At 46.6% G+C, this 57,671-nt stretch carries 50 protein-coding genes, 2 tRNA genes and 1 pseudogene (1 of these 53 running past the window's edge); 29 read left to right on the forward strand and 24 right to left on the reverse strand.

Annotation, left to right across the window (positions count from 1 at the left end):
* The first annotated feature begins 336 nt into the window (after nt 1–336).
* From JGK14_RS12170 to JGK14_RS12195, 6 genes are all read left to right on the forward strand, one after another.
* Nucleotides 337–903 (forward strand): transposase, encoded by a 567-nt coding sequence (locus JGK14_RS12170; protein WP_293180597.1) that lies wholly within the window; start codon nt 337–339, stop codon nt 901–903.
* Nucleotides 904–1,263: 360 nt separating this feature from the next.
* Nucleotides 1,264–1,674, forward strand: a complete 411-nt coding sequence (locus JGK14_RS12175; RefSeq protein WP_325315113.1) for a Pepco domain-containing protein — start codon at nt 1,264–1,266, stop codon at nt 1,672–1,674.
* Nucleotides 1,675–1,680: 6 nt separating this feature from the next.
* Nucleotides 1,681–3,321, forward strand: a complete 1,641-nt coding sequence (locus JGK14_RS12180) for a GUN4 domain-containing protein (RefSeq protein ID WP_325315114.1) — start codon at nt 1,681–1,683, stop codon at nt 3,319–3,321.
* A 306-nt stretch (nt 3,322–3,627) separates the two neighbouring features.
* Nucleotides 3,628–3,912 (forward strand): hypothetical protein, encoded by a 285-nt coding sequence (locus JGK14_RS12185; protein ID WP_325315115.1) that lies wholly within the window; start codon nt 3,628–3,630, stop codon nt 3,910–3,912.
* A gap of 147 nt (nt 3,913–4,059) precedes the next feature.
* Nucleotides 4,060–4,275 (forward strand): type II toxin-antitoxin system RelE/ParE family toxin, encoded by a 216-nt coding sequence (locus JGK14_RS12190; RefSeq protein ID WP_325315116.1) that lies wholly within the window; start codon nt 4,060–4,062, stop codon nt 4,273–4,275.
* Nucleotides 4,272–4,469 (forward strand): hypothetical protein, encoded by a 198-nt coding sequence (locus JGK14_RS12195; RefSeq protein ID WP_293190688.1) that lies wholly within the window; start codon nt 4,272–4,274, stop codon nt 4,467–4,469. Before JGK14_RS12190 ends, JGK14_RS12195 begins: the two co-directional genes overlap by 4 nt.
* Before the next feature lie 93 nt (nt 4,470–4,562).
* Here the strand turns inward: JGK14_RS12195 and JGK14_RS12200 are convergent, their stop codons facing one another.
* On the reverse strand, nt 4,563–6,116 hold the full coding sequence (locus JGK14_RS12200; protein ID WP_293190690.1) for a radical SAM protein: 1,554 nt from the start codon (nt 6,114–6,116) through the stop codon (nt 4,563–4,565).
* A 623-nt stretch (nt 6,117–6,739) separates the two neighbouring features.
* Between JGK14_RS12200 and JGK14_RS12205 the strand changes: the two genes are divergently transcribed.
* The 8 genes from JGK14_RS12205 (at nt 6,740) to JGK14_RS12240 (ending at nt 10,268) form a co-directional block, all read left to right on the forward strand.
* Nucleotides 6,740–6,910 carry a type II toxin-antitoxin system RelE/ParE family toxin gene (locus tag JGK14_RS12205; RefSeq protein ID WP_293180614.1) on the forward strand — a complete coding sequence of 57 codons (171 nt, stop codon included), beginning with the start codon at nt 6,740–6,742 and terminating at the stop codon, nt 6,908–6,910.
* A complete protein-coding gene (locus JGK14_RS12210) occupies nt 6,858–7,040 on the forward strand; it encodes a type II toxin-antitoxin system RelE/ParE family toxin (RefSeq protein WP_293180794.1) in 183 nt (60 codons plus the stop codon). The genes JGK14_RS12205 and JGK14_RS12210 overlap by 53 nt, the downstream gene beginning before the upstream one ends.
* A gap of 22 nt (nt 7,041–7,062) precedes the next feature.
* Nucleotides 7,063–7,287, forward strand: coding sequence for a type II toxin-antitoxin system RelN family antitoxin (locus JGK14_RS12215; RefSeq protein WP_293180617.1), 225 nt, complete (start codon nt 7,063–7,065; stop codon nt 7,285–7,287).
* Between the two features lie 195 nt (nt 7,288–7,482).
* Nucleotides 7,483–7,731 carry an AbrB/MazE/SpoVT family DNA-binding domain-containing protein gene (locus JGK14_RS12220; RefSeq protein ID WP_293190694.1) on the forward strand — a complete coding sequence of 83 codons (249 nt, stop codon included), beginning with the start codon at nt 7,483–7,485 and terminating at the stop codon, nt 7,729–7,731.
* Nucleotides 7,725–8,003 carry a type II toxin-antitoxin system PemK/MazF family toxin gene (locus JGK14_RS12225; protein WP_293190696.1) on the forward strand — a complete coding sequence of 93 codons (279 nt, stop codon included), beginning with the start codon at nt 7,725–7,727 and terminating at the stop codon, nt 8,001–8,003. Before JGK14_RS12220 ends, JGK14_RS12225 begins: the two co-directional genes overlap by 7 nt.
* Nucleotides 8,004–8,164: 161 nt before the next feature.
* Nucleotides 8,165–9,022: a hypothetical protein gene (locus JGK14_RS12230; protein ID WP_325315117.1), complete on the forward strand. Its 858-nt coding sequence runs from the start codon at nt 8,165–8,167 to the stop codon at nt 9,020–9,022.
* A gap of 85 nt (nt 9,023–9,107) precedes the next feature.
* The gene (locus JGK14_RS12235; protein WP_293180629.1) at nt 9,108–9,545 is read left to right on the forward strand and encodes an O-acetyl-ADP-ribose deacetylase; all 438 of its coding nucleotides are present in this window, start codon (nt 9,108–9,110) and stop codon (nt 9,543–9,545) included.
* Nucleotides 9,546–9,626: 81 nt separating this feature from the next.
* Nucleotides 9,627–10,268 (forward strand): transglutaminase-like domain-containing protein, encoded by a 642-nt coding sequence (locus JGK14_RS12240; RefSeq protein WP_293218350.1) that lies wholly within the window; start codon nt 9,627–9,629, stop codon nt 10,266–10,268.
* A 265-nt stretch (nt 10,269–10,533) separates the two neighbouring features.
* Here JGK14_RS12240 and JGK14_RS12245 read toward each other — a convergent pair whose 3' ends face one another.
* Complete coding sequence (locus tag JGK14_RS12245) at nt 10,534–11,748, reverse strand: class I SAM-dependent methyltransferase (RefSeq protein WP_293208700.1); 1,215 nt, start codon at nt 11,746–11,748, stop codon at nt 10,534–10,536.
* 247 nt (nt 11,749–11,995) lie between these two features.
* Between JGK14_RS12245 and JGK14_RS12250 the strand changes: the two genes are divergently transcribed.
* Complete coding sequence (locus JGK14_RS12250; RefSeq protein ID WP_325315118.1) at nt 11,996–12,667, forward strand: hypothetical protein; 672 nt, start codon at nt 11,996–11,998, stop codon at nt 12,665–12,667.
* Between the two features lie 94 nt (nt 12,668–12,761).
* On the opposite strand, the gene JGK14_RS12255 is transcribed toward JGK14_RS12250, so the two are convergent.
* Nucleotides 12,762–13,946, reverse strand: coding sequence for an NAD(P)H-quinone oxidoreductase subunit H (locus JGK14_RS12255; protein WP_293122540.1), 1,185 nt, complete (start codon nt 13,944–13,946; stop codon nt 12,762–12,764).
* 228 nt (nt 13,947–14,174) lie between these two features.
* On the opposite strand from JGK14_RS12255, the gene rsmH reads away from it, so the two are divergent.
* The 3 genes from rsmH to JGK14_RS12270 all read left to right on the forward strand — a co-directional run bounded on the left by rsmH (nt 14,175) and on the right by JGK14_RS12270 (nt 18,401).
* A complete protein-coding gene (rsmH, locus tag JGK14_RS12260; protein ID WP_293180641.1) occupies nt 14,175–15,077 on the forward strand; it encodes a 16S rRNA (cytosine(1402)-N(4))-methyltransferase RsmH in 903 nt (300 codons plus the stop codon).
* Nucleotides 15,078–15,431: 354 nt separating this feature from the next.
* Nucleotides 15,432–17,105: a SpoIIE family protein phosphatase gene (locus JGK14_RS12265; RefSeq protein WP_325315119.1), complete on the forward strand. Its 1,674-nt coding sequence runs from the start codon at nt 15,432–15,434 to the stop codon at nt 17,103–17,105.
* Nucleotides 17,106–17,978: 873 nt separating this feature from the next.
* The gene (locus JGK14_RS12270) at nt 17,979–18,401 is read left to right on the forward strand and encodes an ATP-binding protein (RefSeq protein WP_293150468.1); all 423 of its coding nucleotides are present in this window, start codon (nt 17,979–17,981) and stop codon (nt 18,399–18,401) included.
* A 724-nt stretch (nt 18,402–19,125) separates the two neighbouring features.
* Here JGK14_RS12270 and JGK14_RS12275 read toward each other — a convergent pair.
* Together JGK14_RS12275 and JGK14_RS12280 are read right to left on the reverse strand one after the other, a co-directional pair.
* Complete coding sequence (locus JGK14_RS12275) at nt 19,126–19,557, reverse strand: nuclear transport factor 2 family protein (protein ID WP_325315120.1); 432 nt, start codon at nt 19,555–19,557, stop codon at nt 19,126–19,128.
* A gap of 340 nt (nt 19,558–19,897) precedes the next feature.
* Nucleotides 19,898–20,860: an orange carotenoid protein N-terminal domain-containing protein gene (locus JGK14_RS12280; protein ID WP_293180650.1), complete on the reverse strand. Its 963-nt coding sequence runs from the start codon at nt 20,858–20,860 to the stop codon at nt 19,898–19,900.
* Between the two features lie 211 nt (nt 20,861–21,071).
* On the opposite strand from JGK14_RS12280, the gene queG reads away from it, so the two are divergent.
* The 4 genes and pseudogenes from queG to JGK14_RS12300 all read left to right on the forward strand — a co-directional run.
* On the forward strand, nt 21,072–22,055 hold the full coding sequence (gene queG, locus JGK14_RS12285) for a tRNA epoxyqueuosine(34) reductase QueG (protein ID WP_293180653.1): 984 nt from the start codon (nt 21,072–21,074) through the stop codon (nt 22,053–22,055).
* Nucleotides 22,056–22,504: 449 nt separating this feature from the next.
* Nucleotides 22,505–22,576: transfer RNA gene (locus JGK14_RS12290), tRNA-OTHER, on the forward strand.
* A gap of 77 nt (nt 22,577–22,653) precedes the next feature.
* The gene (locus JGK14_RS12295) at nt 22,654–23,292 is read left to right on the forward strand and encodes an HAD-IA family hydrolase (RefSeq protein WP_293180656.1); all 639 of its coding nucleotides are present in this window, start codon (nt 22,654–22,656) and stop codon (nt 23,290–23,292) included.
* A gap of 270 nt (nt 23,293–23,562) precedes the next feature.
* A pseudogene (locus tag JGK14_RS12300) lies at nt 23,563–23,701 on the forward strand (RNA-guided endonuclease TnpB family protein); the annotation flags it as partial.
* 249 nt (nt 23,702–23,950) lie between these two features.
* Here the strand turns inward: JGK14_RS12300 and JGK14_RS12305 are convergent.
* Together JGK14_RS12305 and JGK14_RS12310 are read right to left on the reverse strand one after the other, a co-directional pair.
* Nucleotides 23,951–24,778, reverse strand: coding sequence for an SWIM zinc finger family protein (locus tag JGK14_RS12305; RefSeq protein ID WP_293196406.1), 828 nt, complete (start codon nt 24,776–24,778; stop codon nt 23,951–23,953).
* A gap of 259 nt (nt 24,779–25,037) precedes the next feature.
* Nucleotides 25,038–28,397 carry a DEAD/DEAH box helicase gene (locus JGK14_RS12310; protein ID WP_325315121.1) on the reverse strand — a complete coding sequence of 1,120 codons (3,360 nt, stop codon included), beginning with the start codon at nt 28,395–28,397 and terminating at the stop codon, nt 25,038–25,040.
* Between the two features lie 264 nt (nt 28,398–28,661).
* Here JGK14_RS12310 and JGK14_RS12315 point away from each other — a divergent pair, with 264 nt between their 5' ends.
* Nucleotides 28,662–28,829 carry a hypothetical protein gene (locus tag JGK14_RS12315; RefSeq protein ID WP_293150440.1) on the forward strand — a complete coding sequence of 56 codons (168 nt, stop codon included), beginning with the start codon at nt 28,662–28,664 and terminating at the stop codon, nt 28,827–28,829.
* A complete protein-coding gene (locus JGK14_RS12320; RefSeq protein WP_293180665.1) occupies nt 28,798–30,945 on the forward strand; it encodes a polyribonucleotide nucleotidyltransferase in 2,148 nt (715 codons plus the stop codon). Before JGK14_RS12315 ends, JGK14_RS12320 begins: the two co-directional genes overlap by 32 nt.
* A gap of 603 nt (nt 30,946–31,548) precedes the next feature.
* Here JGK14_RS12320 and JGK14_RS12325 read toward each other — a convergent pair.
* From JGK14_RS12325 to JGK14_RS12375, 11 genes are all read right to left on the reverse strand, one after another.
* Nucleotides 31,549–32,772: a Rid family detoxifying hydrolase gene (locus JGK14_RS12325; RefSeq protein WP_293196410.1), complete on the reverse strand. Its 1,224-nt coding sequence runs from the start codon at nt 32,770–32,772 to the stop codon at nt 31,549–31,551.
* A gap of 127 nt (nt 32,773–32,899) precedes the next feature.
* Nucleotides 32,900–33,307 (reverse strand): peptide-methionine (R)-S-oxide reductase MsrB, encoded by a 408-nt coding sequence (gene msrB / locus JGK14_RS12330; protein WP_325315122.1) that lies wholly within the window; start codon nt 33,305–33,307, stop codon nt 32,900–32,902.
* A complete protein-coding gene (locus JGK14_RS12335; RefSeq protein ID WP_325315123.1) occupies nt 33,297–33,503 on the reverse strand; it encodes a hypothetical protein in 207 nt (68 codons plus the stop codon). The genes msrB and JGK14_RS12335 overlap by 11 nt, the downstream gene beginning before the upstream one ends.
* 151 nt (nt 33,504–33,654) lie before the next feature.
* A complete protein-coding gene (locus JGK14_RS12340; RefSeq protein WP_293224622.1) occupies nt 33,655–38,928 on the reverse strand; it encodes a hybrid sensor histidine kinase/response regulator in 5,274 nt (1,757 codons plus the stop codon).
* A 51-nt stretch (nt 38,929–38,979) separates the two neighbouring features.
* Nucleotides 38,980–39,798 carry an HNH endonuclease gene (locus tag JGK14_RS12345; protein ID WP_325315124.1) on the reverse strand — a complete coding sequence of 273 codons (819 nt, stop codon included), beginning with the start codon at nt 39,796–39,798 and terminating at the stop codon, nt 38,980–38,982.
* Between the two features lie 141 nt (nt 39,799–39,939).
* The gene (locus JGK14_RS12350) at nt 39,940–43,026 is read right to left on the reverse strand and encodes a methyl-accepting chemotaxis protein (protein WP_293180677.1); all 3,087 of its coding nucleotides are present in this window, start codon (nt 43,024–43,026) and stop codon (nt 39,940–39,942) included.
* Between the two features lie 146 nt (nt 43,027–43,172).
* On the reverse strand, nt 43,173–43,706 hold the full coding sequence (locus JGK14_RS12355) for a chemotaxis protein CheW (RefSeq protein WP_293180800.1): 534 nt from the start codon (nt 43,704–43,706) through the stop codon (nt 43,173–43,175).
* A gap of 490 nt (nt 43,707–44,196) precedes the next feature.
* Nucleotides 44,197–44,721 (reverse strand): hypothetical protein, encoded by a 525-nt coding sequence (locus JGK14_RS12360; RefSeq protein ID WP_325315125.1) that lies wholly within the window; start codon nt 44,719–44,721, stop codon nt 44,197–44,199.
* A gap of 286 nt (nt 44,722–45,007) precedes the next feature.
* A complete protein-coding gene (locus JGK14_RS12365; RefSeq protein WP_293218375.1) occupies nt 45,008–45,286 on the reverse strand; it encodes a hypothetical protein in 279 nt (92 codons plus the stop codon).
* Nucleotides 45,287–45,305: 19 nt separating this feature from the next.
* Nucleotides 45,306–46,532 carry a response regulator gene (locus tag JGK14_RS12370; RefSeq protein ID WP_293180683.1) on the reverse strand — a complete coding sequence of 409 codons (1,227 nt, stop codon included), beginning with the start codon at nt 46,530–46,532 and terminating at the stop codon, nt 45,306–45,308.
* A 349-nt stretch (nt 46,533–46,881) separates the two neighbouring features.
* Nucleotides 46,882–48,264: an IS200/IS605 family accessory protein TnpB-related protein gene (locus JGK14_RS12375; RefSeq protein WP_325315126.1), complete on the reverse strand. Its 1,383-nt coding sequence runs from the start codon at nt 48,262–48,264 to the stop codon at nt 46,882–46,884.
* A gap of 735 nt (nt 48,265–48,999) precedes the next feature.
* On the opposite strand from JGK14_RS12375, the gene hmpF reads away from it, so the two are divergent.
* Nucleotides 49,000–50,805 (forward strand): pilus motility taxis protein HmpF, encoded by a 1,806-nt coding sequence (hmpF, locus tag JGK14_RS12380; RefSeq protein WP_325315127.1) that lies wholly within the window; start codon nt 49,000–49,002, stop codon nt 50,803–50,805.
* Nucleotides 50,806–50,807: 2 nt separating this feature from the next.
* On the opposite strand, the gene tilS is transcribed toward hmpF, so the two are convergent.
* The 3 genes from tilS to ccsB form a co-directional block, all read right to left on the reverse strand.
* Nucleotides 50,808–51,947, reverse strand: coding sequence for a tRNA lysidine(34) synthetase TilS (gene tilS / locus JGK14_RS12385; protein WP_325315128.1), 1,140 nt, complete (start codon nt 51,945–51,947; stop codon nt 50,808–50,810).
* Nucleotides 51,948–52,358: 411 nt separating this feature from the next.
* The gene (locus tag JGK14_RS12390; protein ID WP_325315129.1) at nt 52,359–52,790 is read right to left on the reverse strand and encodes a KGK domain-containing protein; all 432 of its coding nucleotides are present in this window, start codon (nt 52,788–52,790) and stop codon (nt 52,359–52,361) included.
* Between the two features lie 400 nt (nt 52,791–53,190).
* Nucleotides 53,191–54,261, reverse strand: coding sequence for a c-type cytochrome biogenesis protein CcsB (ccsB, locus tag JGK14_RS12395; protein WP_325315130.1), 1,071 nt, complete (start codon nt 54,259–54,261; stop codon nt 53,191–53,193).
* Between the two features lie 33 nt (nt 54,262–54,294).
* Between ccsB and JGK14_RS12400 the strand changes: the two genes are divergently transcribed.
* Nucleotides 54,295–54,468 carry a hypothetical protein gene (locus JGK14_RS12400; RefSeq protein WP_293202939.1) on the forward strand — a complete coding sequence of 58 codons (174 nt, stop codon included), beginning with the start codon at nt 54,295–54,297 and terminating at the stop codon, nt 54,466–54,468.
* Between the two features lie 189 nt (nt 54,469–54,657).
* Here the strand turns inward: JGK14_RS12400 and JGK14_RS12405 are convergent, their stop codons facing one another.
* Nucleotides 54,658–55,554, reverse strand: coding sequence for a Uma2 family endonuclease (locus tag JGK14_RS12405; protein WP_293180698.1), 897 nt, complete (start codon nt 55,552–55,554; stop codon nt 54,658–54,660).
* Nucleotides 55,555–55,807: 253 nt separating this feature from the next.
* Between JGK14_RS12405 and JGK14_RS12410 the strand changes: the two genes are divergently transcribed.
* Both JGK14_RS12410 and JGK14_RS12415 read left to right on the forward strand, forming a co-directional pair.
* Nucleotides 55,808–55,889, forward strand: a tRNA-Leu gene (locus tag JGK14_RS12410).
* 74 nt (nt 55,890–55,963) lie between these two features.
* Nucleotides 55,964–56,740 (forward strand): TrmH family RNA methyltransferase, encoded by a 777-nt coding sequence (locus JGK14_RS12415; RefSeq protein WP_293206365.1) that lies wholly within the window; start codon nt 55,964–55,966, stop codon nt 56,738–56,740.
* A 10-nt stretch (nt 56,741–56,750) separates the two neighbouring features.
* Here the strand turns inward: JGK14_RS12415 and JGK14_RS12420 are convergent, their stop codons facing one another.
* On the reverse strand, nt 56,751–56,936 hold the full coding sequence (locus JGK14_RS12420) for a hypothetical protein (protein WP_293218387.1): 186 nt from the start codon (nt 56,934–56,936) through the stop codon (nt 56,751–56,753).
* A 113-nt stretch (nt 56,937–57,049) separates the two neighbouring features.
* Entirely contained in the window at nt 57,050–57,235 is a 186-nt protein-coding gene (locus tag JGK14_RS12425; protein WP_325315131.1) for a hypothetical protein, read from the reverse strand.
* A 196-nt stretch (nt 57,236–57,431) separates the two neighbouring features.
* On the opposite strand from JGK14_RS12425, the gene JGK14_RS12430 reads away from it, so the two are divergent.
* Nucleotides 57,432–57,671: the start of an RNA polymerase sigma factor, RpoD/SigA family gene (locus JGK14_RS12430; protein ID WP_293180704.1), read on the forward strand. 720 nt of this gene lie beyond the right edge of the window; the window shows 240 of its 960 coding nt (coding positions 1–240); it begins with the start codon at nt 57,432–57,434; the stop codon falls past the right edge of the window.

The following is a 57,671-nucleotide window of genomic DNA, read 5'->3' on the forward strand; positions in this document are numbered from 1 at the left end:
GAATAACCACCAAGATTTAGGAAGAAACCCGGTTTCTGAACCCCCACTAATCACCCCAAAGTCCAAGAAACCGGGTTTCTGCGACAATCTCGGCATCCCCACCAAGATTTAGGAAGAAACCCGGTTTCTGAACCCCGCGCACAATCCAAGAAACCGGGTTTCTGCGACAATCTTGGCATCCCCACCAAGATTTAGGAAGAAACCCGGTTTCTGAGCCCCGCGCACAATCCAAGAAACCGGGTTTCTGCGACAATCTTGGCATCACCACCGAGATTTAGGAAGAAACCCGGTTTCTAACCCCCCACCAGTTCCCTCACCTACCCACCGATATGCCATATGCCACGTCGTGAAGTTATCTTACAAGCGGGTAATTACTACCATATTTATAACCGAGGTAATAACCGTCAGCTCATCTTTTTTGAACAACAAAATTATATTTATTTTTTACGCCAATTAAGAAACCATCTGGTTACGAATGATGTCGATATTATTGCGTATTGTTTGATGCCAAACCACTATCATTTATTAGTTTATCTAAGAACAGATCATTTTCCCAGACTGATGCAGACATTTACTCTGTCCTATGTCAAGGCTATCAATAAACGCTATCAAAAAGTCGGTTCGCTGTTTCAGGGAAGGTTTCAAGCGATTCATGTAGATAGAGAAGAATATTTGTTACATCTCACTCGCTATATTCACTTAAACCCAGTATGTGCTAATATAGTTAAAAAAGCAGAAGATTGGGAATTTTCCAGCTATCAAGAATATATTGATTTGCGCCGGGGGAGTTTACCTAAAATAGATGAAGTGCGATCGCAATTTCAGTCAGCAGATGCTTATCGTTACTTTTTAGAAGACCTAACTAGCGATAAATTAATCCAGCATTTAACCTTTGAAGAATAGCCAAAGTCCAAGAAACCGGGTTTCTGCAACAATCTTGGAATCCCCACCAAGATTTAGGAAAGAAACCCGGTTTCTAGCCCCCCACCAATCACCCCAAAGTCCAAGAAACCGGGTTTCTGCGGCAATCTCCGCATCCCCACCCAGATTCAGGAAGAAACCCGGTTTCTAACTCCCCACCCAAAATCCCAAAATCCAAGAAACCGGGTTTCTGCGACAATCTCCGAATCTCCACCCAGATTCAGGAAGAAACCCGGTTTCTAACTCCCACCAATCGCCCCCAAATTTCAGGTACAATCTAAGATTATTATCGGCGATCGCATCTAGTAAAATTATCCATATAGTTTGGAGTATTAAACACCTATGCCCGATGAAACGATTTGGATTGTGACTGCCGATACTACGGGCGAGTCTCCCGACACACCCGACTATGACGGTGCGAAGATTGGGGCACATATAGGGCTACCCGATTGGGGCGATGCTTTTGGCACTCCCAATAGCCAACTCCAAAAACAAGCATCAAAAGCGGCCGATAACTTGCGCCTGCACAAAGTCAGCATCAATAAATTAGAAAAAGAACTGGTTGACTTCATGCAAACCGTAGATAAAATGTTCGGGCGCGCGGATGCGGAAGCTGACATGAAAACCATCGAATTATCAGAAATTGAGTTATCCGTTGCCATTAACGCCGAAGGTTCTTTCAGTTTATTGGGAATGGGAGCAAAAGCCGCAGATACCAGAACCGTATTGTTGCGATTTAAACGTAAGTCTTAAGGTGAAATGGGAAGAAATCTGGCGATATCAATTGGCATCAATAAATATGATTTCCTAACTCCGCTGAAATATGCCAAGCGGGATGCAGAGTTAATGCAGGAGTTTCTGCGCGGGGCGAGTTTTGAGCAAGTTTTTTTCTTCTCAGATGACTCGCCTGATCTTGAGGGTAGACCGACTCGTCCTTCTCGTAACAATCTGAGGCGATTTTTGAGACAGATCTCTAAAAAGCCTATTATGGCAACTGGAGATAATTTGTGGTTTTTCTTCAGCGGACACGGGATGCAGTGTAATGGGCGCGATTATTTGATGCCTTGCGATGGCGATTCGGAAGATATCGAACATACGGCGATTCCGATTGATTTTGTGACTGAATGTTTGCGCGACTGTGGTGCTGGCAATGTAATTTTGATGCTGGATGCTTGTCGGTATCAAGGAGGGAAATCGGGATTGGGAATCGGCAATCAAGCTGCTGAAATTGCGCGGCAAAAGGGAGTCATTACCTTCTTTTCTTGCAGTCCCAATCAATTGTCCTACGAAATTGAAACTTTACAGCAAGGTATTTTCACAAAAGCAGTGCTGGAGGGCTTGGGCATTCAAGGGAAATGTGCAACTGTCGAGCGATTGAATCATTATTTGAGTTGCCGAGTTCCCGAACTGATCCGAGAACATAAAGGCGAACAAGTGCGGCAAACACCTTACTGTATTGCAGAGCCAGTCACGAAGTCCCACTTAATTATTTGCCCGCAATATGCAACTTTACAAGATGTTTCTATTCTTAAAAATGATGCCTATCAAGCGGAATTGAACAAAGATTATGCACTAGCAAAACAGTTGTGGATTCGCGTATTGGCTGCATCTACTGGTGATATGGAGGCGATTAATGGAATTCAAAGAATCGCTATATCGCAGATTGAAAATGAGCGATATTCTCAAGGTAGTTCTGCTAGTAGCAATGTTGCGAACAAATCGGCATCTCCATTGTCTCCCAAATCTACAACTGTAACGAATCCTATTCCTACTGAACCAGATGTTCCTCTGAGATCGGAAAGGGGAGTAGACTATACTAAGTTGCGCGATTTACTGGCGGCTAAAAAGTGGAAAGAAGCCGATCAGGAAACAGCGAGAGTGATGCGGAAGGTGGCGGGTAAGGAGAAAGAAATATTTCTGGATAGAGAAAGTATTGAAAAATTCCCCTGCGAGGACTTGCGTACCATTGACCAACTTTGGGTAAAATACAGCGATGGGCGCTTCGGCTTTTCCGTGCAGAAGTGCATCTATCAAAGTTTCGGGGGAACTAGGGAATATAATGAGAAAATATGGGAAGCGTTTGGTGATTGGGTAGGTTGGTATGTGAATAAGAAATGGTATAATTATTGCGGTCTATCTTATAATCTAAAATTCATCAACATCAAAGCACCACAAGCACACTTCCCGGTGTTGGCATTGGTGGTGGAGATAGAGCGGAAGTTAGTGCCGGAGATAGAGCCAGAAGATTTAGAGCCGGAGTTAGAGCTAGAGCCAGAGCCGGAGATAGAGCCGGAAGACCTAGAGCTGAAGTTCGAGCTAGAGCCAGAAGAGCAAGTGCCGACTTTGGACTGGGAAGTGTTCTCTTCTCTCGCGTCGAGACTTGTAGACATTAACATCTAAGCGTTTCAGGATTTCATCAAGATTTATAACTAAGCCCAAAACCACGAAACCTGCTTCGACTTCCCGCGAAATCCAAGAAACCGGGTTTCTGCGAAAATTTACGCATCATCACCCAGATTCAGGAAGAAACCCGGTTTCTAACCCCCACCAACAGCCCCAAAGTCCAAGAAACCGGGTTTCCAGGAAGAAACCCGGTTTCTAACCCCCCACCAACAGCCTTCAAACCCCTGAATTGCTGTCAAGCCACCCGTTTGATATAATATTGTTACTAGATTGTAGAATAGCAATCAAAAAAAAGGGATAATTATGACCGTCGAACAAGCCATTTTGGAAAATGTGAAGGTCTTATCACTAGATCAGCAACAAGAAGTCTTAGCTTTCATCAAATTCTTGCAGTCCGATCAATGGGAAGATATCTATAAAGGACGCTTCAAAGAACTGCAACAAAAAATTCGTCAAGACACTGACATCGATCCCGATGATGACCCTACTGAAACTGTCCTCGAAGGAATTCAGCAAGGCTTCCATGAGGCAATTACCGGACAAACTCTTCCTTTGTCTCAACTGTGGGATGGCATCGATGACAATTGATCCACAACCGATCGCAATTGAACTCACCCCTCGATTTCAAAGAGACTTGCGAACTTTAGGCAAACGCTATCGCAACATTCGCAAAGACATCAGCCTGTAATCGCACAACTTCAAGCGGGGGAACTTCCGGGCGATCGCATTCCGGGAATGGAGTACGAAATTTTCAAAGTCAGAATTAAAAACAGCGACATTCAAAAAGGCAAAAGCGCTGGCTACCGTGCTATTTATTACCTCAAAACTAGCGATTCCATCGTTTTGGTGACTATCTATTCTAAATCAGATCTATCAGACATCGCGGCCGAAACAGTTCGAGAAATTCTAGGCCAATACGAGCAACAATTGCCCGAATCAGAAGAATTATGAACTATCAACTTTATTCAGATGTCATCTTGCTGTGCAACCTTCCTGAAGGCAGTTGCGACGCTACCTGGAAGTTATTTGCGATCGCCCGCAATTTGAATTGTCACAGAAACCCGGTTTCTGAACCCCGCACGCTAATCCGAGAAACCGGGTTTTGGGCGATCGCTTGTACCTTGGGAAATCGAGCGTTCTGCTAAGCGTCAAAAAGGCATTGATTATACCTCAGATTCCTCTTCATTTTCTTCATCCTCGCTCGCAAATTCGCCGATGTAATCTCCCACGAGCGGTGTTTAGTTCAAATTTGCCAACACAACCTTTGAGTCGTCGGAGGAAGCGTCACTAACCATCGCTGAATATTCGCCGTTATAGTTGGTAAATTCAGACGGAGATTTCCGAATCTTAGATAGACGAATTTGCCAATCGGAAACCTGCTCGTAGGTAAGGTGCTTAGTATTGGAAGTCGTTGTCCATACCCCCCAAAGACAGGGGTCTTCAAACTGTAGCATTCCTGATTTCCGTAAGTCATAAGATTGCGGAGTTCCGGGCAAGGGAATAATGCTGTAGCACGAAGTCTGAAATTCCAATTGCGGGTTAATCTCTACCAGTTCATCGACCAATTCTGAGATGGCTTCCTCAAGAAGTAACAAGTCCTCATGGTCATCGTCGGGTAGCCCGATAATGATCCCATAAGCAATCACAGGTACACCAGTTCTGACCACAGATTTCATCAAGGTACAATGCTCTTGCCAAGGAAGGAGCTTCTTGTAAGCTTCTCGTCCAAAAACGGGACGTTCGGCAGGGATATAAGCCAAAGGACAACCGACTTTGCCGTCCCAGCCAAACAGTGCTTCAATCAGTTCTTCGTCAGGTCTGAGGTCGCTGCTTTCATAGTTACGCCCAGCGCCGAGAGTTGTTTTCCTCAGTTCTAAACCATTGGGCCACATCAGAGTTATTCCCATCTCCCGCGCACCATTGGTAATGTCGAGGATCTCTTGTCGCCCCTCAGGAAAGAGTCCACGGGCGAGGAATTGATCGGAACCGATATTGATCGATCGAGCCCCCGCTTCTTTCTGAATCGCCAACCATTTGAGGGATGTTTCAGGAGACATTCTCCGAAAGCCAGTGCCGTAGGTAGGTGTCATGCAAAAATCGCAGGTGCGATCGCAACCAATGTCAGCTACCAACGAACCTACTGGAACAGTTCCCTGGACATTGGGCAGTGTCCCTAAACACTCCCGCGCCACTTCCACCGATGGTAGTGCCCACTCCTCTGGACTTTTGGCTTTAGCCTTCCTGGGATACTGTCTACCATCTGCGAGAATGACACCCGTGAGTTCTTCTCGTGGGGTTTTTCCCAGTACATAGTCAAAAATAGCCCAATTCGCTGCCCCAGATTTATCCTGAACGACTGCTGCTGCGCCAGCCTTCAAGTAGTGGTGCGGTTCAGCGAAAGCATCCGACCCACCAACGACAATGGGACGACCTCCCTTAGCCAGATGCTCAATCACCATACAAGTGACTTGACGGTCTTGGGAGAAATTCACTGTAATGCCCCAAGCATCGAATGCCTGGGGATCTAGGGCAGCAATTTTGCCCCCAACGTAAGTTTTCCGCAGGGTCATCCCTTTCCAGACAATCTCCCCAAATTCTTCACTATAATTGTCATCTCTGAGGTTGACCAATCGGGCATCAAATCCTCCTGCTTGCAAGTCAGGAATCAAAACTTGCTTGCTGATTAAGGAACGATGTCTGTATAAAGAAGTCCAATTTTTACCTTCTGCATCATAGAGTCCCGTTGCTGGAGGTTCAATCAGTCCAATTGTGGGAGAGTTTTTAGCTATCATAATGGAGGATTGGGAATGTGGGATAAGAGGATGGGATTTTTTCCGGCTCGCGATCGCCTGCGACACCAGGGAAGCCAATCGCAACCCCTAGACGGTAGCACAAGTCGGTGAGCTACTCTTTAATAAAATCAGACGATAGCATAAAAATAGATTAATCTAGATGAGATGAGTCAAATTGACTATTTTATTAATCATTTAGTTTTTCGATTTGTTGGGAAATACTGTAGCAGTTGCGACGCTACCTGGAAGTTATTGGCGATTTAATTGAGCGATTCGCAATTGAACTCACCCCTGAATTGCTGTTGAGCCACCCGTTTGATATAATGTTGTTACTAGATTGTACAAATAGCAATCAAAAGGAAACAGATAATTATGACCGTCGAACAAGCCATTTTGGAAAAGGTGAAGGTCTTATCGCCAGACCAGCAACAAGAAGTCTTAGCTTTCATCAAACTCTTGCAGTCAGATAAATGGGAGCATATTTATAAATGACGCTTCAAAGAACTCCAGCAAAAAATTCGTCTGGGAATGGATGCGGCCGATCGAAGTGAAGTAATTAATGCTGAAGATATGTTTCGGAGTTTGCGCTTAAAGCTGCAACAACGTCGCACGCAAGCAGATAGATGAATCAGATTTGTAGATTTACAGTTCCGGCAAGTCGGGATATAGAAAACATTATGGACTATATTGCCGATCGCAGCGGTTTTGATGCAGCAGAAAGCTTTCTGGACAGAATTAACAATAAGTGTCAAACTCTCTCGAAGTTTCCTCCTTCTGGGACGCAATCGGGATGAGTTAATGGAAAATGTACGGAGTTTTCCGATCGATGATTACCTAATTTTCTACAGTGCGATCGAAGCAGGAATTGAAGTTCTGCGGGTTGTTAGCGGCTACCGAGATTTAGAAGATTTATTCTCTGAGTGAACTGTATCGAGTTTCTGATATTATGAAAGCGATTGAAACTACTGGAAAAATTGACGATCGAGGAATGCTTTGTATCGATCGCCCCCTTGCTTTTGCAAACCACAGCCACGTTAGGATTATTGTTTTAGTACCGGAAGATACTGACATCGATCCTGATGATGACCCCATTGAAACAGTCCTCGAAGGGATTCAGCAAGGCTTCCATGAGGCAATTACCGGACAAACCCTCCCCTTGTTTCAACTTTAATAGTTGACTAGGTTTGTGAAGAAACCCCGTTTCTGAGTCCCCCCGCGAAATCCAAGAAACCGGGTTTCTGCGACAATTGACGCCTCCCCACGAGATTTTACGAAGAAACCCGGTTTCTGAACCCCTGCGCCCGATCGCGCCCAACCTTATCTAGCGGTTATAATAGATAAACCTGAGCATTAAAATCGCAAATGTATGACAGCAAAAATACACCTCAGCAACTTGGGTAATTCCTTAGCTTTGCCAATACCAGACTATATTGTAAAATTGTTCAATCTGAAAGCAGATGATTCCGTAATTTGCAGTATAGAAAATGGAAAAATGGTCATAGAGCCTGTAAATCAGAAAATTTCCAAATATACCCTAGATGAACTATTGGCAGGCGAAATAGAACCCAGCGAAGAAATCTCTTGGGGGAAACCAGAAGGAGAAGAAGTTTGGTAAACTACATCCCCGAACGAGGTCATTTTATTCGCCTCAATTTCGATCCTCAAGCCGGACACGAACAAATGGGTACTCGACCTGCACTGGTTGTGAGTCAAACTAAATTTAACCAAAAAATGGGGTTTGTGTTTGTCTGTCCGATTAGCACCACACAACGAAAAAATCCGTTTTATGTTCCCATTCCAGAAGGTGAAGCGGTGACAGGTGTAATTATGACAGATCAACTACGTTATGCAAGATTATCGCGCAAGGCAAGCAAGTTCGATCGGTGAATGTCCAGAAGATTTAGTTAAGGAAGTCTTGAAGAGAATTGAACCTATTTTGTTTGAAAATATGATTCTTGATGAGTAGTTGATCATCAAGAATACGGCAATTATGTGGTTAGACTTGTTAACTGATATCATGTATAGAACTAGGGAAATCAACAAGCAAAATGATTCAATCCATACCGAAAATATCCATCAAACCTGGATATCGTCCCCAGTCAGATGATAAAACTCCTGAAGCTGATGCAATTGATTTCTACCTACTGCGACAACTCACCAATTCCCAACGCTGGCAAATAGGGGTAAAATTAAATCGTTGGGCAAAAACTGTTAGCTTGCGCGGCATGAAAAAAGCTTGTCCCTCAACCTACCAAGAAAAATTTGCCCGATCGATCTTACGTAGCAAATGGCTGCCAATTTTAACCCCCACCAGTGAACCCTCTATGTGGACGCAAGACCCCAGCCACATCGCCCGACTGTTGCACCCAATTTTTCAAACATTATCTATTCCTTATTATATTACAGGAGGCGTTGCCGCTTCTGTCTATGGCGATCCTAGAACGACACGGGATTTAGATTTAGTAATTGAATTGATCCGGGACAATATTTTTCGATTAGTTGAAGCACTAGAAACGGCTGGTTTTTACTGCCCTCCAGGTTCGGTAGAAGATATTCAAAAGGGCAGAGGGATGGTGTTGAGTGTCACTCACATGACTTCCGTATTAAACGCCGATATCGTGCTGAATTCTGATACTGAGTTCGATCGCTCAAAAATGACAAGGCGACGACTAGAAGCCCTTGACGAAGCTGGTGTAGAACAATTTTGGATTGCTTCTCCTGAAGATATTGTGTTGGCAAAACTGCTCTGGCGGCAACAGTCTAAGTCTCAAAAACAATGGAATGATGTTTTGGGAATTCTGAAAGTCCAATCTGAGCATTTGGATCGGGGTTACTTAACAGAGTGGGCGCAACAATTGGGGTTGATTGATGATTTGAATCTAGCTTGTACTGAATCTGGGATTTGATGCGATTCCAAATTGTTCATTTTGCGATCGCACCCACTCTCTCTGTATCATTATAGGTATGGACTTTTAAAGCTTAATTATTTTTATGCAAGTTATTTTAGGCAACATCACACAACTGAAAGTAGATGCGATCGTCAATGCTGCAAATACCAGTTTGCTTGGAGGTGGTGGAGTAGATGGCGCAATCCATAAAGCAGCAGGCCCGGAACTTGTTGACGAATGTCGATCGCTCCGAGGATGCAAAACCGGGGATGCTAAACTCACAAAAGGATATCGCTTACCTGCGCGCTTCATCATCCACACCGTAGGCCCCGTATGGCAAGGAGGCGACTGCGGAGAACCCGAACTCTTAGCCCAATGTTACCGCAAATGTATGGAAATCGCGATCGAGCAAAAGTTCGAGAGTATCGCATTTCCTTGCATTAGCACCGGCATTTACAAATATCCTAAGGATTTAGCAGGTGAGATTGCAGTCAAAATCTGCTACGAAGAAATGCAAAAAACGGCGCTCCTCAAAACATAACTTTTTGCTGCTTCGATTGGGAGAATCATCAGGTTTATGAGAAGATTGTAGCAGTTCTCAGGCAGAAAGGCTATCAGAAAAATGATTCCAGAAATCAAAACCTATTTAGCAGCGACTGACATTATAGATCGCGATCATCCCGCAATTTTAGCACTCGCGAACAAGATAGCATCACAACATCATACATCAGAGGCGATCGCCCAATCTAGTTTTGAGTGGGTTAGAGACGAAATTCGCCACAGCTACGACTATCAGATGAATCCCGTCACCTGTCGAGCATCCGATCTACTAAAGCACAAAACAGGTTATTGTTTTGCCAAAAGTCACCTATTAGCAGCATTGCTGAGGGCCAACAACATTCCCGCAGGTTTTTGCTACCAAAGATTGAGCTTTGATGACAAAGGTGCGCCCTACACATTGCACGGTTTCAATGCAGTTTATTTGCCAGATGTAGGTTGGTATCGCATTGATGCAAGAGGAAATCGCGACAATGTTAATGCTCAATTCACACCTCCTCAAGAGCAATTAGCATTTAAAATTCAGTTTCCTGAAGAAGCAGACTTTCAAACCATTTTATCTGAGCCGCTACGAGTAGTTGTAGAGGCTTTACAAAATCACAGTACATGGGATAAACTGCTGCTCAATCTTCCAGACGTTTCTCTCGACTCCGCACAGAAATACGGCCTTGCGATCGACTGGAAATCACTCAGGATAGTGAATTAAATAATTTACACATATTTGTGGGATGGGCGTCCCGCCCGTCCTTTCTAGACGGGCGGGACGCCCATCCCACAAGAACAATAAAAATTGTAAGCTATTCTCATTCCTCAGCAACAAGCTGAGGCTTTGGAGAAGCTTTTTCACGTTGATCCGGGGTTGTCAAGGTCGATTTTCCGAAAATTATAAAACAGTATTAGTTAGACTGTGAATCAATAATTTTGTAACCTAATCAAGTCCAAATATCAACTTAGAAAACTAATCTACATAGCTAATCTGGCACTCTCAAGCCTTTAAGCTTTTCCCCTTTCTCCTCCTCACTCAGCCCCTTACACTGCACCAAAACCCCAAACCCCCCCAAACCCATCTGATCGATCAATTGATACAGCGCTTCCCGCCTGCGTAAAAATGTTGCCAAATCCAATACTTGTGCATCATTTGCAGATAGAGAAGCAATTCTATCGCCCACACCCAACACCATCAAAAACCAAGCCTGCTGAGTAAAACCCATCATCTCCAAACCGCACAATTCACCTTGTTTTTCCAGCGCCGTAAAATCAGCGTGGGCCGTTAAATCCTGCCACCCCACATTAATATAAGGATTGCTGTGATAGCGGTGGCGGTAATAACATTGCAGCGTTCCCTCCGTGCGTCTCGGATTGTAATATCGGTGCGCCGGATGGCCGTAATCAATTGTTAACACATAGCCGCGCTGCAATTTTTTGGCAACTGTACTTATCCACTCTAAAGCTGCTAAATTAACTTCACTGCGATAACCATCCCCATAGACACTTGCCGATAAATCAATTCCTACTAAATTAAAATATTCGGCAATCTTAGGATTTGAAAGCTCGCCTACTACTTCAATAAACTTGCTTCCAGATTGTTCGTTTTTTTCTTCGTTTGCGGTAACGTAAATTTCCCGAAGTTGCCCTTGTTCGATGATAAATTGATGGACTGGAAAAGCATCTACTAACTCGTTAGAAAAGAAGCATCCGACAATCGAGTTATTAGCTATTTCATCCCACTTGCACCACTTGACTATTTTAAATTCAGCTAAGTTTTGCTGCTGCACCGCTTGCTGTACAGGGGAAATCTCAACAATAATGTATTCTAATATTTTAAATAAATCGGGATGTTGTCGTTGCAGGTATTGCAGTAAATGTGTGGCAAAGGTTCCCCGCCCCGCACCCATTTCTACTATGGTAAAATGATGAGGTTTGCCGATAATTTGCCACATTTCCACAAATTGCTCGCCCAAAACCTCAGCAAAATCTGCGCTCCAATGAGGCGACGTGATAAAATCGCCTTGTTTGCCGATGTTTGGTCGATCGCCATTATAGTAACCATACTGCGGGTGATATAGTGCCAAATCCATATATTCCGCAAAGGTAATGCGCTGCTGGGGACTGGCGGCAATTCTTTCGCTGATTAAAGCGCAGAGTTCGGGGTTGCTATCGTTAATATCTAATTGCTGGACTGTCATAGTTTATAGTTGATGTTATTTTATTGAGGAAATAAAGATTTTTTAACCGCAGAGGGCGCAGAGGACACAGAGGAAGAGAAAAGAGAGAAATTTTGATGTTCATAAATTTGGCATTCATTCTGTAACATCTCTATTTTTCAAAATTTATTATATCATTTTGACGCCGATCGCAAAATTGAGATTTGAGATTGGCAATTTTCGCTCGCTGTGATAAGCTAGCTTTAGCTTTTAAATATAATGCTTCTGTATGTCGAGAGAGTCTTGTTTAGAAGAGTTCAAAAATTCAAGCGAGTTATTATTACCTGCTTATCTTGTTATCTTCGATCTTGCAGACACAAAAAGACGCAATAATTACTTAGGTCACGATGAAGTAGACAAAGATATCATCGCCTTCGATAATTTCTTGAAAAATTGCGTTTCTTTAGAAAGATACAAGAGAATTGCCGGCGATATATGGGTGGCTTGTTTTACAGAACATCAACTAAACGATATCCCGGCTTTGATAGTGAATTACTCACAAGAAGTTCCTATAGTATTAACATTGTGGAAATGCGAGGCGATCGATCCCAAGGGAAACTCTATATTTATTGAAGAAGAGAGAAACGTTTCGATCTGTCGTGCTGTCCGCTGCGGCTATTTGTGGGTTGAAAATGTTAATGAATTAAGTTTCAAAGTCAATGAATTACTAGATAGGGTATGGAGTTTACCTGTTAATACATTAACTTCCCTAGAGTCAGAGGTAGCTGTTAATTTACCAAAATGGCAGTGTATCCCCACTGAAAGTTTATCTGTCACTCAGTATTGCCCCTACTGCAACAGCACAAACTTGCGCTGGTTAAGAGTAGATGAGGATATTAGTGAGTATATTTGCACGCAGTGCGGATCTCAAGTAATTTTTAGCTATGATTTTTATTGTTGAGATTCCATAGTTTATAGTAGCCGATCGAGGATTCAAAAAAAGGGAGATCGCACTTTTTAGCAAATAGCCCAAAAATACGATCGCCCTTTTTCATCTAGCGATCGACAGAACCCATGATAATATCGATACTGCCCAGAATCGCCACCAAGTCCGCAATCTTTACACCGCGCACGATGTGGGGCAAAATCTGCAAATTATTGAAATCCGCAGCGCGAATCTTCCAGCGCCAAGGAAACACGCTGTCATCGCCGATAATATAGATTCCCAACTCACCCTTGCCGCTTTCAACACGCACGTAATGTTCGCCCTTAGGAATCTTGAAAGTTGGCGCTACTTTTTTGCCAATAAACTGATAGTCGAAACTGTTCCACTCAGATTTTGGCCCGCTTTCTAAGCGCTTGGCTTCCAAGTTTTCGTAAGGGCCGCCGGGGAGTGCTTTCAAGGCTTGATAGAGGATTTTAACTGACTCGCGCATTTCCCGAATTCGGACTAAGTAGCGGGCTAAACAATCGCCCGCAGCTTCGGTGCAAACTTCCCAGTCGAAGTCGTCGTAACATTCGTAATGGTCAACTTTCCGCAAATCCCAATTCACACCGGAACCGCGCAACATGGGGCCCGATAGTCCCCAGTTAATCGCTTCGGCGCGGGAAATCGTACCCAGTCCTTCAATCCGGCGGCGGAAGATCGGATTGTTGGTAATTAAACGTTCGTATTCGTCAATTTTGGGAAGGAAGTAATCGCAGAAATCTTCGCATTTGTCTACCCAACCGTAGGGTAAATCTGCTGCGACTCCGCCGATGCGGAAGTAGTTGTTGTTTACCATGCGGTAGCCGGTGGCTGCTTCCCACAAGTCGAGAATTGGTTCGCGATCGCGCATAGTGTAGAAAAAGGGAGTTTGCGCGCCCACGTCTGCCAAAAACGGCCCCACCCACATCAAGTGGTTAGCAATCCGGTTCAACTCCAGCATGATTACCCGAATGTAACTCGCCCGTTTGGGGACAGCTATATTCGCTAACTTTTCCGGCGCATTGACTGTCACCGCTTCGTTAAACATCCCCGCAGCGTAGTCCCAGCGGCTCACGTAGGGGACGTACATCACGTTGGTGCGGTTTTCGGCAATTTTTTCCATGCCGCGGTGTAGATAGCCCAAAACAGGCTCGCAGTCCACTACGTCTTCGCCGTCCAGGGTGACAATTAACCGGAGTACGCCGTGCATGGATGGGTGGTGCGGGCCCATGTTGAGCACCATTGGTTCAGTTCTAGTCTCAATTCTTGACATAATAATAGGTAATTGGTAATAGGTAATTGGTCATTGGTAATTGGTCATTGGGCATTGGGCATTGGTCAGTGGTAATTGCTCAAACAGGTCATTGCTCATTAGCAAAAAAACTTTCTAACTAGGAACTGAGAACAACTGACAACTGACAACTGACAACTGACAACTGACAACTGACAACTGACAACTGACAACTGACTATTGTTGATTTTTGTTTCACTTTTATAGATTATGAAGGATATCGAGCTATCTGAAAAGGATACCCCTGGATCGGATGTCAGTGTTGACACCTATCACGTTCCTGTTTTGGGAAGTGAGTTAATTGCGGGTTTAGCTGTGCGTGCCGGCGGGCGCTATTTGGATGCGACGCTTGGGGGCGGCGGACACACGAGTTTGATTTTGGCGGCGGCGCCTGATGTGACTGTGGTGGCGATCGATCGCGATACAGAAGCCATCCGTTTTTGCCAATCCCGATTTGCCAACTCGCCCGTCGAGTTTTGGCACGGCAATTTTGCCCAATATCAGTCTCCTGATGCCAAATTTGATGGTATTATAGCAGACTTGGGCGTTAGCTCTGCTCAGTTCGATACACCGGAACGAGGCTTTAGTTTTCGCCATCCAGCTCAACTAGATATGCGTATGAACCAGCAGCAATCTTTGACCGCAGAAGAGATTATCAATCACTGGGAAGAAGTTAAACTAGCAGATATTATTTACAAGTACGGCGAGGAGCGACTGTCGCGGCGCATCGCGAGGCGGATTGTGCAATCGCGTCCTTTTGAAACTACTACAGAGCTCGCAGGTGCGATCGCCTCTACCTTCCCACCCAAGCAGCGCAACGGTAGAATCCATCCCGCCACCCGCACTTTCCAAGCTTTGAGAATAGCTGTCAACTCCGAACTAGCGTCTTTAGACACTTTCCTCAACCAAGCGCCTAAATGGTTAAAACCCGGTGGGAGAATTGGAATTATTACTTTTCACAGTCTCGAAGACAGGCCGGTCAAGCACCAGTTGAGAGCAACAGAGTGTTTGCAGGTACTGACAAAAAAGCCGATCGTGCCACAATCCGACGAACTAGCTAGAAATCCCCGCTCTCGTTCTGCTAAGCTCAGACTGGCAGAAAAATTAACTTGATTCGGCTGTAACGGGAATAAAGGACGAGCTCTCAAAGGCGGCGAGGTCTGTTCAGTTGACAGTTGACAGTTGACAGTTGACAGTTGAGGGCGACCTCTAAGAAGGAAGTCCGAGGATTGGAGTAATGAATAGTCTGATTTTAATTTCTCCCGCTCAACCTTGGGGCTTTAAACCAATTCTTTCTGGTCAGGCCGCGACCGGATGCAAGTTCCGAACTTCCTTGTGGTATCACTAACATGGCACTGACCTATGAAACCCGAACCCCTGATCCTGATTCGGCTCGGCCCAATCAGCCAAGGGTACTTGACAAGCTAGTTTTAGACCTGATTAATTCGCCTAGGAGTAGGGAATAGCATGAGTCGGGGAGATGGAAGCAAACTGAAACTAATGGTAGTCGATGACGAACCCGACAACTTGGATTTGCTGTACCGGACGTTTCGACGCGATTTTCAGGTTTACAAAGCAGATAGCGCCCTCAGCGCCCTGGAAGTTCTAGACGAACAGGGCGAGATGGCGGTGATTATATCTGACCAGCGGATGCCAGAAATGAATGGTACCGAGTTCTTGGGGAAAACAGTCGATCGCTTCCCTGATACGATTCGGATTCTACTGACGGGATATACCGATGTTGAAGACTTGGTAGAGGCAATTAATGCAGGTCAAGTTTTCAAATACATCACCAAACCGTGGAATCCTGAAGAACTGAAATCAGTTATCAATCAAGCGTCAGAAACTTACAAATACTACAAGCAGCGCAGCGTTGCACTGCGTCGCGCTTTACGCAAGGAATCTCTGTTTAATGAGGTAATGAGCGTGATTCGCGGGTCGCTAGATTACTCTAGTATGGTACAAACTATTGTTCAAACCGTAGGTCAAACTTTTGAGGCCAACTATTGTATGCTGCGGCCGGTAGAGGTCGATCGACTATTACCCAGTACCTTTCCCTACCAAGCCCAAAACGCCGAACCTAGCAGCTTTTCTTTTGATGAAAATTTGCTGGTTCAAGCCGTAGCCAGCCGCCAAACTCAAGTCAGCGCCAACAGTGGGGCTGACGGTAACTCGGTTGAGATTGCTGTGCCCCTGACTTATCAGCAAGACTTGCTGGCGGTACTGGCAGTGTGTCAGATTGGCGGCACCAACCCTTGGTCGGGAGAAGATATAGAGTTAATAGAAGGTGTAGCAGCTCAAGCTGCTCTCGCCCTGTCCCAAGCTAAGCTCTATCAGCGCACTCTGGATTTAGCCAATCAGATGCAAAACGAGTTGGAGGTGGCCCGCCAAATCCAAACAAACTTGTTGCGCCAAAGTTGGCCGGATTTTGAAACTGTCAGGGTGCAAGCTTGTTGCTATCCCGCGCGGGAAGTTGGGGGTGACTTTTTTGAGGTCTACGTCCACTCTCAAGGGGATATTTGGATAGCTGTGGGAGATGTTTCCGGTAAGGGTGTTCCGGCTGCTCTATTTATGGCTAGCGCGATTTCGGTGATGCGGCGCGAACTTTCTCAAGAAGTTTCTCCCGAACCCGAGAGAGTGATGCAGAATATGAACAGCAGTATGGCTGACGACCTGATCGGCAACAACCATTTTATTACAATGGTTGTAGCTCGTTACACTCCGTCAACGGGACACCTGGCTTTTGCTAATGCCGGTCACATTTATCCGATCGTTTGGTCTCACTCAGAGGTGAAAGCTCAAGCCGCTAGCGGTGCAACGCCAGCAGAGCCGAATTTCCTCAAAGCTCGCGGTATTCCCTTGGGGATATTGCCAGTCTGGAAAGGTAAAGCTGGTGCGATCGAATTAAAGTCAGGAGATGTATTTCTGCTGACAAGTGACGGGATTACTGAAGCTAGCGTGACCACTGCGGCCGTCGCAGGGGGCGAAGAAACCCGTTCTATGCTACAACAAGAAGGGCTTTGGCAACTCTTGATTCAAGAGCCTGGTTCCTTCAACTTGGACAATTTGTTGGCTTATATCCGAGCTGACAATCCCGTTCAGGAAGACGACCAAACCATACTCTCTCTGGAGGTTCTCTGAATCTGTCAGTCATGCCGACGAAGAGTCGGGGGCTTTGGGTCTCAAAAACTCCAGCCGTCAGTTGAGGGCCTACAGATTAATACAGAGAACGCGGGCGATGCTCTTCTGCAAGCTTCGCTAACGGCAAAAGTTACAGAACTAACGCGTCAGTCGATTTGAGATTTGAGATTTGAGATTTGACTCTCGCATTCAATCGCGGGAGCTTGAACTTTCCTCTAAAATTTGGATCTCTCCACGACGGTGGTAAGTGGCACGGTATCCGTTTTTTGGGCGGGGTAAATGCCTAACTTTTAACTGATGCTTTGCGATCGAGGCTTTCAAAAAAATTGTATTGCATCGATCGCCCGCCATTGAGTATCCTCTATGTAGCGGCAAATATTAACGCCAGATAAATTTGGTGCGTCATGTTTCATAAAACTAATACGGGATGCGGGAAACTCAGAGACTTTAGTCCTTCCTAGGAAAGCGACGCGGAGGACTTTAGTCCCCGTGTTCTTCGTAGTATGATACAATTTAGATTGTGAGTAAGAACAAAAACATCTACGTGTTGAAACATCCTAGTATCGGAGAAATCCCTGCAACTTAGTACGCCTATTGAGAGGCAACACAAAAAGAGCTAATAATGGCAGGATGTCGAGCGTACCGCGTCTTGGCTTAGTGATGGATTCTGAAAGCATTAGAAACAACAAAAGTAGCTAGTAACTATCGCTTGACGATGAGTGACTAAGTAGACGGCGCTTGACGGTCGTAACGAGATTAGATTTAGGTCACACCCTTTGTCTAATTCTGTCAGTAGAATCTCAGCGGCTTTAGCCCTGAGAGTGTCAAACCTGGTCTGAAGACACAGGGTTTTCAAACTTACGGGATTTTTTTATGAATACTGAGCTTCATGTGCCAAGCGACTTGCGGTTTTTAACAATAGTTGAAAATTGGTTGCTGAGCAGTTTGGAAGTTGAGCTAGGAGAGCACGTCGATTGGCCGCGTCAGTCGAATCGTTTGCGCTTGGTGTTAGCAGAAGCCTATTCTAACGTGATCCGCCATGCTCACAAAGATCAACCCAATCTGCCAGTTTTAATTCGCTTGAATTTAAAAAATCGGGATATTGGTTTAGAAATTTGGGATTACGGTAAAGGTTACGAAATGGATACTTACAGTCCCCCGAGGCCGGAAGCTAAACAAGAAAGTGGCTATGGCTGGCTGATTATGAGCCGACTTATGGATCGGGTGGACTACACTTTGCAATTAGACGGTCGTAACTGTCTGAAGTTGGAAGCGAGTTTGCCGGAAAAATCTTAATTAGTCATTAGTCATTAGTCATTAGTCATTAGTGATTGACAATGTTTTTGATTCTAGTGGTTGTCTGTCGCACCGTTTAGTCATTAGTCATTAGTCATTAGTGATTGACAATGTTTTTGATTCTAGTGGTTGTCTGTCGCACCGTGCGGTGACAGCCACTTTTTCTTGCAATCTCGTCCCTCTCTAACCAGACTCTAAGATTGTAGAGCCGAAGGAAGAAGAAAGAATTAAGAAGAAACAAGCAACAGTAGCTGTAGGGTGCGTCGCTATTAAAAATCCGTAAAGAAAAGCGACTTTTAGAGTAGCGACGCACCTCTATCGCGAGTTAAGCAAACAACTCCTCGTTTTACTCATCCCCAACAATTATGTACCAATACTTTTTATAAATCGTATAACATAACAACGTTTTAGCTGTCGGCTGCGGTTGCTCTAGGTACTGTTGCGGGCTGATAAATACTGAAAAAATCGGCTTTCTATAGCGTTGGCTATGCTTAGATAGATGGGAGCCTCTCAGTTTTGATTTTATAGTGCTGTCCCCGAAGAGCGATCTATTCAACACTCGCTCTTCGGGGACAGCACTGTAAAGAAATTGCTTTTTTGCATTCATTGAGATGCTCCCTCTGGAGATGAGGTTATTCCTCACTATAAAACAATTTCATTGCGGTCGCTTTCTGGGCAATTACCAATTACCAATTTGTGCCTCACTCCCTGGATAATTCCTATATTAAGAACCGAATTTCTTAGGCCGCAGAGTCAGCAATTCTTGGGGAGACGCTAAGAGTTTGACGGTTACTGAAAGAATTTCTTGCTGAAAATTGAGCAAAAAAATCCATCCGACATTAATACCAAATGCGGGAGTTTGCACCCGGCCGCTGACCTGAATTTCAACTGTGCCATCTTCTAAAATTTTGCTTACACTTTGCTGGGGTTCGAGATGCATTCCTCGCGCTTCTGTTTTTAGATAACTGGCGATCGAGCTTTTGCCGATAATTGGCTCTTCAAATGGCGCGTGCAGAACTCCTTCCTCAGCAAACAAATTAGCGGTCGCTTCAAAATCGCCCGCGTTAAAAGTTTCAAAATATTGCTCTAGCGCAGGCTTTGTGAGACCGACGATATTTATAGAGCGAGTTAAAATAGGTCGAGTTGTGGCGGTCATATAAGAAATGATTGGAGATGAATGAATCTAATGTAATCATTCTCTTGGTCACAGCAAATCCATCAAAAGATATAGCTAGGGTCATAAATTTTATCTAAAAAAAATCAATAATGCTATGCGCCTCCTGGAGCTTTGAGGCCGATCGACCGAAATTGTACCAGTTACCAAAAATAATGCAACTGTAGGCAAGTCGCAAACCCTTATGCCATCAGCCATTCCCAATCCTTGAATCCTTCAAATCTCAAATCAAAAATCGAAAAATCTCAAATCTCAAATCAACTAAACCCAGACACCTCGTGGCATCTGGGTTGCTGTAGAGTCTTTGTTAAACAAGAAGATGCTATTTGCGCATCAAATTCATCAATTCCTTAGGAGAAGCCAACAAGTCGATCGCCACAAAGAAAATTTGACCTTGAGGATCGAGCATAAACCGCCACGCGATGTTCATACCCACATTGGCGCCGAACCAAGGAGTTTCGACTTTACCCGTGACTTTGACTTGGCGGTAGCCATCTTCAGCAGGCTCCGACACACCTCGCTCGGGCAGCATTTTCAGGCCGATGCACTCTTCCCGCATATAGTTGAGGATAGCTTCGCGACCGACGATCGGCTTTTGGAAAGGCGGTTGGAGAGCACCGTCTTCAGCAAATAAACCGACGGCTGGGGTGAAGTCGAAGGCGTTCATGTTGTCGATGTAGCTGAGCACAGTTTGCTCGCTGATACCCTCAATCTGGGTTTTCACCCGCTCTGCTACAGCGGTTGGAGTGCTGCGAGGAGCAGAGCGTTTGCCGTATTCTTGGCTGAAATCGGGATCGTAGCCCATGTGAACTACGGTGTTGCGAAGTACAGTAATTTGTTGACCCGGATCGAGCTTCTTGATGGTTTCAAGGACTTGGGTTGCTTCGGGAGACATTTGATAGCCAGCAGGGATGGGAGCGACAGCGCCCTGTTTCATCAACTGTCCCAACTCGTACCAGAAACCGAGTTTAGTATTGACGCGCAATGAAGTGTAAATCCGGCCGATGGTGGTGTCGGCGTTGCTGGCTAGGTCAAACATGGTTTTGCTTTGAGCAGCCGGCGACATCTGTTTGATTTCGCCCAGGACGCCTTCAACCAGCGCCATGCTGGCTACTCCGGGGGCTGCTGCGGTAATGGAAATGCCCATTTCCGTGTAAGCATACCAGAGCAGTGCGAGTTGGTCTTCAACGCTGAGTTTGTAGAACGAGTCCGTGGTGGCCGGAACAGCACTAGCAATCTCGGTGTTCGAGAAAATAGATTGAGCTGATTGAATGCTAACTGCCATGTTTATACTGTGGGATTCGCTGTAGGTTTGATTTCCGTACTTGAGATGTGCGAATCGAATTCTCCCTTAATTAAAATTATGTAACGTTTTTGACAAATTACAGTTCAAATTTATAAATATAAAGATTGTGAAAGTATTATGAATTCTGTCGTAAAATCAGTCTAAATATTAATAGACTTATAGCCCATTTTGTGATATGGTTTTTTATCCGATGAAAATAACAATTAATAGCGATCGCATTAAGCAAAAAGGCCTAGAGTTGGGATTTCACAAAGTCGGGATCGCCTCAGCAGACGCAGATGTCGATCGAGAAAAACAAAGATTGCAGGCTTGGCTGGACAAGGGTTATCAGGCGGATATGGCATGGATGGCTAACCCGAAACGGCTGGATATTCGATCGCTCGTGCCAGATGTGCAGTCATTAATATGTGTCGCCCTCAATTACTACACGCCTCACCAACGCCCCGAGAATCCCCCGTTGGAGGGGGGGGACGATGCAGTCAGAGAGTATGCTAAAATCTCTCGCTACGGCTGGGGGCGGGATTACCACAAAATTTTGCACAAAAAACTGAAGCTGTTAGCAAATTGGGTGCGATCGCAAGGCGAAGGAATTGAAGCACGGTATTATGCTGATACCGGGCCGGTTCAGGATAAAGTGTGGGCGCAGCGGGCGGGGATTGGCTGGATGGCTAAAAATGGTAATGTAATTTCGCGAGAATACGGTTCTTGGGTGTTTTTGGGCGAAATTTTGACTAATATCGAGTTAGAGCCGGATGCGCCACACACCGAACATTGCGGTACCTGCACTCGCTGCATCGAGGCGTGTCCGACGAAAGCAATTACTGAGCCTTTTGTCGTGAATGCCGATCGGTGCATAGCTTATCATACGATCGAGAATCGAGCCGAAAAACTGCCCGACGAAATTGCATCTAATTTACAAGGTTGGGTAGCAGGTTGCGACATTTGTCAAGATGTTTGTCCCTGGAATCAGCGATTTGCCAAACCAACGGATGTTGCAGAATTTGAGCCTTATCCTGAAAACATAGCACCGACACTTGCAGAATTAGCGGAGATTTCCGATGAAGAATGGAACCGCCGATTTACAGCTTCGGCGCTGCGGCGAATTAAACCCGAAATGTTGCGGCGGAATGCGAAAGCAAATCAAATTAATAGTCAGTTGACAGTTGACAGTTGATAGTTGTCAGTAGTTTCAGTCTTTTTTTCCTTCTTTCTGACATCCGTTACATCCCGTACATTGCTCGTTGCCGAACTTCCTTCTTTTAAAATCGATGTCTGCAAACGAACCTACCAAGAAAAAATGGTGCGTCAGTTTTGAGATGGTTGGCAGGAAATAACAATTATCGCAACTGACACACCCTACTTGATAGTTATTTATGTCTAGAGTTTGTCAGCTTGGCAATTCTCAAATAGTTGCATTTAAAATGTATAATGCAATGGGGCAGCGTAGCTCAGTGGTAGAGCGATCGCCCCGTCAATCGATTTTAGATTTTAGATTTTAGATTTTAGAGGCGACCCCACGGATAAATTCGGGGGAAGAGAGGATTTTAGATTTTCGATTTGGGATTGATTCCACGGACGCTTGTCAAGGCGAGAGACAACCGTTTGATTCGGTTCGCTGCCACCAGCAACGTAGTTTAAATGGTAGAATTCCCTGGAGTATACCGGGAGATGCGGGTGCGATTCCCGCCGTTGCTATCTTTTTTTTGCGTTAACAATCAAAAGGCAATGAGTAATATAGAAGAGATTTCCCCCTCGTGATTTAATCTTCCCCAATGACCAAAGTAATTATTTTTGATTTTGACGGTACTTTAGCAGATACAATCGATATTCTTCTGAACATCACCAACCGTTTGTCAGCAGAATTCGGCTTTAAGTCTGCGACAAAAGATGAACTCGCTCAATTAAGCAACTTAACTTCTTGGCAAATCCTCCGGTATTCTGGCATTTCTATCTTCAAATTCCCGCTGCTGATTAGAAAATTGAAAGCAGAGTTACGCAGTGAAATTCCTAAAATTGAATTATTTGCGGGAATTAAAGAAGTTTTGCTAGAGTTAAAAAACCTTGGCTTTCAATTGGGGATTATCACCTCTAATTCCCAAGAGAATGTCTTAGCCTTGCTAGAAATCAACGGGTTGCAAAACACTTTCAGCTTTATTTACTCGGGTTCAACTTTTGGCAAACATAAAGTTATTAATAAATGGCTGAAAAAAGAGCATATAAATCCTGAAGAAGTCGTGTATGTAGGAGATGAAATCCGAGATATAGATGCTGCTAGAAAAACTGGTATTAAGGTAATTTCGGTAAGTTGGGGTTTTAATTCTCAGGAAGTTTTGGCTGCACACAATCCCGATTTTTTGATTGAACGGCCTCAGGAATTGCTCGATATTATGAGTAATCTGGGAAGACTGTAACTTTTTGTAAAGAAATATTTTACATTGTAAAGTAGTAAATACTTTATGTCCGGACAGGTTGAAGAAATTGATTGAGGCTGATATAAAGAAAAAGGAAAAGATTTACTCGATCGCTCAAAATAAAGAGGAACAGTATTATGTCTGCCTTTGAAACTTTCTTGACGTTCGGCTTTGCTTCAGTTTTCGCCGTAGCTACTTTAGCAACTTGGTTGCGTTTCACCAACCCGCCTTCTGCTAAGCGCAATTAGTTCTCTTATTTTTTGAATTTGGTATAATATTTTGAGAAAAGCAATCCCAAATGCTTTTAGCGATGGGATAGGTCGTGGGCGTAGCTCAGCCGAGGCGGGTCAATCCGCTCGAAGTGAAAGCGAAAGGGGAGGGACTTGATGCCTCCCACGTCATGTCATAGATGACTATACTTTTACCAGCTATTAGAGTCGGGTTTCTTAACCTGATGGATAATTCGCCGAAACCCTGTTTCTCGGGAAATGTTTTGCCATCCATATAGATATTTTCTCAGAAACCAGGTTTCTTAGACTTTGCATAATTAAGAGAAACCCGGTTTCTCTCGAAATGTTTTGCTACCCAGCAGATATTTTCTCAGAAACCGGTTTCTTAGACTTTGCGTAATTCCCAGAAACAAAGAAAGAATAATCTTTTAGTCTGCTTCACTTCGTTTCAGTGCCGCTAAAACTGCTTGCTGGCTAACTGTTTGGTAGATTTTGCTCAAATGCTGTTTGATGCCGTCTGATGCGGGGGAGGATTTGGTAGTTGTCAGTTTGGCGTCGGTTGCCAGGGGAATGGGGCCTAAAATATCTAATACGGTTTCGCTGCTGGGCGGTGGCACAATCACGACTAAAGATGATTCTAGCTGTTGGTTGTATTCCCAAAAGCGATCGACCTTCGGCACTTTAGCATTCGCGGCGGGGGAATTGTCATAGGTGTTTAGCTGGGAATTTTCCTCTGCTTGGGTACCCCGTCTCTGGCGGAGTGCGGTTAAAATTTGCTCTTTGGTTCTACCGCGCAGTTGAAACAGTACGAAGGGGTCTTCGCCGAAGCGATCGCCCAATAAGTAGTATACTGCACTGATGTGTTTGCAAGGATTTTTCGGGTCAGGACAGCTACAGCGCGATCGAATATCTGACAAACTTAACGGAAATAGGGTTTTTCCGGCCGCCGCAAATACATCTTCAATATTGTGAGGCATTTCTCCAGCTAATAGTTTAGCTGAAAAAACCGCTCTTTGCGACATATTTTCAATCACGTAATCCCAATCTTCATCGGTTAAAGTATCGAGTCCTAAAGAAACTTGATAGGGTTTAGGATCAGTTCCTTGAACTATGGCAATTACTTCTTGGTTGGGAAATTTAATGCTGAGAACTTTGCCTTCCCGCGCATATTGCCATCCGCGTTCTAATCGCTTTTTGAAGCGGTAGGTATTGATTAAATCGAGCCATTGTTGTGTCCACCATTCTCTGTCAATCATAAGCGGAAGGAAGAAGGAAGAAGGAAGAAGGAAGAAGGAAGAAGGAAGAAGGAAGGAGGAAGAAGGAAGAAGGAAGAAGAAGGTTTGTAGTGAGGACTTTAGTCCGCAAAAATAAGGAAAAAAAGAAATAAGAAGGTTTGTAGTCAGGACTTTAGTCCGCATTCAAAAAGGAAGAAGGAAGAAGAAAGAAGAAGGTTTGTAGTGAGGACTTTAGTCCGCATTTAAGAAGGACTGAAGTCCTCACTACGAACCCTAAAAATTATTCTTCTTCTGTTTCTATAATAGCATTGCGATCGAGAATTAGTAAATTGCGAAGTTGGTCAGTATCGAGTTCAGTCAGCCAGTTTTCGCCCGCGCTGACTACTTGTTCGGCGAGAGCTTTTTTACTTTCGATCATATCGTGAATTTTCTCCTCTAAAGTACCAGTACAGACAAATTTGTGAACTTGCACATTTCTCGTTTGACCGATCCGAAATACGCGGTCAGTTGCCTGATTTTCTACTGCGGGATTCCACCATCTATCGTAGTGGAAAACGTGGGTTGCTCTGGTTAAATTTAAGCCAGTACCGCCCGCTTTTAAGGATAATATCATAATCGGCGGGCCTTGCGGATCGTGCTGGAAGCGATCGATCATTTCTTCCCGCTGCTGCTGCTTAATGCCGCCGTACAAAAACAAAACCTCTCGCCCTAAATGCTTTTCCAGATGCGGTTTCAGGAGTTTTCCCCATTCAGCAAATTGAGTAAAAATCAAAGCCCGATCGCCCTGGGCGACAACCTCTTCCAACATTTCCACCAACCGCTGCAATTTTCCCGATTCTTGGCTGTTAATGCTCAATTCCTTCGGCTTACCTTCTGCTTTCACAAGGGCAGGGTGGTTGCAAAGTTGCTTCAGTTTTACCAGCAAAGCCAGAATCATGCCCCGGCGCTGAATGCCTTCGGCTGATTCTAAATTAGCGATCGACTCTTCAACTACTTTCTGATATAGTGCCGCCTGTCCTGACGCCAGACTGCAAAATACAGTCATCTCCTGTTTTTCCGGCAAATCTTGGATGATTTCTTTGTCAGTTTTCAGGCGGCGGAGGATGAAAGGCCGCACGAGCGATCGCAAAGTATGCAATGATTCTCTATCTCCATATTTCTCGATCGGAATTGCAAACCGGCGCTGAAAGAAATTGCGCGGTCCCAAATAGCCGGGATTGAGAAACTCTAAAATTGACCACAATTCTTGCAATCTATTTTCCACCGGAGTTCCCGTCAGCGCAATTCTAAAAGATGCCTCTATTTGCCGCACCGCCTGCGACTGCTTCGCCTCGGAATTCTTAATGTTTTGCGCTTCATCTAAAACCAATCCCTGCCATTTAGTGCTTTGAATTTCCTTAGCATCGCGAAACACCAGAGAATAACTGGTAACTATTAAATCTTTTCCCTTAATTGCGGCCGCAAATGCTTTACCTTTAGCGCGTTGATCTCCATAATGGAGTAACACTTTCAACGTCGGGCCAAACTTCTTGACTTCGCGTTCCCAATTCCCTAACACTGATGTCGGACAAACCAGTAAAGTCGGGGCTTTTAGGGCATCCTGTTCTTGCAAATGCAGGAGAAAAGCAATTAGCTGAATCGTTTTGCCGCAACCCATATCGTCCGCGAGACAAGCACCTAAACCCCAGCGTTCTAAAAATGCTAACCAGCCCGCCCCTAGCGCTTGATAAGGCCGCAATTGTCCTCGGAAAGTGGCTGGAGTTGCGATCGCACTTACGGCCTGATTATCGCTCAAAGTATTCAACAATTCCTGAAGTTGACCAGTTGCTTCAAAATTCACCACAGGCAACTTTTCAATCATCTGGGAATCGCCCGAAGCCAACCGCAAAGCATCTTCCAAGGAAAGAGTCATTTGCTCTTTGCGACTAGCAAAGAAACTTTGAGCCGCCCTGACATCGGTTGCGCGCAACTCCACCCACTCGCCGTTAATTTCCACCAAAGGCGAATTCAACGCGATCAAGTTGTCAAATTCTGCCTTAGAAATGCGCTGTCCGCCGATCGTCAATTCCCACTTAAAACTTAACAGACTTTGCAAGCCCAACCCCCCCTTGCCCCCCCTTACTAAGGGGGGGTTAGTTTCTCCTACTCCCCCCCTTACTAAGGGGGGGTTGGGGGGGGTTTTTTCCGCCTTAATACTCAAACCCAAACGACTCGCCCAACCATCAGCCTTTGTCAAACTCGGCGGCAAAACCACGCCCAACCCGCTATCAGCAAACCGCCAAGCCACAGACTTAATAAACTCGTAAGCTTGCAGCGGATTTAGTTGACAAGATTGCGGTCGTTGTGCTTGCAAACTCGGCTCAATTAACGGATAAAGTTTCGAGGCTAAACCCAAGCCACTGAGCAAAGTTTCTTGAGGCAATTCAATTGTCCGCCCCGCATAATTTAAACGTTCGACAGAGTTGTTCCAAACAGTTGTCGCATCTACCAAAAAATCGGTTTCATCTACTGCTTGCAAGCAATAATTTAAACTCCAGTTAACTTTGCCGGGAGACGGCGGTAGTAGTTGAAAACAAGTGTGAAATTGATTTTGTTGAGATAGTTGATTTTGCAGCGGTGCAGCCCAAGCAGTCAGCTTGGTTGCCAACTTTTCCAAAGCTGCTGATTCGGCGCGCACAATCCCAGATTCCTGCTGCAAAGCTTGCAACCATTCGCGGGTTGGGGAAACTGTTTTGATATCTAAAGTTGAGCCAGCAGCCGTTAGCGCAGCCCTCGCAGACGATCGCACTTCACAATCTACAACACTACTCAAAAACCCCAACACCAAATCCTCCGCCCCCACCGGCAAATCCACCGCCAAAGCCCATTCCCCGATTTCTGCTTCCTTTCTTCCTTCTTCCTTCTCCCCTCTTCCTTCTTCCTTCTTCTGATATATTCGACAAGCCGCCGGCATTTGCTTGGAAAAAGTAGCGAGGCGGAGTGTATCTGTAGAACTATCTAACAAAGGTTGCCATTTAGCAATAGCAGAACCGTCAGGTTGTGGTTCTAATGCTGGCAAAAATTTGCACCTCGCCAACAAATCCAAACTCCACCTAGCAATATGAGACCAAAAACGCAAATCCGATCCGACAAAAGAGTCTAGTTCTGTGCTATTGAGTGGCAGTGATTGCAAGAAAACAAAAGCTGCTTGAGGGTTGAGTAAATAACCTTCTACTTGCCAAGGATAAAGGTAAATTTCCTCGATTTTTGTTGGTTCTTCAAGTGCTGCTGCTGAGTGCTGCGGGATTAGTGTGGCGTTGTCTGCGGAGATTTGGGTGGGAAGTGCGATCGCCCGAACTTGCCTCTGAATCGATAAATTTTCCGTAGGAATGGCTGCGGTGGTCGTTTTGGGCGATCGTCTAGTCTTCTTGCTTTTCTCCTGAATATCTGCGGTTTCGGGTAATTGCCAGTTTAGTTTGCCCGACTGCTGCAAGGAAGTTAGAAAAGTCTTCAGTTCAGATTCGGTCATTGCCAAAGGATGCTGTAGACTCATCCCCGATTTAACGGTATCAATCGCCCCAACTTTCCGCCAAGTTTCTCCCCAAATAAATAAGCCACTTTTTTCTTTTTCCAGTAGCCAACTGCCGTGTAAAATTGCCATTTTTAAATCCTAATATTTTTATTTAATTGCGAGACTTGCTACAGCAGTCCTGTTTGATTTGTGAATAATATAACTCTTGCAAAAAATCCGAAATATCTTGAAATTATCTGCGTTAATCTGTGTTTATCTGCCTGACATCTGCGGTTGACCTAATTGATCCAAATTTCCCAATCGAAAATTCATAGTACCATCTATGGAATGTGTTTGGCGGGCGATCGACCGGAGAATCGACAGGAGAACATGAAAAAAAATTAAAGAGTATAAATGCTTACAATCAAGACACTGACAGTCGATCGCCCGCCGATTATCTCTCTCTTTTGGCTGGTTCCTCTCAAACATCCTGTGGTAATGTTACGATCCCGACAGAGAAAGAATGTGGTAGATAAGGAAGCAGTGCTACATGGTAGAGATAGACAAGTCAATATCTTTTGATGGACGGGATATTAGACTGAAGATTGGTTTACTGGCGCCTCAAGCAGGCGGTGCAGTTTTGATTCAGTCGGGTGACACGGCGGTTTTAGTGACAGCGACTCGATCGCAGGGGAGAGAGGGAATTGATTTCCTGCCCCTGTTGGTGGATTACGAAGAGAGACTCTACGCTGGCGGTAAAATTCCCGGTGGATTTTTGCGCCGGGAAGGGCGTCCCCCAGAAAAAGTTACTTTGACTGGGCGTTTGATCGATCGCCCGTTGCGTCCGCTATTCCCTAGCTGGCTGCGAGATGACATCCAAGTTGTCGCAACAACGCTGTCGATGGACGAACAAGTGCCCCCCGACGTTTTGGCAGTGACAGGCGCTTCCGTCGCGATTCTGCTGGCGAAAATGCCGTTTTACGGGCCGATGGCGGCTGTGCGAGTTGGTTTGGTAGGGGACGATTTCATCATCAATCCCACCTATAGCGAAATCAAAGAAGGCGAATTGGATCTCGTGGTAGCCGGTTCTCCAGACGGAGTAATCATGGTGGAAGCCAGCGCCAACCAATTGCCGGAACAGGATATCATCGAGGCGATCGACTTCGGCTACGAAGCAACCTGTGACTTGATTCAAGCCCAGCGCGAAATCATGGCAGAATTGGGCATCGATTTCGTGGTAGAGGAACGCCCACCGCAAGATTTCGCCCTCGAAAACTTCATTCGCGATCGCGCCCAAGAACCCATCCGCATCATTTTGTCAAGATTTGAAAAAGACAAAACAATACGGAATGCAGCTTTGGACGAAGTGAAGGCAAATGCAGTCGAATCTGCGATCGCCGAACTAGCCGAAGACGATCCGATCAAACTAGCAGCCACCAGCAAGACAATTGGCAACGTTTTCAAAGACGTTACCAAGAAAATGATGCGGAAGCAAATCATCGAAGATGGCGTCCGTGTAGACGGCCGCAAGCTAGACGAGGTGCGACCCGTTTCTTGTCGTGTAGGGGTGCTGCCGTCGCGAGTACACGGCTGTGCGCTGTTCAATCGCGGCTTAACCCAAGTCTTGTCCGCAGCAACTCTGGGAACCCCAGGAGACGCCCAAGATTTAGCCGATGACTTGCACCCGCAGCAAGACAAACGCTACCTGCATCACTACAATTTCCCCCCATTTTCCGTGGGAGAAACCAAACCGATGCGATCGCCCGGACGCCGAGAAATCGGTCATGGAGCCCTTGCAGAACGCGCTTTGCTGCCAGTTTTGCCATCCAAAGAAGATTTCCCCTACGTCATTCGCGTAGTTTCCGAAATCCTCTCCTCCGACGGTTCAACCTCAATGGGTTCAGTTTGCGCCTCAACGCTAGCGTTAATGGATGCAGGCGTTCCCCTTTCCCAACCCGTCAGCGGCGCGGCTATGGGATTAATCAAAGAAGGCGATGAAGTCCGAATCTTGACTGACATTCAAGCAATTGAAGACTTCTTAGGCGACATGGACTTCAAAGTAGCCGGTACCGACACCGGAATTACTGCTTTGCAAATGGACATGAAAATCAAAGGTTTGCCCTTAGATGCGATCGCAAATGCGATCCGTCAAGCCAAACCTGCGAGACTGCACATTTTAGAAAGAATGCTAGCAACCATCGACACTCCCCGCAAGGAAATGTCGCCGTTTGCACCGCGTTTGCTAACGCTGAAAATCGATCCCGAATTTATCGGTTTGGTAATTGGGCCAGGTGGCAAAACAATCAAAGCCATCACCGAAGAAACTGGTGTCAAGATTGACATCGAAGACGACGGAACCGTGACAATTGCTGGTAACGACAGTGAAAAAGCTCAACGGGCTTACAATATTGTCCAAGGCATGACGCGGAAGTTGAATGCTGGAGACGTGTATGTCGGCCGCGTAACTCGAATTATTCCGATCGGCGCTTTTGTCGAAATTCTGCCAGGAAAAGAAGGAATGATTCACATTTCCCAGTTAGCGGACTACCGTGTTGGGAAAGTGGAAGACGAGTTAGCTGTGAATGATGAAGTGATTGTCAAAGTGCGAGAAATTGACAATAAAGGTCGAATTAATTTGACCCGTTTGAACATTCATCCCGACGAAGCGGTAGCCGCCCGCGAAGCGTTGAATAAATAGTTGACAGTTGGTAATTGGTAATTGCTTTTGGAGTAATTGCTAATTGCTGATTGGTAACTGGTAATTAGTAATTCCTAATTGCTAATTGAGATAAAATCTGATTGTTTCAGATTGATTTGGGAGTAGGTGCGCGACAGCGACAGATCGACAAAAGTGCGATCGGCTGTGGAAGTTCATACAGTCGCGCACTTTCCCCTCGGCACTTAAAACTATCTGCGATCGTTTGGCGGTTGAAACCGCTACTATACAAACGAAGTCCGCCTCCGCGGACTGAATAAAATATAAAGTATGCTTAGCTGTAGGGTGCGTCGCCATTAAAAATCCCTCAAAAAAATCGACAATCGATCGAGCGACGCACCTTACAAAATGGTCAGTATAAACAACCCTCTGCTTAACTCTTGCCCAAAATTTTATTGTACCAAGATTTTTGAGAAATAGTATAACCTAATACGGTTGACTTAAGAACAATCTGAGTTGAGGGTACGTTGTTGCGCTTCAGCGCTCTTTCCTAATATTTATAAAGAGCGCTGAAGCGCAACAACGTACCTAATTTGTCTCACGGGGAAGTAGGGGGCAAGAATTCGGAAGATCGAGTCCTAATAATCAAATAACAGCAATACAATCAATCTCTACCAACACATCCTTCGGCAAACGAGCAACTTCCACACAAGCCCGTGCCGGTGCAGTTTTCTCATCAAAATATTTCCCATAAACCGCATTGACAGCGGCAAAATCATTCATATTTTTGAGAAAAACCGTAGTTTTCACGACATCCAACCAAGTAGCGCCGGCTTCTGTGAGAATGGCTTCGAGATTTGCCATCACTTGTTCGGTTTGCTTGGCCACGTCGTCGGTGTAGACGATATCGTTTAGTCTAGTGTCGATCGCAATTTGGCCAGCTACAAACAGCATAGTGCCCGTTGCGGCGATCGCTTGATTGTAAGGGCCCACAGGTGCGGGTGCTTTGTCAGTACGAATAATTTTGCGCGTCATAGATGTTCCTGTTTGAGATTCTTGTTGATTGGTTTCTGGTTTGTAAAATTCTCCATCAGGCATGATTGTACCAGTTAAGTCTGCATCCTTGATGTTCATACCATAAGTATTGGCATCAGTCAAATCTGCTCTCTTAAGCTTAGCACCCTCCAGATTTGCTCGGATCAAATTAGCTCCTTGAAGACCCGTTCTCTCTAAAATTGCACCCCGCAAACAAGCGTTTCTTAGATTTACTTTTATCAATTCGGCTCCAGCTAAATCCGCCTTTGCTAGATTGATACCCGACAAATCATAGCTAGACAAATTGACACCGCGCAGCTTGGCTCCCTGAAGATTGGTATCTTTGATTTTTATGCTAGTTATATCTGCCCGACTTAAGTCTGCTTCAGTCAAGTTTGCCTGAGTCAGGTTTGCACTGTTGAGTTTAGCTCTGCTCAAACACACTTCAATCAAGGATGCTTCAATAAATTTTACACCAGCTAGTTGGGCATCACTTAGGATTGCTTCATTCAAGTTCGCATTACTAAAATTAGCATAATTTAAATTGGCTTTACTCAAATTAGCACCGCACAAATCTGCATCAGTGAAGTTTGCAGATTGAGCTTGTACTAACCCGCTCAAATTCGCACCTTTCAAAGATGCCTTCGTGAGGTTTGTACTATTAAGCGTTGCTTTCGTTAAGTTGGCCTCATTCAACTCTGCTGCTGTCAAGTTTGCAGAGCTTAAGTCTATCCCACTTAAGTCTGCACCTTTGAGGTCTACACCTCTGAGCATAGCTGAATGAAATTGTCGTTCGCCTTTGGCATATCTTTCTAAAAGTTCTTCAGCGTCCATTCATAACCTCGATCGCCCTCACGTCCCACAAACCACTATACCATCCGCGCGAATCAGGAGTGCACCTGCGATTTGGCGCGCGGATGATTATCGGATTTCACACCACAGAATTACCCGTGAAAGAACCTCAGCCAGCAATAAACTTCATCGCAACACCATTCATGCAGTAACGTTTGCCAGTAGGTGCAGGGCCGTCATCAAATACATGACCCAAATGCCCGCCGCAGCGACGGCAATGCACCTCAATTCTAGTCCCAAACAGCGAATTATCGATCGATGTGGCGATCGCCCCTTTGATCGGATCGTAAAAACTTGGCCAACCAGTACCGCTATCAAATTTAGTTTGCGACGCAAAAACTGGCAAATTACACCCAGCACACGCATAAATTCCCTTACCGTATTGCTTGTCGAGAATGCTAGTATGAGAGCGTTCAGTAGCGTGTTTTCGCAACACATTAAACTGTGCCGAAGTCAAAAGTTTGCGCCACTCTTCCTCAGTTTTAGTAACTTCAAAAACACCATTACTAGCAGCCATAACATCTGACTTCCCAGGCAAACAGGACGATAACCATGCCATGCTGACTGTTGCTATACCAGCCTTCAAAAATAATCGTTTCTTCATCATTCATCATCCACTTGTTAATTAATTTAAACCACCAGCAGTCACGTTCAAAACTTTTTGCTGGATTTGTATCTTTTTTATCGGCGGTTGCAAAATTGCTCTTTTTCAACCGCAGATATAGGCAGATAAACGCAGATGAACGCAGATGAATTAGATATTATCTGCGTTAATCCGCGTTCATCCATTTTCATCTGCGGTTGCAAAATTCCTCTTTTTCAACCGCAGATATAGGCAAATAAACGCAGATAAACGCAGATGAATTAAACAACAACCGGAGCACCGACAACTTCACCCTTCAGCATCCGAGCAGCAGCATCCATCAACTGTTCCTCCAAATAAGGCTTAGTGAAATAGCCCTTCGCGCCCAAACTGTAAGCCATTTGGCGGTGTCTGTCAGCACCCCGAGAAGTTAGCATCGCGATCGGCAATTCGCACAAAACCGCATCCTTCTGCATCCGAGAAAGCAGTTCTAAACCATCCATTCTCGGCATCTCGATATCGCAGAACACGATATCGCAAGGCAGACCGGATTTCATCTTTTCCCAAGCTTCCTTACCGTCGCGAGCTTCTTCAACACGGTAGCCAGCTTTTTCAAAAGTAATCGACAAGAGCGATCGCACTGTAATCGAATCGTCCACAATCAGCACAGTTGGCTCAGTCTTCTCCTCAGCAGCCTCCGCAGCAGCCCGATCGCCACTTTCATCCCAAAGCGTACCGCCAGCTTCCTTCCGCAGCCTGCCAGTAGCCAAATCAATCAATTCCAGAACATCGGCAATCGCCACAATTTTGCCGTCCCCGAGTACCGTAGCACCCGCAATCCCGATCGGCTTCGGCACAGGCCCCTCCAACTGCTTGATCACGATTTCCTGTTCCGTCGAAACCTGATCCACCTGCACCGCCAAGAAATTCCCAGCAGAGCGCAGCACGATCACCGAAATCATGTCATCGTCAGTATTAAACCCGTAAACACTGCCCCGGCCCAAATGGCGGTTGTAACCCAGCAAATCCCGCAGCGGGCGGAACGGCAAAATCGAACCCCGCCACTCAATGCAAGGCAAACCGTCTGCCCCAGTCGTCACCTGATCGCGAGGTACATCGATCATGTCCTCCACCCCGTCCATCGGGAAAGCAATCCGAGCTCGATCGCTAATGCAAGTCAGAGCCTTAGAAATACTCAACACCAGAGGTAAACGGATGGTAAATACAGTGCCTTTGCCGATCGTCGAATCAATCCCCACAGTCCCCCGAATTTCGTGCAAGGAGGTCTCCACGACGTTCATACCGACCCCCCGGCCGGCGTACTCCGTCGCCTGTTCCTGAGTGCTGAAACCGGGCATAAACAGCAAATTGTAAACTTCCGAGCGAGACATCCTCTGAGCCTGAGCCGCCGTCAACAAATTCTGCTTGATCGCCTTCGCCTTCACCTTTTGCGGGTCAATTCCCGCCCCATCATCAGAAACCGAAACCACCGTTTGATTCCCTTGGTGGAAAGCCCGAATCGTAATCCTGCCCATCGCAGGCTTCCCGGCTGCCAAACGCACCTCCGGCGCTTCGATCCCGTGGGTAATCGCATTGTTCACCAAGTGAGTCATCGGGTCATAAAGTTGATCCACAATCATCTTGTCGATCAAAATATCCTTACCCTCAACCTGCAACTGAGCCTGCTTCCCGCACTTAATCCCAATTTCCCGCACCGCCCGGAACAGCCTGTCCGTCGTCTCCGCAAACGGCTTCATCCGGGCGCGAGTCAAACCTTCTTGCAGTTGAGTCGTGACTTGGCGCAATTGGCGAGTCACCTGATCCGCCTCATCCACCAAAAACTCAATGTCCGCCGCCGACTCCCGCACCCGCACGATCAGCTCAATAATCTCCTGAGCCAAACTGTGGAAAGGAGTAAACCTGTCCATTTCCTCTGGTCTCCAAGCGCTTTCGCGTTGGTGGGACGACTCTTCGGTGCGCCATGCCGATCGATGTCCCTGGCGGTTTGCCAGCAAAGCAATCTCCAAAAGACTCCGCTCGTAGAAATCCTGAGTCCGTTGGCTGACATCGCTCAGCAGCGTCACTTGGTGCAGCAAATTGTCCAAAAACTGCCGCATCCGTTCTTGGTCTTGCTCCAAACTGTTGCGGTTGACTACCAGTTCCCCCATCAAGTTGCTGAGGTTGTCCAGTTGCTTGACCGGTACGCGCATGGTTTGGTCGCCGAACCCGCCCGCGCGGGCATTCCGCCTGGGTCTGTTATTGACCGACGACTGTCCGATATTGGTTTCGCTTTGACGGCCGCTGTCCTTTGGATCTTCCAGCAGTTTTTCTAAGTCGCCAAATTCGTCGTCGCTCTCCGCAGCAGGAGCGGGTGGTGCTTTGCGGGCAGTTTTCGCCGGTGCTGGAATTTCCGGCATAGTTGCGCTCTCGCTCAGCAGATCTTCAAGATCGGAGAAAACTTCCGTCGTTACCGGACTCGGATTTGCACCCCCAGAGGCTGCCATTGCGACCCCAGCACCGCCTGCGATTAACAGCGCTTCTAAATCGTCAAAATTGCCTTCGGAATCCTCAGTACCTGATTGAATGTCGCTAAAAAAGTCCGCCAGCGACTCATCTTCCAACTGTGCTGCATCGGCTTCGCTCAATTCTTCTTCTTCGTCGCCAAAGCCCGTCAGTTCCGAAGTCACCAGAGGCCCAGCATCTAGCGAATCCAACAAATCATCAAAAGCATCCAACTCTTCGGTGTTGAGAGTCGCCCCGGTTTCCAGAGCTGCTAGCAAATCAGCATCGCCCTCAAACATATCATCGAGAGATTCTGACGACATCACCTCTAAATCGCCAGCCGCAAAATCCGTTTCCAGCGCGCCAAACAAATCATCTTCCTCCTCGTCGGATTCACTTGCCGCATCTGTTTGGGCTCGATCGAACAAACTCTCAGGAACTTCGGCCGACAACTCCTGCAAATCAAAACCAGCTTCGGCATCCACCGACGGTGGAGGCGCTTCGCCAAACATATCCTCCAACAAATCGAAAGTGCCCTCATCAGACTCGACACTGGCAATTTCCGCATCAGGACGATCGGACAATAGCCCCAATTCAGCCGCTGCCAAATCTGTCAAGCCTGCCTCCGAAACAGTAGCCTCCGAGTCCGAGAACAAACTCGCCAAGTCCCCCTCATCCGCTGCCGTACCAGCACTGGGCAATTGAGAATCTCCATTTAAATTCAACCAATCCCCATCGACTTCTGGCGAAGCTTCCCCGTCATACTCAGTACCCGTAGGTACAGAACCGAACAGATCTGCCAAATTCGCCGCTTCTTGGGAATGAACCGCCTGCCGATCGCGCCCAGTCTCCTCATCCTCAGAAATCGAGTCCGACGTAATCTCCCCAAACAGCGCATCTAAATCGGTATCCTCCAGATCCAGGTTGGTCGATTGCACAGACTCGTCTTCCAGGCCAAAAGCATCTTCTAGCCAATCTCCATCCGCAGAAATATCTAAATCAGAATCAGAATCAGAATTTGATGTCATATTAAAAACGCTGCCACTTTCCTCATTTGGTGTGCTGCCAGTAGCTAAAGATCGATCGCCCCTGCTCTCCCCAGCTTCACCTTCAGAAGAAAGGAAATCAGAAGTAATGCTCAACAGCTCGCTGAAATCCGAGTCTTCCTCCACCCCAGAGAGCAACTCGAAATCATCTATTTCGGCTACAGTCGGTTTTTCTGCATCCCCTGAATCATTGCCACCACCTGCTAGTAGATCCGAAAATTCTGCGTCGAAAGCATCCGGGTTGAGAGCATACTCCTCGGAAACTGCCGGCACAGTCGCTTCCTCAGATGAGCCTAAATCGCCGAACAAGTTATCCAAATCAGCATCTGCCGTCACAACAGAAGTTTGGGCCGCCACTTCGTCCAAAAGCGTACCGAGAGCATCTTCATCAGCTTGCCTCCTGGTAATGCCGACCCTGCCCTCTCCCCGATCCAAACCCTGCCTGTTTGTTTCAAGCTGTTTGCGAGTTGGCGGCTGCTTTAAACCCGCATTTTCGCGATCGGCTGCCACCGCCGAACCATCAGCCTCACCTCCAAACAGCAAATCGTCCCCAAACAAACTCGTGAGATCCTCTAAAGGAGTCCTCGCATTCGTTTCCGAATTTTCCTCACCGTATTCGTCAAACAACAAATCAGTAAAATCGCCGGAATTGTCATCATCATCTAATTCCATGATTCCCCCCGTCGGCATCCTAGAAGCAGATTGTACGTAGTCCAGATCATCTTCTTCTTCCCAAGCGCCGTCGAGATCTGGAGATTCGCCTTCAAACAAGTCTGCTAAAGTGTTGAGTTCGGCCGCCCCCACTTCCGGGCCCGTGCGCGTCGAGATTCTAAAAGAACCTGTCTCTACATCTGATTCTCCGAACCCTGGGGAATTGTCCAACGGCGATAGACCTCCGGCGTAATCGTCACTTTCGTCGCCGTCGAGTTGCTCGAACAGCTCGTCTATGCTCAGCCCAGAAATTGTTGGCAGCAACTTGTTCGATCCATCCGGGGAATCGCCGCCCAAAGCCAGATCCCAGGCCGCATCTTCAACAGAGACCGCATTTGAACCCAACGTACCCGGTTGAGCGAATGCCAGCAAGTCTTCAAAATCTGTTTCCGGAACCACAACCGTCGGCACCAGCGCCAGAAGTTTGGCGCTGGGTGCGATCGACCCAGATTGACCCAAAAGTACCTGTTCTTGGGCTTGTTTGATGTCTTTGATGACCGTTGGGGCTAAGGTGCGGTAGGTATTTTCTGAGTTGGCGATCGCCTTTTCTACCACAGCGATCAATTCTATCCACTCGGGCAGTTCAAATTCCTCCCCCGCCATTTTCAAGTTCCGACAAATATTCCTAAGTTGTCGCCTGCTGTCAGAACCCTCAGGCTGTTTGAACTCTTGCAGCATTTCCCGCATCCTCGCCGGCACATCCGAGTCAAATACCAGATGCAGCGCGGTTTCTTCCGTTTCTGTGAGATCGGATGCGTAAGCTGAATCCGAGTCCGCAAAACTCATCGATGAGTTAAACGTCCCGGCTCCCATTCGGGCCATAACTGTTTGTGGTATTGGCAGCGGGCTGCTTTCGTCTGAATCGTTAGCGCAGTGTCCGACGAGTCCCCCCAAGTGCCCGTTGAGTTCTTCAAATACAGGTTCTAATTCTCGAACCATCTGCTCTCCCAATTCCTCTGTCAGCCCAAAAGGCCCCGACAGTTGCTCTAACAGCCCTTGTAACGTGTCAAAAATTCGCAAAAACAGCGACTCTAGCTGTTGGTCTACTTTAACGCTGCACTCTTTTAAAATTTTAAAACTATCTTCTAGTCGGTGAGATGTTTGCTGAATGCTAGTCAGGCCAAGCATTGCGGCTCCTCCTTTGACAGAGTGAGCAGCCCTAAATACTTCGTTAACCAGTTCTGGGTCTTCGATCGTCGCTTGTAGGTTGAGCAAGCCTTGTTCGATCGTATTGAGGTGGTCTTTTGCCTCCTCAATAAAGTAGCCCATGATCCTCTGTTGTTGCTCCGGCAGCATAGTTTTATTCCTGATTTTAAGCGTTATTGTATTTTGTCTATTTTAGGAGTCTTAGAGAATGTCTTTGTAAATCTGTCCCCTTGACAAGAGAATAATCTGACTGCGAGATATGGCAAATGTCCTAGCTATTTCTGCTCTCGACATCCCCTCACTTAAAAGATAGCGAATCTGCTGCACCTGTTCGGGTTTCAGTTTGCGGTTAGGACCTATCTTGCCAGGAACGAAAGGAAAGCGGTTTTTTTCTATAGAATCGCGGGAGTTATCGGCAGGAGTTCCTTCCCACAAATGATCGGGGTTGACACAACCGCGATCGTCGCAACTGTGACAGGCAAAATAACCCGGTTTGATCGATCGTCCCAGTTTGTTTTCCAGTACCAGTCTGTGAGCGTAGAAACTTTTAGTTTTGCCATTAATTTTAGTACCCTTAATGGCGTAACCATCACTTCTTTTAGCCAGGATACAAATCATGCAGCCATTTGGCTGTATTTCGGCCCGAATGCCGGGAATTACTTCTATGCCTCGCGGTACTTTTTGAGGTTTAGGAGCAGATGTGCTTCCTACATCTTTAACCCGTCCTTTTCTAAACCTATCTTGAGAATTTTCCAGCCTAGAACCTTCCCATAAATGGTTGGGATTAATGCAGTTACGGACATCGCAAGTATGACAAGAAAAGTATTCTGATCTAATCGGACGACCTAAGATATTTTCTAATACTAAACGGTGAACTGTAAACGTTTTCCATTCACCGTCAATCTTAAGTCTTTTGTTGGCATAGCCCCTGCTAGACTTGGTTAAAGTAGAGATAATACAGCCATTCGGCTGAATTTCACCAAAAATACCAGGAATTACCTCTACTATGTTATCGTTCATCTGTACAACTCCTAGTTTATTTAGGTGCTGGATTGGCATCCCCGCAATCGTTTCAAGACTGCGAGGTTGCTTTTTGTTTGCCATCATTGCCACACTAAGGTGCTTGTAAATCAGGAAGTAAAAAAAGCATTAAACAATCAATTATTGTCTTTCTGCTGTTTCTACTCGGAACCTTTCCACCGATGTCAAAAGGTCGCGAGCAACGCCTACCAAATTTTGCAAAGCACCGGAAACTCGCTGCGCTTCTTGGGACGTTTCCTGAGCAGTTAACTCGACAGCTTGCATCACAGCGGCCACCGAACGAGCTGTTTCGTTCTGCTCCACAGTGTCCGCCGTAATCGATCGCACTAACACGTCAATGCGATTGGTAACTTGAATGATATCTTCAAGCGATCGCTTCGCCTGTTCTGCCAATCTTGTCCCCTCAATCACCTGCTGCGTCCCTTCTTCCATCGCCGTCATTACCGCGCCGGTTTCACTTTGAATTTGCATCACGATCTGCTCAATTTCTTTCAAAGACTTCGCCGATCGATCTGCCAACTGCCGCACCTCATCCGCCACGATCGCAAAACCCCTACCCGATTCCCCAGCTCTCGCCGCCTCAATACTAGCGTTGAGAGCCAACAAATTCGTCCGAGAGGCGATCGCCGCAATCAAACCCACAATCTTAGAAATTTCTTGAGAAGCTTCCGCCAACCGCTTGACTTTTCTCGTGGTTTCTGCTACCGTTTCTCGAATTTCCAAAATCCCGGCCACCGTCCGCTCCACAGCCTCGCCCCCTTTCAGAGCCGTTGCCGCCGCGCCCCGGGCCACTTCTTCCGCCTCTCTAGCACTCTCTGCGACCCGCTGAATCGCATCGGTGAGGACTTGCACCGAATTCAGCGTCGCCGCCAGTTCCTCAGCCTGCCGCAGCGCATCAGAAGACAAATCGCCCGCAAACTTGGCACTATCCGTAGCGCCTTTGCTAACCTCCCGAGCCGCCTGCTTCACCTGATGGACGATTTCGCGGAGGTTTTGAATTGTCAAGTTAAACGAGTCAGCAACAGCACCCAAAACGTCTGCCGTCACTTCCGCCGTCACCGTCAAGTCACCCCGAGCCGCTCCTTCCACGTCATCTAGCAAGCGAATCACTTGGCGCTGCAAGTCTTCTTTTGCCTGTTCCTGTTCGTCAGACTTGCGTCTGGTATCGCTAATCGTAGTTTGGATCACCTTCGCCATGTGGTTGAATTTAGCAGCCATTTTGCCAAATTCATCTTCCGAGTAAATCGTTGCCCGAGCGTCCAAAGTTCCTTGAGATACCGCATCGAACTGAGCTTGCAAATTGTCCGAGGACTTGCGTACCTGCTTGGCGATCAACTGGCCGATACCCCAAGAAGTCAAAAAGCTCGTAAAGCCTGCGGCAGCCGTCATTACCCAGCCTGTTTGGCGCAGGTAAACGATCGCCTCCGGCTTGTCTTGCTTCAGAGCTTGATAGGAGGCAATGTTAGTCACGAAAGCCACAGCTACCAGAGAAACCAATCCAGCCCCGATTGCCGTGTACAACTGTTTGGTAAACAGAGGGGCATTTTCCAAGAAAGCCAGTCCGCCCTGTTCTACAGTCACCGAACTATCGATCGCCTCACTTTCTGTCGGAGCAAAAGTCGGCACCGACGCATCAGCAGGGCCGGAAATGCTAAAAATCTCATCGTCTCGAATTGCCGAGCCGTCGCTATTGTCAAAGTCCAGACCGCTGCCGCTCGTACCCATCATGCCGCTGGTCGAGTTGCCGAAATTGGTGTTACCTCTAGTCAGGATCGAACTGTTGGCATCTTCTGAGATATCAAAATCCGGCAAATTGCCCAAATCGTCAAAATCGTCAAATTCGTCTAAAAAGCCGCTGTGTTCTTGAGCGTTCCCAGTTCTTGACGACCAGTCGCTGCTGTTCTTGGTAGCAGCCCCGAAAGCAGTCGCTTGCTCGTTTTCGTCGAGAGAGAAGGAATCGCTGAAAGCGTCGTCATCAAAAGCATCTAGCTCAAAGCTGTCCATGGAGCCAAATGCCTGCGGTTCCGAGTCGCCGTAACCATTGCTGTTAGAGTTTGAGCGATCGGCAGAATTAAATTGTCCCCGGCTCGACCTTTGACTCTGAGAATTGGGGACAGCACCTCCCATCAACAGCGTTTCGTCTTCCGCCAGCGAATAATTTGACGAGTATTCCGAGTCAATATTCGGCTGCTTGCTTTGCGATCGAGAAGACCCAAAACCCGAGGACATCGGCTGAGCAAAAGGGTCTGCCTCTTCTGGCAGAGGTGGCTTCTGACCTTGATTTTGCCCGGTCACGGGCGGGGATTGATAGTCGTAGTCGTCATCATTCAAGTCGAGTTCGTCTGGCAAATCGAGCGGCGCAAAAGGTTCGCCAAAATTGTCAGACGGCCCAGTGGGGGAGTCTAATTGCTCCGAGTCGAAGGAATTCCCGGTTTCAGAACCAGCAAAACTTTGACCGTTGAGTACCTGAGTTGGAGCTTCTGAAAACAACTCTCCTGAATAAGGCGCCTTGGAACCAGAAACTTTGCTATCAGACAAGTCACCAGCATCAAACCCTGGGTCATCTAAGCCAAAAGGATCTCCCAAGTCCGAGCCAAATTCGTCCATGTCTAGCGGCTCGGACGCATCAGCATAAGCTGCCATTGCGCCGCTGTCGCCAGCAAAGGGGTTAGTTAAATCTTCGAGAGAGGTTGCAGCACTGCTACTGCTGTCTTGTGGTTCCCACTCCAACCCGCTCATCCCCAAATCTGCCAAGTCCTCGTTTTCCATGTCCTGTGGCGATTGACTCCCATAGGACATGGATGGAGAATTCCCTTGGAAAAGTGCTAAATCCGGGTCTTCCAACCCTTCCTCCATAGACAAGTCTGGGTAGAATTCCAATTCAGTTTCCGCAGACAAAGCCTCGAAACTTTCCGTGTGCAGTTCTCCGGATAAAAATTGGTCTGTGTGGCTAATACCGCCGTGAGCGTGTTCGACCAAACTCGGGTCGTCACTCAGGCTCAGCACCACCATGTACTGTTCCCGTGCCACCTCATACTGTTGCAGTCCGTAACAGTAGATGTGCCCGCATAGCAGCCGAGCGCTGGGGTCTTCGGGAAAATCTTCTACTAATTGATAAACTAGGGCCGCGGCTTCTGAATAGTTGCCATCCATGTAGGCCGCTTCTGCCCGTTGGTAGTCCTGCTGAAAGTTGGTACTTGTTGCCATTTGCCGCCCTCTTTTGATTTTAGATTTTAGATTTGAGATTTTAGATTTTTATCTTGCTTGAATGTTTAGATGCGTGCCTCAAGTCCTGTGACTGTTGATAGTTAGACCCCAATCGAAAATCGCAAATCGCAAATCTAAAATCGATTTCACGCTGCCCACCGCGCAGAGCGCAGAATTTTCACTTGATCTAGCAGTCGGAGCACTTTAGTCGCTGGTGCACCTAACATCCATTCTCCCCTCAGAAATGGAATCATGCCGTCTGGTGCATTGTTCTGAGAGTGCAGTTGGTCTACGTCGAGCCAGTCCATCCCCACAATTCGATCGACTGCCAGCCCCAAAATCGTATCTTGGTCTTCCACAGCCACGATCGGGATTTCGGGTCGATCGGTGTTCAGAGGTGTTTGGTCTCCCAGAAATTGGCCCAGATCTGCCACCCAAATCACTCGTCCTCTCATGTTTAGCGTACCTAAAAGCAAGGAGGAAACGTTAGGAATGGGTGTCATTCGGTCTGGGGAGGGGGATAGCACCTCTCTAATCCCTGTTGCCGGCAGTGCGAACTCGTTCCCCGAAGGAACGTAGAACCGCAGGTGCAGCTCGCCTTCGGGAGTTTCTAGTTCCTGGAATTCCGGAGCCTGATCTATGCCTTGTCCTGGTAATATAAAGTCTGGGCTGCCACTAATCATAATTCTTCTCTCTGGGAAACCCACATCGTACCCCTACTCAAGTCGGTGTTGGGAGGAAAATGGGAGCTCGGTCTATGAAACATAACTATAACCGTCCTTTTTGTAAATGTGTTGGCAGTATTTATGACTAATTCCTTGCACCAATCCTGCTTCAGTTGAGACCTTAAAACTTCCACTGGTGCAGACAGCCTTTTTTCTACATAATTCCCTATTTTGTTGCTGCTATTAACTATCTGATACTTTTACCCTGAAGATTGGGATAATTTTAGACTTCCTGCTAGATGCTAAGTACAACACGAGCGAGCTCGGACATTAGCGATCGATATTTTATCCCACAAAGCTTTCCCCAAAATCTTTACAACCGGGGAATCTCTAGAAATTTCATACCCACAGTCAGGAAACTTACAATTTGGGCAACCACCCAATTTTAAGTATAATTTTTCCCACGGCACGAATGTTTTAGAGGTGGGTTCGTCTTTGCTCCCAACTAACTTGGAACCGTCAAGGCAACACAAGTTTTGTAAGGTTTTCCTGAATTTTTGCCAGCCAAATTCATCATTGATGTCGCCGTTTTACTCCTTAAAATGCGATTTTTTTGAATTACTCTTTTATACATCTCAAATGTCGGAAAAAATATAAAATCGTAAGTTGTGGCAAAAGCAGAAGCAATTTGTTTGTCACATTCCCAACCTAAATCATGAATCCTGGTTTTGAATGCTGCCAGCGTTCTAGGGATGCACCATTTAGGAATTAAACCTGATGTTTTTAGCACCATTTTCAAACCTCGCTTTCCTCGACCCTTGCCGATTTTGATAAAACCTTGATGTTCGTCTAGGTAAGCAATTAAAATGTTGTAAACTTTGCGAACAGCGCTCACCCACTTTTTCCGGATTACCCCTAATTTCTGGCACGGGTAAACTTGGTAACTAACGGTCTCGGCATACTTGCTATTGGTATTTTCTGAGTATCGCGCCCAGGCTGCAACTAAAGATGTGGATGATGGCGAGGACATCTTCAACGATTTCTTAAATCGGGCTAAAGTAGCCAGATTTGAGAACCAATATCTCAGTTTTTGTGGGCAGGTTCGGACATGAGATAAAATTGAATCCAAACCTGCACCAACCAGCTTTGCAGGCAATGACAACCAATCCGACTTCATTTGACAAAACGGATTCCAGTTTGGTTTGAAGGTCTTTTCTTTTGAATTTGAGTCCTGATCCGATGTCGGTTTAGCCATAAAGCCAGCGTTTGCTTTACTTGGGAAATTTAACAGAAGATGTCTTGTCTGTTCAGATAATTCAGTCTGCTTGAGATTTGAAATTCAAGGAATCATTGCTGTGCCCATCGGTTTTGGCGATCGGCTGCAAGTGGAGAACAAATATATTATATTTGCACTTTGAGCGACTTCGGCCCGACAGCGATCGAGAAATTGAACTGAGTTTTACTGACGCCGGACGGCCAGCTCGCAAATTTATACATTCTAGTTGATGGTGCGATCGCCCGCAGCAAGGAGCTTTCTCTCTGTGACTGCCGGGACTGCCCTGGGTTGCTGGGATACAAAAAACCTCCCGTGCCATCAGTGCGGAATTTATTGGCTTATAATTCGTGTTCTAGCGATCGGCTTAATAATTTTTCCGAGAGATTGGCCGGAGGATAGCCCGGGCCTACATATTTTTCTACCAGCATTAATAACTCGCTTTCGCCAAAAGGTTTGGTGAAGTAGTCAGTCGCCCCCGCCATGCGGGCTTGAACGCGATCGATAAATCCGTCGATCCCTGTCAACATGACAATGGGCGTGTGCCGGAAAGCACTAGAATTTCGCAGCATCGCGCAAATTTCGTAGCCGTCGAGTTCGGGCATGGCGATGTCGCACAAAATTAAATCGGGTTTGAGTTTAAAAACTAAACTCAGGGCTTCGAGGGGATTGCTGATGCCAGTAGCTTCGTAACCCTGTTCGTTTAAAATTGACTCAACTGTTTTGCGAATCACATTGTCATCGTCTATACAGACAACTCTCTTGACCTTGGTTTCTGGAGAAGACCATTCTATTTTGTTGTTGCCAGGGACAACAGAAGGCTGGAAAAATACTTGCACCAATCCCTGCTGCACGAAAGGGTAAATCGCCTTGGCGACAGTCAGCACGTCTCGGTTGAGGTAGCGCGCCATTTGGCGGATCGAAGTGTGACCGTCGGCCCAGCGTCTGAGAGTATTAAAGGTATTGGCAGGGAGCGCGACTCGGAGCTGGGCGGGATCTGAAATCATCGGGCATTGGTTGGGCGACTGAATGTGAGGGTGAAACTGCTTCCACTGCTGCACCTGTTGGACAATCTTCGCCAGCAGCGAGCTAATTTCTAAGCTGGTGAGTTGAGGAGCCAATGCCGATCCCATTTCAAAAGTGAAGGAACCCTGGTGGAGGCTGAGCAAGTCAAACAGGGTTTCGTGGATCATGCTGTGGATGATGTTGCGCCCTTGAGCTGGGGTGAGGGTGTGGTTTTCTAGCAGGGCCCACAGGTAGGCGTATTCTGGGGCATTGGTAGATGCCATATAGGGAACTTGGATTTTGTCAAGGGCGGTGTCTGCTTTGTAGCGGCGCAGGTAGTCGCGCAAGCGAAACAAACTGCCCGCACTCTGGGTAGCGTAAATAATCTGACCGTTGAAGCAGAAGACATACCAGGATTGTCCTGCAGGGGAGCGCTGGGTAGGTAGATTACCCGAGTTGCCGATGAAGCTGTAGGCCTCTACGAACAGTTCTCCGGTGCGCTGACCTAACTCAATCAATTGCAGGATGCTGCGGATGTCAATTTCACTCAAATTTCCCTGCATGCAGCTAAAGTATCCTCCTTAAAACCGTTGGCGTCTGAAATCGGAAAGACTGTGCGATCGCGCTCATATTGACTTTAGTTTCTGTCAATAATTTACCTGTCAACTGTCAACTGTCAACTGTCAACTGAATGAAGGGCTTGATGCCACTGGCACAATTAGGAATTGACGAAAGGGCGATTTTCTCTTGTTGACATACTCCCCAGCTATGGAGGCCTGGGGATTTTGAGCTTCGGGCAGCAATTTCAGGCATCAGCCTGTCTAGAATTAAGTCTTACAAGCCGCTTATAAAAACCTAGGCAAACCTAGGTAAACTCTGCGGTATAAGTTTGAAACATTCTTTCTTAGCGCTTTACGCTTCCTCAGTATCGAGGTTGACCAAGAAACTCCAGTTAGAAACACTGTAATAATCACAACGACGTGATATCATAGCGGAACGTTTGATTTTTTTATTCAGTTTGTTCCACTCGCTCCAAACGTGCTTTTCTGAATTCACTTCAGAATAGGCGGTTAAGGAGCAAGGTATTTTTTCACTTAACTTGCGTGCCCTACGAGCAATTACCAGTGCAGCCGCTTCGTCACTAGCTAAGCCATACATTCTCAGGTATTTCACCAAGCTGATAATGCTTGAATAAGCTGGATTGACCGTTGTCAACTCAATCCCACGATTCGACAAAATAGAACTGAGTTGTTTATAAAACTCACTATACGCCCAACCCGACAACATTCGAGCATACTTTCTACCTTTCTCTCGCAGCGATTGCTTTTTTGTTGAGAAATCAAGTTCTTCACAAACCACAGGACATTCAAATTCTGTGGCTTTTGCAGCTAGTTGCAGACAAGCATCAACAATTTGAGCCTGTTGCTTGCCGGAGGGTAAACCTATCTGCAATGGGATCTGCCCTTTGGCTTTGAGATTCCCTTCAGAATCGACATACACCCACCCAATAGAACCGGGATTTATGTCGATACCAATGCAACCGTACATTCTCTCTCTCGAAACCTGCTTCACGGGATTTGGGGTAAACTGCACAGCAGCAACCCACTTTCCATTCTTACGGTAGAAATGCCAGGTTTTAGCACCGCATTCTGGCAGTCTGTTTATGTTGTGGCTAAAATCACCAATCTCAGATGACAGGGTTTTTCCAAATCGCGACTCTAAGCATTTGGGGACTCTAAAAGTTATTTTATGCCCATTCCACTGGCAGACTTGATTGCCAAAAGACTCATCCTTAGAGCCGACAACAAAAATATCCCTCATCGGGATGAAGACTTTGACTGGCGAAAGCCTTAAATGTTCTACTCTGTTAATTAACTCAGTCAGTTTACGCTTTTTGTTGTGAATTTGAAAGCGCAAATTCTGCCAGTTTGTGGATTTATATTGAAGTGAGCAGGCTAGGGGGAAATTGCAACCTATTTTTGATTGATGCCATTTTTTCTTGGCATAGAACTTACGAGCTAATACCAACTTGCGTTCGGATTTTTTGAGCCACGCACCAATAGATTTAATTTTTCCTTCAAGAGCTTTTAGATGTAAAATCCTGTGTTCTTTAGCACCATCTACACGACCCTTGGCAGAACTGATTACACCATTGGCGTGGCGCTTATTGATGCCGTAGGTTTGCTGTAAATGCGTGTTCCAATCTGATTTCTTGAACTCTGTACCTAAAAGTAAGTGGTCAACTGTTTCAATGCTTGCAGCCCTAAAAATTGGGGCGTAAGCTTCTAAGAACATCTCGAAATCTGTAAATCCTAGTTCGTTGAGTTCGTGTACTGGTGTGGGCAAGCCTTTGCAATAAGTTAGGGTAGCCATTGATTCGACCTCTCAATGTGTTTATCTCTTCGTATGTTAACAGCTTTAAAGCTCTGCTAACTCGCCAATACTCATCAATCTATCCATTGGCTTACCGAGAATCTAACTACTAAATCCTGGGTAAATCTAGGTAAATTGTTAACAGTCATCACCCCGGCATTGGTGCGTGGGGTTTATGACACACACAATTGTCTGGGCTTTTCGATCGTCGTCCAACGCTGGCAGGGACGACTGGTTCAAGTCTTCGACCGCCAAAATTTTGACGTTTACCTTGCGCTGTGCGTCCTTGCGGTTGGGTTCTGTCTTAAAGCATTGACCTTTTTGCTCAAGAGTAGATCTCGATGACAGGCTCGCGTGATTCCACTATTCTAAGGCAGCGCGGTTCAAATCCCTAGTCCGCCTGCGGAGGAGACCCGATGCTGGGTAATTAAAGGACGAGATGGCGATCGACCCGCAGCCAAAGCCTGATACAATCAATGAAAGTTTTTGACTGACTGATCTTTTTCGGCTTTGGGCTATGGCAGTCCCCCCAGTTTTGCTAGTCTTGAATCAAGCGGCATTGATACTGCTCTCCCATTGGTTCAGAAAGCAGGCGGCGGCAGTGCTTTCTAGACGCAGTGCGAGAGAAGCAGTGCTCTCGGCGAGTGCTGAAGACAGTTGTTCAAGGATGCTATTCCCGATCGGGCAAACGACACCAAAGAGAGGACTATTAGTGTGCTGTATCTAGCAGAAGTACAAAAACAGAGAAGCGGCTTTGGTCTCGGTGGCGGTAAGGCTGAACTGAAACTGCTAGCTTGTCAGCGGGGCGAACACAACTGGAGCGCCGTACCGGGCGATGACGCGATCCCAGTTGAGGAAGCTAATAAGTTTAACGACGGCACGCTGGTGCTGGTGGAGTTGAGCGCTAACAAGCAAGTGCAGCGGATTCAGGAGGCTGCCCGCCAGTTGGTGAGCATTCTGCAAAATTTCTCCCGCTTGCAGGACAAGTTTAAGGATAAGGAAGAGGAAATTGAGCAGTGGAAGGCTTCTCTGACGTTTTCGAGTCAGGAACTCAATCGCCGGGAAATGGAAATGCAAGCCCGCGAAGAGCAGTTGGCTCAAATGGAGGAGGAGTTGGAGCGCCTGGAGGCTCAACGCTCGGAAATTGAAAATACTCGAGATGAAGCTAACCGACTGCGAGAAGAGGTCGATCGCAGCCGCGCGGAGATGGAGACGGCTTGGGAACAGTTGCGGGGCGAACAGCAGCAGGTGGCTCACCAGCAGTCTCAGGCTCCTCAGGGGGCAGTTGTTGACGAGCAGCAGGCATTGAGAATTCAGGAGTTGATGAACAAGCTGGGAGGAGCAATTTCTGCGGCCCAAGGAGTTCGGGAACAACTGAATCAGTCTTTTGGTGTTGTGGGCGCTCAGCAGGCAATTCTGGATTTGCACTGGCAGCAGTTGGAGCAAAAACGCACAAACGCTCAGCAACAGCAGGAAGAGGTCGATCGACAAAATCAGAGCCTCCAAAGCCGCTGGCAGGAATGGTATCAATCCCAAGATGCTTTGGCGCAAGCTCGGGCCCAACTGAAAGGGCAGCAATGTACCCTCGGCGCTAAGCAGGAGCAGGCTCAGTCTATGTCTGTCCAGGTGAAGGCTGTTGAGACTATGTACCAGCAAATCTCCGGGCTGGCGTCTGGTTCGGGTGCTGGGGCTGTGGAGCAGGTAGTAGATGTGTCTGCTCTGGAGCGGATGCCGGTTGAGGAATTACAGGGGCTGGTGCAACACCTGCAAGAGGATTTGGAAAAGGTGTTCCGGTTTGTTAACGATCAAGAGGAGGAGTTGACTCTCCAGCGGGAAACAATCGAGGAGTTGCAAGCCAAAATTCAAGCGGCTTCCGAGTACGATCGCATGGCTTTGGAAAATGAAATGGCCGATGAACTCGAAAGTTATCAGATGTTGAATGAAACTTTGGTGGGACAGCGCCTCCGCTTGCAGGAACGGGAAAATGTTTTGAAGCAGCATCAGGCGGTGCTGTGGCGTCGCTTGGGTACTGCTAATCCTCAAAAAACAGAACCTGGACAGATTGATTTGGGGCCGATCGTCACACAGCTCAATACTCAACGCCAGCAGCAAAGCCAAGAATTGCAACGGCTGGAAACCGAAATTCAGCAGGTGCGGGAGTCAATATCTCAAATTGAGGGAAATGTCAACCGTCAAAATGGGGAAAGTGAAGCGAAACGCAATGAACTTAAGCAGTTAGAGCAGACTTTGTTCAGCCAGAAAGGTGCTGTGGCGGAACTCTGGGGCCGGGTGAATGTTTATCAAGAAATGTTGCAACCGGTGCAGGACAATTTGAGCGGGCTGCGCCAAAAGCTGGAAGCGGTGGGGGGAGAACTCGATCGCGTACAGCAAACTGGAGAGCAGCAAGATCGGGTTGTTTCGGATCTGCGGCAAGCTCTTTCGAGTTTTCTGCCAAGCGCCTAAAATTAAATATCGATCGCGATCCAAGGGTTTTCAACTCGGGCGATCGCTCCTCCAGGAAATGGATCGGTTTGCGATCGGTTGGGCGCTGCGATTAAGCTGGTGAGTTTTTCTACGCTGTCAAAACTGGGTGCACAGGGCAATATTTGTAGCAATACCTGTCGCATTGCTCGCCGTTGCAATGACAGGGGTGCTTCTCGTAAAATTGGGCGATTTAACTTGACGGGGAGTTGAATTTGCAACTGCGGGTTGTCTGTAGTTGGAGAGATGGCTCGCTGTAGTAATTCACTGGCTGCAATTTCGAGATATTCGACATCGGCGCGCAGGAGTTCGGCTGTTTGGGCGAGGGCTTGTTGGGCTTTTGGGTTGAAATGAGTTTCTAAATAAGGCAATAATTGCGATCGAATTCGGTTGCGCGCATATTGCAAATCTTGATTAGTGGAATCTTCCCAAATTGGTAGTTTTTGCTCTTGACAAAATTGACCTGTTTGCGATCGGGTGATTTCCAGCAACGGACGAACCAAGTAGATTTTAGGTTTGGGATTTGGGATTTTTGATTGGGGAGTTTGATCTAAATTGTGCGATCGCAAATCGGCAGATATTTGGAAATTGGGATTGTCGCCAGAATCTCCCAATCTAAAATCTAAAATCGGCAATCGCAAATCGGCAAGGGGGCGCGTCCAAGTCAGGGCGGAAAGTCCGTCGGCGCCACTACCGCGAATTAGGTTGTAGAGGAGTGTTTCCGCGCGATCGCTGGCTGTGTGGCCTGTGACAATGTAGGGGTAGTTGTGGGCGATCGCAACTTCGGTTAAAGCTTGATACCGCCACTTTCTGGCCGCTGCTTCGGTTTTGGGGATGTCCGAGGCTGTTTGCAAATAATAGGATATTCCGAAATTTTTAGCTAAATTTTCTACATGATTTGCATTAGATTGGGAATCAGAACGCCAGCAGTGATCGCAATGAGCAATGGCTAGATTCCACCCCCATTTGGGCTGCAAATCCAGCAGTAATTTGAGCGTACACAGAGAATCTTGCCCGCCGGATACTGCTACTAACAATCCCTGATTTGAGGGCAAGATTTGTCGTTGTAGCAGTGTCCGGTGCAGTTGAGCGTGGAGGTGCGTCCAATTGGAAGATTCAGGCATTACAGTTGATAGTTAGCAGTTGTCAGTTGTCAGCTTGTCAGTAGTCGTAGGGTGTGTCGCCATCGATACTACCCAACAAAAGACAGAAAATCGATCGAGCGACGCACCACCGACAATATTTGACTACACAAACTCAACTAAGGATCGCGAATTAAATAACTTATAATTTTAACTACTTATTGTGGGATGGGCGTCCCGCCCGTCCAAAAAGGGCCAGCGGGCGGGACACCCCACAAACTTGTGTAAGTTATTAAATTTTCGTTCCTAAGAGCGTTGTAGCAAGGATTTTTTAATTGGTATCAGTTGTTAGTTGTCAGTTGTATGAAGGATGCAATTAGAAGCTCCTCAACTCAAAACTCTGAACTTAAAATTTAAAAATCTTCCTGCTTTCCCTCTCCCGTAAGTAGCAGCTTAGCTCCACATTCCTCGACTGTGGGGGTTGCTGTCTGGATACCTAGAAATAGGAAAATCATTACTTATTTCTGTTGAGTCCGTGACATCTAATGGCTCATTTGTATCAATTTGCTCTGAGTCGGAGCTATCTTCGGCGTTGTTTTGGGCGGTGTCTGATTCTTCCGGTGCGGCGGGAAGGGCTTTTTGTTCTTTCACCTCAGGTTCGATCGGAATGAACTCCAGACGCAATCTAACTTTTCCTTGTGTCCAGCCTTTTCCTGAACTTAAAAGCTCGCAATCCATGCCGTCTGAGAATAATCTTTCTTCTAGCAATCTTGAATTCAGAATGGTCATATATTCGTTGACTTTGAACGTACATTGATACATCAAAGCGCTGGTAGGAGCCGACAAAACATCGTCTTCTTTGAGAAATATTTGTGAATCGTCCATATCAATTGTCATTTTAATGAAGGAAGAAGGAAGAAGGAAGAAGGAAGAAGGAAGAAGGAAGAAGGAAGAAGGAAGAGGGAGTAAAATTTTACAGTCTCAGTAGTTTAGCAAAGTGGGCATTGCCTTTGTGTCAACTTAATATCAAACGTAGTAATGGTCTAAGGTACGTAGTTGGGCTTTAGCCCTCTTTATGCGTATAAAGAAAGAGGGCTAAAGCCCAACTACGTACCTATCTGTAACCTTGCCTAGCCCTTAAGAAGGGGGGACAGGAATAGATACAAAGGATTTTAGGCTTAAATTGACACACTTTGCTGGAAATAGCTGCCTACAACTGGAGATTATATTAATCCCTATTCGGTGATTTATTCTGTTTCTCTGGGACTGATTTGTGGTTCAGAAATTAGAAAAACCAACCGTAGGAATGCAAACCTTTGCCTAACAGATTGACGCCTAGATAGCAAATCCAAACTACTACAAAACCTGTGGCGGCTAAAATTGCTGGGCGTCTTCCCTGCCAGCCGCGAGTGATGCGGGCGTGCAGGTAGGCTGCAAATACTAACCAAGTAATCAGCGCCCAAGTTTCTTTCGGATCCCAACTCCAGTAAGAACCCCAAGCTTCGTTAGCCCAAACGGCACCGGCAATAATCCCAATTGTTAGTAAGGGAAATCCTAAACCGATGATGCGATAGCTAATGTTATCAAGAGTTTCTGCTAGATTCAAGCGCTGGGGCGAGAGAAGTTCTGAGGTTTGAGTTGCCGCGGTTGATGCGGTTTGAATTGTTGCTGATTCTAGGACTGCGGTGGCGCCAAAACCGTTATTGTTGGAGTTGAAAGACGGTTCGCTGAAAGCTAAGGCGCTGTCGCCTACTGTTTCGAGGGTTTGAGGTTCGGGATTTTGTAGGCGTTGCAGGCGGTAGTTGCCGTTGCGGTTGCCGTTGGTGCCGAAGGAACTACCTGTGAGTTCGATTTTTTGGCCGCGGGTGACGATTAAAAATGCGATCGCCAGCAATGCTCCTACCATTAAAGTTGAGTAACTGAGCATCATGACGCTAACGTGCATCATCAGCCAGTTGGATTTGAGGGCTGGTACTAGGGGCTCTGCCGATTGCATGGTGTCGGGCAGAGTCAGGGCTGCAAAGGCGGATATTGCCATTGCTACGGGGGATGTGGCTGCTCCGACTAAGCGGGAACGGCTCATGTTTTCCGCGACTAGGTGGATGGTGGTGATTCCCCAAACTAAGAAAAATAGGGATTCGTAAAGGTTGCTGAGTGGGAAGTAGCCGGCTTCTATCCACCTAGAACCGAGTAAGGCGGCGATGGAGAGGTTGGCGACGGCCATTCCTGCGGTGCCCAAGGCCCAGAGGTAGGGAATGCCGGGGAATGCTGTACCCACCCAGTAAATGAGCATTGTTGCGAACAAGATGGCGAAGGAGATGTTGTCCAGCCAGTTCTGAAGTACGACCAGATCCATATAATTTACTCCGGTAGTGTTTTTACTTATTTTTTGCTAACTAGATCGATCGTACTGGGGTTGGGCAGTTTTGGGTTTGAGATTTTGAATTTTTGTGGCAATTCTGAGTTTTTGGCGGTGGTTGAGGTAGGGGGCCCCGGCGCGGCGGGCGATCGCCCGGGCCCATCAACCCACATTCTGCACCCGCAACTAACACAAGGGAACTGATAATTTCTCCAGAGCAAGCTTGGGGCTTTCAACCAATTCTTTCTGGTAAAAATCAGCAATTAGCAGTAAGTAAGCCACCTATGACTCCACAATATTTAACAATTTCGACGCCAGCTAATATCTCAACTCACAGCAAATTAAGCAACACTTAAAATTATAAACAGAGATGAGATTACTAACCTTGTAAGATTACGATTGATAAATTTGCCGAATTTCGTCCAGGTTGTTGGCTGCGAGCATATCAGAGGCGATCGCCTGCAAAACACCCACATCAGAAATTTCCAAAATTTCCTCAAGCAGCAGCAATCCTTCATCTCCGAATTTCAGTCTTAAACCGAGTTCGATCGTCTGGATAAATGCTTGTTTAGTGCGCGCCCGTTCCTCCAATAACTGAGCATCTTTTTGAGATAACTGAGCATCTTTTTGAGATAACTGAGCATCTTTTTGAGATAACTGAGTATTTTTTTGTACCGCCAGTTCGTCGCCTGTAGGAATGGAAGCGCCACCAGCAGAGCACCAGCGCAACCAAGTACCAGTAACATTTTCAAATTCACCTTGCCACAGAGTTAGTCCCAAACCGACTTCGGGAAACCAAGCATCAGTTTTAGGCACGTAAGATTGATTGTGCAATTCAAAGATTCGCAGCGTACTGCCTCTCAACTCGCGTAGCGGATCGTACACAACATAATACGGGATTCGCATTCGAGCGTAATCTATTAATTTGCTGCCCAATTCGTTACTTGGAGTTGGAGAAACAATTTCGATCGCAATTTCGGGAGGTTTGCCAAATTCCCAAAATAAATACGATCGCACTTGTCTTTCCCACCAATCCTCAGCACCAGTAATATTGATACTCAGAAAAACATCCGGGGCGACTCCCGGCTGACGCACGCTGCTGAACAAACCGACATTTGCCGCCGCAATAAAGGGAACGGTAATCCCCGTATCGCCACCGCTATATAAAACCGTTGTCAGCAATCGCTGCTGTTTTTCGTTGATGAAGCTGTCCAAAGGAGTATCGTCTTCTAGAACTAAGTTGCTAATATCTGGCAACTGACTCGGATCGAGGGTTAATGGCTCAGACATAGGTAGTCGAGGTGAGAACTATCTGCCACAACAACTATAACAGAAGGGGCATGGGGCATGGGGCATGGGGCATGGGGCATGGGGCATCTTCGCCTTTATAAAATTGGGAATTGGGAAAAAGGAAGAAGGAAGATTTTCTTTCTTCTTCCTTTGCCAACGGACTTGATATTACTCGCAGCTAGAATAAAAAAATATTTCCCAAAACACTTGACAAACTGGCGAGCATACCCGATAGTAGTAATTCGTGACCAATGCGGAACTGGCGAAATTGGTAGACGCGCATGATTCAGGTTCATGTGGTGCAAGCCTTCCGGGTTCAAGTCCCGGGTTCCGCATTCCCAAGGCAGAAAAAAGTTTGGGGTTGACCCGATACAGGTAATAACCCCATTCGCTCTGCTGAATTAAGAAAATGCTCACAAGTATTCAAAACCCCTTAGTAAAAGAAATCCGCAAACTCCACAGCTCTAAGGGACGCAGGGAACAACAATTATTTTTACTCGAAGGTACGCATTTGCTCGAAGAAGCTTGCGCGGCCAAATACCCGTTAGCAACGGTTTGCTGCACTCCCGAATGGCTGGATCAGCATGGGAAATTGTGGGAACAAATTGTTGGTTTAGCCGATCGCACAGAATTAGTCAGTGCCAAAGTCTTAGAGTCGATCGCCACTACAGTCCAACCCGACGGCATTATCGCCACCGCACCCCGTATCGCCACACAACCCGCAGAAATCTCAACTTTAGGTATAGCTTTAGAAACCATCCAAGATCCCGGCAACTTGGGGGCGATCGTCCGCACCGCCGCTGCTGCTAATGCCGACGGCTTGCTGCTGAGTTCAGACAGCGCTGATTTAGACCATCCCAAGGTGCTGCGCGCCTCAGCAGGAGCTTGGTTTAAGCTGCCAGTAGCAGTCACTCCAGATTTAACCGCCGAAGTCTCCGGGTATAAAAATCGCGGGATGCAAATTTTAGCAACCGTTGCCGGCGCCAGTTTAACTTATTGGGAAGTTGATTTGCGAGTGCCGACTCTGATCGTTTTGGGCAACGAAGGTTCTGGTTTGTCAGCCGAATTGAGAAGTTTAGCCGATCGACAAATCCAAATCCCCCTCGGCCGCGGCGTAGAATCTCTCAATGTGTCGATCGCCGGAGCCCTCATCTTGTACGAAGCTCAACGGCAAAGAAGTCATTAGTCATCAGTCATCAGTCATTAGTCATTATCTGTTGGGGCGGGTTCATCAATATCTGTAATATCAGTTCCGGTTGCACCGGAATAATATAGAGGAGACGGCAGTGCCGTTTCCCTACAATTAATCTGGCGCGCAAGAAACGGCACTGCCGTCTCCTAATTTGGGCTACTAATAATTCCGATGCTACCGGATTTGACATAACTTCATATTCAGGGTATTGAAAAGCTGCTGGGCATTTAAAGTGTATTTTTTAATTGCGTTGTCCGAAAGCATCTCCCCATCTCCCCCTCTCCCCCTCTCCCCCTCTTCCCTCTACCCCCCATCTCCCCATCTCCCCATCTCCCCCTCTTCCCCTCTGAGATTTAGCGCATTTTGTTTAACATGATGCAACTGCAAAGCTTGTTTGCGGGTACTCTCGTACCAACATTGCAGGCTTCCATGAAATAAATGTAAAGAAGTGTAGCCAACTGCTCTCACAAATGTTAAGATTCTTAACATAAGTAGCATTGTGCACCCCCAACCAAAACCTAACCTGAGAGGGTTCTGACTGGGAGTAACAGCTAGCTACCATAAAATTAAGCCTCTTTAAATGGAAGGAAAGCGCAAGTCCCCGCCCGCTTTTCTTCCCAGCTAAAGCTAGGGGTTTGCTACGCCGCAAACCTTTAGAGGCACAGATCCTCAGCGGGAAAAGCTCATGAAAACTCTTAAGTCCTCAGATACAGATTCTGTTCGCGCTTACTTGCGGGAAATCGGTCGCGTTCCGCTGTTGACCCATGAGCAAGAAATACTCTTCGGGAAACAGGTACAGCGCTCAGCCGCACTGCATCAGGAAAAAAATATTTTAGCCGAAGAGTTAGGCCGCGACCCGACGGCGGCTGAATGGGCACAGACAGTCGGGCTGTCTGAGGCACAGTTGCAGCGGACGATCGACAAT

Origin of the sequence: Microcoleus sp. PH2017_28_MFU_U_A (assembly GCF_020738035.1) — a bacterium.
GTDB lineage: Bacteria > Cyanobacteriota > Cyanobacteriia > Cyanobacteriales > Microcoleaceae > Microcoleus.

Bases quoted from the DNA above. Each gene is read 5' to 3' on its own strand.
- JGK14_RS12305 (WP_293196406.1), bottom strand. From the start codon at position 24,778: ATGATTGACAGAGAATGGTGGACACAACAATGGCTCGATTTAATCAAT.
- JGK14_RS12365 (WP_293218375.1), bottom strand. From the start codon at position 45,286: ATGGCACGGGAGGTTTTTTGTATCCCAGCAACCCAGGGCAGTCCCGGC.
- tilS (WP_325315128.1), bottom strand. From the start codon at position 51,947: ATGCCTGAATCTTCCAATTGGACGCACCTCCACGCTCAACTGCACCGG.
- JGK14_RS12180 (WP_325315114.1), top strand. From the start codon at position 1,681: ATGGGAAGAAATCTGGCGATATCAATTGGCATCAATAAATATGATTTC.
- JGK14_RS12250 (WP_325315118.1), top strand. From the start codon at position 11,996: ATGTCGAGAGAGTCTTGTTTAGAAGAGTTCAAAAATTCAAGCGAGTTA.
- JGK14_RS12175 (WP_325315113.1), top strand. From the start codon at position 1,264: ATGCCCGATGAAACGATTTGGATTGTGACTGCCGATACTACGGGCGAG.
- JGK14_RS12270 (WP_293150468.1), top strand. From the start codon at position 17,979: ATGAATACTGAGCTTCATGTGCCAAGCGACTTGCGGTTTTTAACAATA.
- JGK14_RS12370 (WP_293180683.1), bottom strand. From the start codon at position 46,532: ATGCAGGGAAATTTGAGTGAAATTGACATCCGCAGCATCCTGCAATTG.
- JGK14_RS12425 (WP_325315131.1), bottom strand. From the start codon at position 57,235: ATGTTAAGAATCTTAACATTTGTGAGAGCAGTTGGCTACACTTCTTTA.
- JGK14_RS12235 (WP_293180629.1), top strand. From the start codon at position 9,108: ATGCAAGTTATTTTAGGCAACATCACACAACTGAAAGTAGATGCGATC.
- JGK14_RS12265 (WP_325315119.1), top strand. From the start codon at position 15,432: ATGAGTCGGGGAGATGGAAGCAAACTGAAACTAATGGTAGTCGATGAC.
- JGK14_RS12240 (WP_293218350.1), top strand. From the start codon at position 9,627: ATGATTCCAGAAATCAAAACCTATTTAGCAGCGACTGACATTATAGAT.
- JGK14_RS12275 (WP_325315120.1), bottom strand. From the start codon at position 19,557: ATGACCGCCACAACTCGACCTATTTTAACTCGCTCTATAAATATCGTC.
- JGK14_RS12310 (WP_325315121.1), bottom strand. From the start codon at position 28,397: ATGGCAATTTTACACGGCAGTTGGCTACTGGAAAAAGAAAAAAGTGGC.
- JGK14_RS12195 (WP_293190688.1), top strand. From the start codon at position 4,272: ATGAACTATCAACTTTATTCAGATGTCATCTTGCTGTGCAACCTTCCT.
- JGK14_RS12420 (WP_293218387.1), bottom strand. From the start codon at position 56,936: ATGTCAAATCCGGTAGCATCGGAATTATTAGTAGCCCAAATTAGGAGA.
- JGK14_RS12185 (WP_325315115.1), top strand. From the start codon at position 3,628: ATGACCGTCGAACAAGCCATTTTGGAAAATGTGAAGGTCTTATCACTA.
- JGK14_RS12255 (WP_293122540.1), bottom strand. From the start codon at position 13,946: ATGTCAAGAATTGAGACTAGAACTGAACCAATGGTGCTCAACATGGGC.
- JGK14_RS12375 (WP_325315126.1), bottom strand. From the start codon at position 48,264: ATGTTCTTAGAAGCTTACGCCCCAATTTTTAGGGCTGCAAGCATTGAA.
- ccsB (WP_325315130.1), bottom strand. From the start codon at position 54,261: ATGGATCTGGTCGTACTTCAGAACTGGCTGGACAACATCTCCTTCGCC.
- JGK14_RS12415 (WP_293206365.1), top strand. From the start codon at position 55,964: ATGCTCACAAGTATTCAAAACCCCTTAGTAAAAGAAATCCGCAAACTC.
- JGK14_RS12340 (WP_293224622.1), bottom strand. From the start codon at position 38,928: ATGCTGCCGGAGCAACAACAGAGGATCATGGGCTACTTTATTGAGGAG.
- JGK14_RS12230 (WP_325315117.1), top strand. From the start codon at position 8,165: ATGATTCAATCCATACCGAAAATATCCATCAAACCTGGATATCGTCCC.
- JGK14_RS12320 (WP_293180665.1), top strand. From the start codon at position 28,798: ATGGTAGAGATAGACAAGTCAATATCTTTTGATGGACGGGATATTAGA.
- JGK14_RS12295 (WP_293180656.1), top strand. From the start codon at position 22,654: ATGACCAAAGTAATTATTTTTGATTTTGACGGTACTTTAGCAGATACA.
- msrB (WP_325315122.1), bottom strand. From the start codon at position 33,307: ATGGCTGCTAGTAATGGTGTTTTTGAAGTTACTAAAACTGAGGAAGAG.
- JGK14_RS12390 (WP_325315129.1), bottom strand. From the start codon at position 52,790: ATGGACGATTCACAAATATTTCTCAAAGAAGACGATGTTTTGTCGGCT.
- rsmH (WP_293180641.1), top strand. From the start codon at position 14,175: ATGAAGGATATCGAGCTATCTGAAAAGGATACCCCTGGATCGGATGTC.
- JGK14_RS12315 (WP_293150440.1), top strand. From the start codon at position 28,662: ATGCTTACAATCAAGACACTGACAGTCGATCGCCCGCCGATTATCTCT.
- JGK14_RS12345 (WP_325315124.1), bottom strand. From the start codon at position 39,798: ATGAACGATAACATAGTAGAGGTAATTCCTGGTATTTTTGGTGAAATT.
- JGK14_RS12205 (WP_293180614.1), top strand. From the start codon at position 6,740: ATGAATCAGATTTGTAGATTTACAGTTCCGGCAAGTCGGGATATAGAA.
- JGK14_RS12190 (WP_325315116.1), top strand. From the start codon at position 4,060: ATGGAGTACGAAATTTTCAAAGTCAGAATTAAAAACAGCGACATTCAA.
- JGK14_RS12245 (WP_293208700.1), bottom strand. From the start codon at position 11,748: ATGACAGTCCAGCAATTAGATATTAACGATAGCAACCCCGAACTCTGC.
- JGK14_RS12220 (WP_293190694.1), top strand. From the start codon at position 7,483: ATGACAGCAAAAATACACCTCAGCAACTTGGGTAATTCCTTAGCTTTG.
- JGK14_RS12360 (WP_325315125.1), bottom strand. From the start codon at position 44,721: ATGTCCTCGCCATCATCCACATCTTTAGTTGCAGCCTGGGCGCGATAC.
- JGK14_RS12405 (WP_293180698.1), bottom strand. From the start codon at position 55,554: ATGTCTGAGCCATTAACCCTCGATCCGAGTCAGTTGCCAGATATTAGC.
- JGK14_RS12215 (WP_293180617.1), top strand. From the start codon at position 7,063: ATGAAAGCGATTGAAACTACTGGAAAAATTGACGATCGAGGAATGCTT.
- JGK14_RS12325 (WP_293196410.1), bottom strand. From the start codon at position 32,772: ATGGACGCTGAAGAACTTTTAGAAAGATATGCCAAAGGCGAACGACAA.
- JGK14_RS12350 (WP_293180677.1), bottom strand. From the start codon at position 43,026: ATGGCAACAAGTACCAACTTTCAGCAGGACTACCAACGGGCAGAAGCG.
- JGK14_RS12170 (WP_293180597.1), top strand. From the start codon at position 337: ATGCCACGTCGTGAAGTTATCTTACAAGCGGGTAATTACTACCATATT.
- queG (WP_293180653.1), top strand. From the start codon at position 21,072: ATGAAAATAACAATTAATAGCGATCGCATTAAGCAAAAAGGCCTAGAG.
- JGK14_RS12280 (WP_293180650.1), bottom strand. From the start codon at position 20,860: ATGGCAGTTAGCATTCAATCAGCTCAATCTATTTTCTCGAACACCGAG.
- JGK14_RS12200 (WP_293190690.1), bottom strand. From the start codon at position 6,116: ATGATAGCTAAAAACTCTCCCACAATTGGACTGATTGAACCTCCAGCA.